48 protein-coding genes and 2 pseudogenes (1 of these 50 running past the window's edge) are annotated in these 57,671 nt (G+C 40.3%); 35 read left to right on the top strand and 15 right to left on the bottom strand.

What is annotated here, in order from left to right:
- Positions 1-3,092, top strand: partial view of a hybrid sensor histidine kinase/response regulator transcription factor gene (locus BUC01_RS09860; RefSeq protein WP_073313567.1) — the 3' portion only. Its footprint begins 925 nt before the window's first position; 3,092 of the gene's 4,017 nt are visible here — the last part of the coding sequence; its start codon lies off the left edge, out of view; its stop codon occupies positions 3,090-3,092.
- A gap of 45 nt (positions 3,093-3,137) precedes the next feature.
- On the opposite strand, the gene BUC01_RS09855 is transcribed toward BUC01_RS09860, so the two are convergent.
- Together BUC01_RS09855 and BUC01_RS09850 are read right to left on the bottom strand one after the other, a co-directional pair.
- On the bottom strand, positions 3,138-4,559 hold the full coding sequence (locus BUC01_RS09855) for an alkaline phosphatase (protein ID WP_025833434.1): 1,422 nt from the start codon (positions 4,557-4,559) through the stop codon (positions 3,138-3,140).
- Positions 4,560-4,593: 34 nt separating this feature from the next.
- Positions 4,594-5,835: pseudogene (locus tag BUC01_RS09850) on the bottom strand (DUF2264 domain-containing protein).
- 302 nt (positions 5,836-6,137) lie between these two features.
- Between BUC01_RS09850 and BUC01_RS09845 the strand changes: the two are divergent.
- From BUC01_RS09845 to BUC01_RS09785, 13 genes and pseudogenes are all read left to right on the top strand, one after another.
- Complete coding sequence (locus tag BUC01_RS09845; protein ID WP_025833436.1) at positions 6,138-9,329, top strand: SusC/RagA family TonB-linked outer membrane protein; 3,192 nt, start codon at positions 6,138-6,140, stop codon at positions 9,327-9,329.
- Between the two features lie 11 nt (positions 9,330-9,340).
- Complete coding sequence (locus BUC01_RS09840) at positions 9,341-11,083, top strand: RagB/SusD family nutrient uptake outer membrane protein (RefSeq protein WP_025833438.1); 1,743 nt, start codon at positions 9,341-9,343, stop codon at positions 11,081-11,083.
- Positions 11,084-11,107: 24 nt separating this feature from the next.
- Complete coding sequence (locus BUC01_RS09835) at positions 11,108-12,565, top strand: LamG-like jellyroll fold domain-containing protein (protein ID WP_175560876.1); 1,458 nt, start codon at positions 11,108-11,110, stop codon at positions 12,563-12,565.
- A gap of 149 nt (positions 12,566-12,714) precedes the next feature.
- Positions 12,715-14,288: pseudogene (locus tag BUC01_RS25850) on the top strand (sugar-binding domain-containing protein); the annotation flags it as partial.
- A gap of 58 nt (positions 14,289-14,346) precedes the next feature.
- Positions 14,347-14,532, top strand: a complete 186-nt coding sequence (locus tag BUC01_RS25845) for a beta-galactosidase small subunit-related protein (protein WP_310592459.1) — start codon at positions 14,347-14,349, stop codon at positions 14,530-14,532.
- Between the two features lie 659 nt (positions 14,533-15,191).
- Positions 15,192-16,466, top strand: a complete 1,275-nt coding sequence (locus tag BUC01_RS09815) for a uracil-DNA glycosylase family protein (protein WP_073313561.1) — start codon at positions 15,192-15,194, stop codon at positions 16,464-16,466.
- 84 nt (positions 16,467-16,550) lie between these two features.
- A complete protein-coding gene (mnmA, locus tag BUC01_RS09810; RefSeq protein ID WP_073313651.1) occupies positions 16,551-17,630 on the top strand; it encodes a tRNA 2-thiouridine(34) synthase MnmA in 1,080 nt (359 codons plus the stop codon).
- Positions 17,631-17,646: 16 nt separating this feature from the next.
- Positions 17,647-19,014 (top strand): S8 family peptidase, encoded by a 1,368-nt coding sequence (locus tag BUC01_RS09805; RefSeq protein WP_073313558.1) that lies wholly within the window; start codon positions 17,647-17,649, stop codon positions 19,012-19,014.
- 297 nt (positions 19,015-19,311) lie between these two features.
- Entirely contained in the window at positions 19,312-20,550 is a 1,239-nt protein-coding gene (gene xseA, locus BUC01_RS09800; RefSeq protein ID WP_073313555.1) for an exodeoxyribonuclease VII large subunit, read from the top strand.
- Positions 20,551-20,565: 15 nt separating this feature from the next.
- The gene (xseB, locus tag BUC01_RS09795; RefSeq protein WP_025835141.1) at positions 20,566-20,781 is read left to right on the top strand and encodes an exodeoxyribonuclease VII small subunit; all 216 of its coding nucleotides are present in this window, start codon (positions 20,566-20,568) and stop codon (positions 20,779-20,781) included.
- A 52-nt stretch (positions 20,782-20,833) separates the two neighbouring features.
- Entirely contained in the window at positions 20,834-21,853 is a 1,020-nt protein-coding gene (locus tag BUC01_RS24915) for a branched-chain amino acid aminotransferase (RefSeq protein WP_025835140.1), read from the top strand.
- A 3-nt stretch (positions 21,854-21,856) separates the two neighbouring features.
- Positions 21,857-22,615 carry a tRNA (guanosine(46)-N7)-methyltransferase TrmB gene (trmB, locus tag BUC01_RS24910; RefSeq protein WP_025835139.1) on the top strand — a complete coding sequence of 253 codons (759 nt, stop codon included), beginning with the start codon at positions 21,857-21,859 and terminating at the stop codon, positions 22,613-22,615.
- Positions 22,616-22,626: 11 nt separating this feature from the next.
- Positions 22,627-23,727 (top strand): Mrp/NBP35 family ATP-binding protein, encoded by a 1,101-nt coding sequence (locus BUC01_RS09785; RefSeq protein ID WP_025835137.1) that lies wholly within the window; start codon positions 22,627-22,629, stop codon positions 23,725-23,727.
- A 105-nt stretch (positions 23,728-23,832) separates the two neighbouring features.
- On the opposite strand, the gene BUC01_RS09780 is transcribed toward BUC01_RS09785, so the two are convergent.
- From BUC01_RS09780 to BUC01_RS09770, 3 genes are all read right to left on the bottom strand, one after another.
- A complete protein-coding gene (locus BUC01_RS09780) occupies positions 23,833-25,863 on the bottom strand; it encodes a M56 family metallopeptidase (RefSeq protein WP_073313553.1) in 2,031 nt (676 codons plus the stop codon).
- Positions 25,864-25,906: 43 nt separating this feature from the next.
- A complete protein-coding gene (locus BUC01_RS09775) occupies positions 25,907-26,269 on the bottom strand; it encodes a BlaI/MecI/CopY family transcriptional regulator (protein WP_025835134.1) in 363 nt (120 codons plus the stop codon).
- A 70-nt stretch (positions 26,270-26,339) separates the two neighbouring features.
- Positions 26,340-28,244 (bottom strand): TlpA family protein disulfide reductase, encoded by a 1,905-nt coding sequence (locus BUC01_RS09770; protein WP_073313646.1) that lies wholly within the window; start codon positions 28,242-28,244, stop codon positions 26,340-26,342.
- Positions 28,245-28,376: 132 nt separating this feature from the next.
- Here BUC01_RS09770 and BUC01_RS09765 point away from each other — a divergent pair, with 132 nt between their 5' ends.
- Positions 28,377-29,444, top strand: coding sequence for an SGNH/GDSL hydrolase family protein (locus tag BUC01_RS09765; RefSeq protein WP_073313648.1), 1,068 nt, complete (start codon positions 28,377-28,379; stop codon positions 29,442-29,444).
- 145 nt (positions 29,445-29,589) lie between these two features.
- Here the strand turns inward: BUC01_RS09765 and BUC01_RS09760 are convergent, their stop codons facing one another.
- From BUC01_RS09760 to BUC01_RS09740, 5 genes are all read right to left on the bottom strand, one after another.
- On the bottom strand, positions 29,590-30,831 hold the full coding sequence (locus tag BUC01_RS09760) for an ABC transporter permease (RefSeq protein ID WP_073313551.1): 1,242 nt from the start codon (positions 30,829-30,831) through the stop codon (positions 29,590-29,592).
- Positions 30,831-32,042, bottom strand: a complete 1,212-nt coding sequence (locus tag BUC01_RS09755; protein ID WP_073313549.1) for an ABC transporter permease — start codon at positions 32,040-32,042, stop codon at positions 30,831-30,833. The genes BUC01_RS09760 and BUC01_RS09755 overlap by 1 nt, the downstream gene beginning before the upstream one ends.
- A 61-nt stretch (positions 32,043-32,103) precedes the next feature.
- Positions 32,104-33,090: an HlyD family secretion protein gene (locus BUC01_RS09750; protein WP_025835132.1), complete on the bottom strand. Its 987-nt coding sequence runs from the start codon at positions 33,088-33,090 to the stop codon at positions 32,104-32,106.
- 67 nt (positions 33,091-33,157) lie between these two features.
- Positions 33,158-34,645: a TolC family protein gene (locus BUC01_RS09745; protein WP_025835130.1), complete on the bottom strand. Its 1,488-nt coding sequence runs from the start codon at positions 34,643-34,645 to the stop codon at positions 33,158-33,160.
- A gap of 117 nt (positions 34,646-34,762) precedes the next feature.
- The gene (locus BUC01_RS09740) at positions 34,763-35,641 is read right to left on the bottom strand and encodes a hypothetical protein (protein WP_025835128.1); all 879 of its coding nucleotides are present in this window, start codon (positions 35,639-35,641) and stop codon (positions 34,763-34,765) included.
- Positions 35,642-35,843: 202 nt separating this feature from the next.
- On the opposite strand from BUC01_RS09740, the gene mdh reads away from it, so the two are divergent.
- A complete protein-coding gene (gene mdh, locus BUC01_RS09735; RefSeq protein ID WP_007210525.1) occupies positions 35,844-36,785 on the top strand; it encodes a malate dehydrogenase in 942 nt (313 codons plus the stop codon).
- A 228-nt stretch (positions 36,786-37,013) separates the two neighbouring features.
- Here mdh and BUC01_RS09730 read toward each other — a convergent pair whose 3' ends face one another.
- Both BUC01_RS09730 and BUC01_RS09725 read right to left on the bottom strand, forming a co-directional pair.
- A complete protein-coding gene (locus BUC01_RS09730) occupies positions 37,014-37,553 on the bottom strand; it encodes a hypothetical protein (protein WP_025835125.1) in 540 nt (179 codons plus the stop codon).
- A gap of 5 nt (positions 37,554-37,558) precedes the next feature.
- On the bottom strand, positions 37,559-38,242 hold the full coding sequence (locus BUC01_RS09725) for a DUF3800 domain-containing protein (RefSeq protein WP_025835123.1): 684 nt from the start codon (positions 38,240-38,242) through the stop codon (positions 37,559-37,561).
- Positions 38,243-38,556: 314 nt separating this feature from the next.
- Between BUC01_RS09725 and BUC01_RS09720 the strand changes: the two genes are divergently transcribed.
- The gene (locus tag BUC01_RS09720; RefSeq protein WP_025835121.1) at positions 38,557-39,693 is read left to right on the top strand and encodes an AAA family ATPase; all 1,137 of its coding nucleotides are present in this window, start codon (positions 38,557-38,559) and stop codon (positions 39,691-39,693) included.
- Positions 39,694-39,807: 114 nt separating this feature from the next.
- Here the strand turns inward: BUC01_RS09720 and BUC01_RS09715 are convergent, their stop codons facing one another.
- From BUC01_RS09715 to BUC01_RS09705, 3 genes are all read right to left on the bottom strand, one after another.
- The gene (locus BUC01_RS09715; RefSeq protein WP_073313548.1) at positions 39,808-40,611 is read right to left on the bottom strand and encodes a DUF4373 domain-containing protein; all 804 of its coding nucleotides are present in this window, start codon (positions 40,609-40,611) and stop codon (positions 39,808-39,810) included.
- A 33-nt stretch (positions 40,612-40,644) separates the two neighbouring features.
- The gene (locus tag BUC01_RS09710; protein WP_025835118.1) at positions 40,645-40,998 is read right to left on the bottom strand and encodes an SH3 beta-barrel fold-containing protein; all 354 of its coding nucleotides are present in this window, start codon (positions 40,996-40,998) and stop codon (positions 40,645-40,647) included.
- A 168-nt stretch (positions 40,999-41,166) separates the two neighbouring features.
- Complete coding sequence (locus tag BUC01_RS09705) at positions 41,167-41,427, bottom strand: hypothetical protein (protein ID WP_025835117.1); 261 nt, start codon at positions 41,425-41,427, stop codon at positions 41,167-41,169.
- A gap of 690 nt (positions 41,428-42,117) precedes the next feature.
- Between BUC01_RS09705 and BUC01_RS09700 the strand changes: the two genes are divergently transcribed.
- From BUC01_RS09700 to BUC01_RS09615, 18 genes are all read left to right on the top strand, one after another.
- Positions 42,118-42,651, top strand: coding sequence for a UpxY family transcription antiterminator (locus tag BUC01_RS09700; RefSeq protein ID WP_025835383.1), 534 nt, complete (start codon positions 42,118-42,120; stop codon positions 42,649-42,651).
- Between the two features lie 18 nt (positions 42,652-42,669).
- Positions 42,670-43,152 carry a UpxZ family transcription anti-terminator antagonist gene (locus BUC01_RS09695; protein WP_025835381.1) on the top strand — a complete coding sequence of 161 codons (483 nt, stop codon included), beginning with the start codon at positions 42,670-42,672 and terminating at the stop codon, positions 43,150-43,152.
- Between the two features lie 264 nt (positions 43,153-43,416).
- Complete coding sequence (locus BUC01_RS09690; protein WP_025835380.1) at positions 43,417-44,865, top strand: lipopolysaccharide biosynthesis protein; 1,449 nt, start codon at positions 43,417-43,419, stop codon at positions 44,863-44,865.
- 10 nt (positions 44,866-44,875) lie between these two features.
- Positions 44,876-45,991 carry a DegT/DnrJ/EryC1/StrS aminotransferase family protein gene (locus tag BUC01_RS09685; RefSeq protein WP_073313546.1) on the top strand — a complete coding sequence of 372 codons (1,116 nt, stop codon included), beginning with the start codon at positions 44,876-44,878 and terminating at the stop codon, positions 45,989-45,991.
- On the top strand, positions 45,988-47,178 hold the full coding sequence (locus tag BUC01_RS09680; RefSeq protein ID WP_025835377.1) for an ATP-grasp domain-containing protein: 1,191 nt from the start codon (positions 45,988-45,990) through the stop codon (positions 47,176-47,178). The genes BUC01_RS09685 and BUC01_RS09680 overlap by 4 nt, the downstream gene beginning before the upstream one ends.
- A gap of 2 nt (positions 47,179-47,180) precedes the next feature.
- Positions 47,181-48,143 (top strand): hypothetical protein, encoded by a 963-nt coding sequence (locus BUC01_RS09675; RefSeq protein WP_034524734.1) that lies wholly within the window; start codon positions 47,181-47,183, stop codon positions 48,141-48,143.
- Positions 48,144-48,146: 3 nt separating this feature from the next.
- Positions 48,147-48,746 (top strand): GNAT family N-acetyltransferase, encoded by a 600-nt coding sequence (locus BUC01_RS09670; protein ID WP_025835374.1) that lies wholly within the window; start codon positions 48,147-48,149, stop codon positions 48,744-48,746.
- Positions 48,746-49,912, top strand: coding sequence for a serine hydrolase domain-containing protein (locus BUC01_RS09665; RefSeq protein ID WP_025835372.1), 1,167 nt, complete (start codon positions 48,746-48,748; stop codon positions 49,910-49,912). The genes BUC01_RS09670 and BUC01_RS09665 overlap by 1 nt, the downstream gene beginning before the upstream one ends.
- 121 nt (positions 49,913-50,033) lie before the next feature.
- On the top strand, positions 50,034-51,146 hold the full coding sequence (locus BUC01_RS09660) for a hypothetical protein (RefSeq protein WP_139261846.1): 1,113 nt from the start codon (positions 50,034-50,036) through the stop codon (positions 51,144-51,146).
- A gap of 7 nt (positions 51,147-51,153) precedes the next feature.
- Positions 51,154-52,296, top strand: a complete 1,143-nt coding sequence (locus BUC01_RS09655) for a TDP-N-acetylfucosamine:lipid II N-acetylfucosaminyltransferase family protein (protein ID WP_073313544.1) — start codon at positions 51,154-51,156, stop codon at positions 52,294-52,296.
- A gap of 15 nt (positions 52,297-52,311) precedes the next feature.
- Positions 52,312-52,950: an acetyltransferase gene (locus BUC01_RS09650; protein WP_025835367.1), complete on the top strand. Its 639-nt coding sequence runs from the start codon at positions 52,312-52,314 to the stop codon at positions 52,948-52,950.
- A 9-nt stretch (positions 52,951-52,959) separates the two neighbouring features.
- Positions 52,960-53,694, top strand: coding sequence for an SDR family NAD(P)-dependent oxidoreductase (locus BUC01_RS09645; protein ID WP_025835366.1), 735 nt, complete (start codon positions 52,960-52,962; stop codon positions 53,692-53,694).
- A gap of 23 nt (positions 53,695-53,717) precedes the next feature.
- Positions 53,718-54,755, top strand: coding sequence for a ketoacyl-ACP synthase III (locus BUC01_RS09640; protein WP_025835365.1), 1,038 nt, complete (start codon positions 53,718-53,720; stop codon positions 54,753-54,755).
- An 8-nt stretch (positions 54,756-54,763) separates the two neighbouring features.
- Positions 54,764-55,693 (top strand): ACP S-malonyltransferase, encoded by a 930-nt coding sequence (fabD, locus tag BUC01_RS09635; RefSeq protein WP_073313542.1) that lies wholly within the window; start codon positions 54,764-54,766, stop codon positions 55,691-55,693.
- A gap of 2 nt (positions 55,694-55,695) precedes the next feature.
- The gene (locus BUC01_RS09630) at positions 55,696-55,926 is read left to right on the top strand and encodes an acyl carrier protein (RefSeq protein ID WP_229104683.1); all 231 of its coding nucleotides are present in this window, start codon (positions 55,696-55,698) and stop codon (positions 55,924-55,926) included.
- 7 nt (positions 55,927-55,933) lie between these two features.
- Positions 55,934-56,167 carry a phosphopantetheine-binding protein gene (locus tag BUC01_RS09625; RefSeq protein ID WP_025835361.1) on the top strand — a complete coding sequence of 78 codons (234 nt, stop codon included), beginning with the start codon at positions 55,934-55,936 and terminating at the stop codon, positions 56,165-56,167.
- Positions 56,168-56,926, top strand: a complete 759-nt coding sequence (locus tag BUC01_RS09620; protein WP_025835360.1) for an SDR family NAD(P)-dependent oxidoreductase — start codon at positions 56,168-56,170, stop codon at positions 56,924-56,926.
- Between the two features lie 8 nt (positions 56,927-56,934).
- A partial coding sequence (locus BUC01_RS09615) for an SDR family NAD(P)-dependent oxidoreductase (protein WP_073313640.1) occupies positions 56,935-57,671 on the top strand: 737 nt, incomplete at its 3' end.

Below are 57,671 nucleotides of genomic sequence, written 5' to 3'. Positions count from 1 at the left end.
ATGGAGGAGTGAACTATTTTACTCCCGACCGCAGTGGATTTGTACACTATGACTACCAGGCCGGAAATCTTTCCAACCTATATTATTCATATATTGGTGAGATGACGGCTGATAAACATGGAAATCTTTGGGTCAGTACTGACGGAGGAGGTTTAGGTTGCATAAATGAAAACTGGGAACTGGTACATCAATTTACGGCGGGGGGGCCGAACTCTATTCCACATAACAATGTAAAGAGCATCTGCTATGACCGGGAGAATGACTACCTGTATATCGGAACCCACCTAGGAGGATTGTCACGTTATGATTTTCAGAAAAAAAGCTTTTATAATTATCTGGAACATCAGTTGGAAAATACTCCGGCTCCGCGCCATTTCATCTATCAGGTCAAGATGTGGAATGGTAAACTTTATCTTTCTTCCCGTGAAGGTGTTTTTCAACTCGATCCGGTGACTAATCACTTTACGTTTCTGTTCAAACCGGAGTCTTACTGTATAAATTTTGATATTGATGCAGAAGGGAACTTCTATGCTAACCAGGCAGACAGAGTTGTGATCGTCCCTCTTTCTGATGTTACTCAAAGAAGTACTCTCAAGCTGCAGGATATGGGCTATAAGGGCAGCATATCGCATGTGCGGGTGACAAAAGACGGTGCATATATCTGTACGTTAGGAAGCGGATTACTGTATTATGATCGGAATACCAGAAAAATGATTGTTTATAATACGGAGAACAGCACATTGCCCAGCAATTATTGCTACAATGTGAAACAGACTGCCAGCAATAAGTTTATCCTTACCGGAGACCGGGGAATCATACTTTTTGATCCGAAAGAGCAGTCATTTACCAGCTTGGGACAGAAAGAAGTCTATCTCAAGGCTCCGATCATCCGGGATTGCGGGATTTATGTCTCTTCGGACAATAAAATCTATATTGGAGACACAAAAGGGGTTACTCTTTTGGCAGAAGAAGAATTTCATACTTCCCAGGTAGAGATAAGTTCTCTTTATTTCTCTACTCTTCATGTTAATAATCGGTTGATAGAAGCGTCGCCTGAAAATAAAATACTCACTGCAGCGCTTCCTTTTACGAAGAAGCTAATGCTGGATACTGAAGAAAATAATCTGCTTATCAAGTTTGCCCATTCTGATTATCAGAACAAATATGCGCAGCAAGGCTTTGAATATAAATTGGAAGGATTGGATAGAGTCTGGACATTTACTCCGACTCCGGAGGCCAGATATACAAACCTCGATCCGGGCGATTATACACTTTATGTACGTATGGCGTATGCTTCCGGTCAGCTTCCTATTCAATTGGCTATTCATATTGCCACTCCTTGGTATGCCACTTGGTGGGCATGGATATTCTATATGATTACAATTGTTTCGGGCATCACTTACTATGCCCGAAACCGATTCGCAAAACAGGCTTTGGCGCAATCGCTGGAAAAAGAGCGTATCGAAAAACAGCATATAGAAGAAATGAATCATGCCAAGCTGGTATTTTTTACTAATGTGAGTCACGAATTCCGTACTCCATTGACACTGATTGTCAGCCATATTGATACTTTGTTGCAAAATCAGCTGCTTCCTCCGCAAGTATACAACAAGATATTGAAAATAAAGCAGAGTGCACAGCAGATGACTAATTTGGTTTCTGAACTTTTGGACTTCAGACGATTTACCCAGAACCGCTTTATATTGCAAATAGAGAAGCGGGATATAGGGAAATTCCTGAAAGAGATATTTCTTTCGTTCAGTGACTTTGCACATCAACGTAACATTTGCTATGATTTTCAGTGCAATCCGGTGGAAATAGTGTGCTGGTTTGATGCTAAACAATTGGAGAAAGTGTTTTTTAATTTGCTTTCAAATGCTTTTAAATATACCCCTGACGGAGGGAAAATAGGTATGATAATTGCCACTGATAACGGTAATGTGAAGATACAGATTTGCGATACCGGTAGTGGCATCTCAGATTTGGATTCCGCCCGTATTTTCGACCGCTTTTATCAGGGCGGGAATCAGAAGGGAAACGAACAATCTCCAGGTACGGGCATCGGTTTGGCTTTGACCAAAAGCATCGTAGAAAAACATCATGGGGCAATTTCTGTAGAAGGTGAGGTAGGGAAGGGCAGCACTTTTACAATTACTTTATCGCTCAACATGAGTATCTATAAGGAAGACGAACATATTCAATTTGTTGATAGTGTATCTGATATGATGACTACTACAGGACCATTGTTAGGCGAGAAAATAGCCTCTTTTTATGAAGTTCCTGTACCGGGAGACTCACTATTGCAGGAAACGGCAAAAGAGAACGACAGGAAACTGTTGTTGGTGGAAGACAATAAAGAACTGCTGCAAATCTTGAAACAGCTTTTTGAACCTTTCTATCAAGTCTACTTGGCGAATAATGGAAAAGAAGGGCTTGCTCAAGCCTACGAGCATAAGCCGAGTCTGATTATATCGGATATTATGATGCCTGAAATGACTGGAATTGAAATGTGCCTGCAAATAAAGAATAATGTTGATTTGTGCCATATTCCTATTATTCTGCTTACTGCGCTCAACAATACGGAGCAGAGTATTGAGGGGTTGAATCGTGGGGCGGATGACTATATAAGCAAACCTTTCAATGCACAGTTGCTTTTGGCAAGAGCTAATAATCTGGTAAGGAACAGATTGCTGATACAACATCAGCTTCGTAAGAAACCTCTGTCGGAAATAGATTTGACCAGCATCAATCCGCTGGATCAGGAGATGTTGCGCAAAACGTCACAAATTATCGAGGAACATATTGACGATCCTGATTTTGATATACCGGAATTATGTAAGGAAGTTGGTATAGGTCGTTCTTTGCTGTATTCCAAATTTAAAGCTTTGACGGGCATGACTCCTAATAACTTTGTACTCAATTACCGCTTGAAACATGCTGCAACTCTTCTTCGTCGATATTCTGATTTGCCGATTGCGGAGGTAAGCGATCGCTGTGGATTCAGTTCGCCAGTGTATTTCAGCCGTTGTTTCAAAAATCAGTACGGGTGTACGCCACAGAGTTATCAGAAAAGAAAAGATTCGGAGGTTTAGGCACGGATTACACGTAATTCGTGCCTAAGATAAATTCATAATCATTTAGAAATCTATAGGGTATCCGGCAGCTTGAGCGATTTTTATAGGTATCTCTGTGTTGTCTATACGCCCTTGAAACAGATCTGCTCCGGCTCCAATGGCAAATACTGGAACATAACCGGCTGAATGTCCTCCGCTGGTCCAGCCTACAAGAGCTATTTCATTGATGATACGTTTAGCTTCCGATGCTATCGGTTCGTCTTGTGCATATTCGCTCTTTTCCAGCTTCATCTCCTGATGCATCAGGCTTTTTTCATGAACCGTTTTCAATCGGGCTTCCTGCTCGGCAGTTAGTTCTATCTTATCCCAGAAACCGAAATTGTCTTTCAAGGCCTGTCGTATGGCTTCCCAGCTCACTTGATTGTTGGTCTTGGCGCGCATTTCGTTGACGATACGGGTGAAGCCGTTTTCGCTGACTTTTTGGTTTTTCAATACTTGTAGATTCAGGTCATAAGTGCCTGTGCCCAGTACAAAGCCTCCGGTTTCGTGATCGGCAGTGACAACTATCAGTGTTTCATCCGGATGTTGCGAATAAAACTCATAAGCTATCTTGATGGTATTATCGAAGTCTATTATTTCATGAAATGTGGTTGCAGCATCATTGCTGTGGCAGGCCCAGTCAATTCTTCCCCCTTCTACCATCAGGAAAAAGCCTTTGGATAAATCTTTTGACAAGAAATTGATGGCGGAACGGGTGATGTCCTGAAGAGTCATATCTCCCTTTTTACGGTCGATTGCATAAGGAATGGCTACAAATTCACTTTTAGAGGCTTCTTCAGTTTGCAGTAGGAGCATCTTATCAGCTTTTTTGCTCTGTTTCAGATAATCTTTATAACCGCGTGCGATGGTATATCCGTTTTTGCCGGCCATCTCATATAAGTTGTCAGTCGTGGGATTGTTCTTGTCTGTTGCATCCCGGAAGTCGGAACCGGCATAGAAATCGAAGCCGGTCTTATATAAGTCTTTTCCGATCTCGTGATAAAGTGTACGCTTAGCGGCATGTGCGTAAAAGGCTCCGGGAGTTGCATGGTTGACGGTGACGCTGGTGGCAATGCCCACCCGGCAGCCTTTATTCTTTGCCCATACAGCTACACTGCTAATTGGGGTTTCCTGATCCTTCAATACGCCAATTGCGCTGTTTTGGGTCTTACGGCCGGTAGCAAGTGCTGTACCTGCGGCAGCCGAGTCTGTAACCCTGTTTGTGGCAGAATTGGTAATTGCGACGGTAGAATAGGGGAACTGAGTAAATAGTAAAGGGGCAATTCCCATTTTCCCTTCCAGTTCTGCCCGATAGATTTCTGTACCTTGCACTTGGTTGACGCCCATTCCGTCGCCAATAAAGTAGAATACATATTTGGCTTGTTGCGCATAGCTCCAGCAGATGGATAAGACTAGCAAAAGTAATAAAGATGAAAGTTTTCTCATAATATTTATTTTTAGTGATTTGTTTGAATTCCTTTTATTTCTCGTTACGTAGTGAGTGATGTCCGTCGATAGGGAATGGTTTACCACTCCATGCTTTCTGGGAAGTCCACTCTGCTGCTTGATCGCTCCAGAAGGGATGGGTAACAGGCAGAGCTAATGGCATAAATACCAATGCAGTCATATAGAGACTACCATTATTGGTGTAGTAGTTAGCCAGTTCTGGCTGGTGTCCGGCAAAACCTAGCCTAAGGAAATTTTTATCATCGAAATTCCCTTCTATACTAAACATATTCCGCATGACTGTACTCAGTGCACTACGCACCTGCCCGTTACTTAGCTCTTCTGGTAATCCATATTTCCAGCTAGCTAATGCCAACGTCTGGAAAGCTCCCATGCGATATATCACTGAACGTCCGAAGGCAGGATAAGTTCCTTCCGGTGAAATCAGGCGTTCGATGAAAACATTGAACCGTTGCATACGGCAAATAGCCAGTACAGTGCTGACGGGAGTCTGAAACTTTTTTGCTTTGCAAACTTCTAATATTTCCACATACATGGGATGAATGACATAAGAATTGTAATAATCTAAAGCAAATTCCGGCCCGTCTGAATACCAACCGTCACTTAAATACCACTCGTTGAGTTTGTTCACTGCCACAGTAAGTGCAAACCGGTCGGCTTCCTCGCCAATCGAGAGTAAAAAAGCTTCGGTCATGGCACGGAACAACAGCCAGTTATTGTAAGCTGGGCGGATGACACGCAATCCTTTGAAACATTGGATGTAACGTTGCCGGGTGGTTTCATTCAACAACTTCCAGGTGGCATCTGGCGCACGAAGAAAACTTTCGGCAATGTAGGCTGCGTCTACCAGAATTTGGGTTGGTCCTTCCCATAACAAGTAATCCGGGCTTTGGGGATCTACAGCATTCTTGTATGCTTGTAGTGTTCACTCCTGCAATTGGCGGCGTTGCTGCCCTTCGGCTGTATTATCTGCAGGTAGTGATAACCAGGGAGAGATGCCTGCCATTAGCCGTCCAAAGGCCTCCATGTAGGCTACGCGTTTATCACGTCCATCCCATGTGGGGCTAAGTTCCAACTGCATATTCTTTTGCAGTTCACCTTTACTCATGTTTTCCAAAATGGGTTGTGCTATCTTATAACAGAGGTCAGCCCATTGTTGTCTGTCACTTGGAGGTTCTTCCACTTTTCTTTTTGCAAATGTGTCTCCCAGAAGGCAGAAAGAAAAGACGGCTAAGAGGATAATTCTTGTTTTCATATATAATAATTGCTTTTAATGGTTTGTTTCTTTTTTGAAATATTATTGGTGCAATATTAGTGCTATTAAATAAAACTGGATTGTAGTTATTGTACGGAATATATATGATTATTGTCGAAGATGATTTTTACAAAGATGTGACATTGAAATAGGAATGACATGTATATCTATGAAAATTTTCCTGAATCCTATTAAAAATGTCCACGGATAATTTTCATTGTATCTTTGGACGATTTGGATAATGCCTATAAGGTGAAAAGGCGTAAACTTGCAGCGTTAATAACAACTAATTTTTAATACTTATGAAAAGAAAACTCAAGCATTGCAGCTCTCTCCCCAAAAGAATGGTATTGGGGGCATCGCTAGCTTTAATTGCTACCGGATCATTATGGGCGACAGGAGTCAGTTCAACGTCACTCCATACTGATATAGTAGAGAGTATCACACAACAAAAAACGATTAAAGGCAAAGTACTGGATGTACAGGGTGAATCGATTATCGGTGCTAATGTAATTATAAAAGGTACGAGCAATGGAGTCATTACAGATATTGATGGAAATTTCACGCTTGACAATGTACAGGTTGGCAGTGTTATTCAGATTTCTTATATTGGATATCTGACTAAAGAAATTAAGATTACCGGCAATATTACGGAACTGAAAATTGCTTTGACGGAAGATGCACAGTCGCTGGATGAAGTCGTAGTTGTAGGATATGGTTCTGAAAAGAAGGTAAATCTGACGGGCTCTGTCGCCAATATCAATATGGCAGAAATGAGCGAAAGTCGTCCGATTACAGATGTATCACAGGGATTGGCGGGTATGGCTGCCGGCGTGCAGGTTACTTCCAGTTCAAACAAACCGGGTGATAACACGGCGTCTATAATGATTCGTGGTCAAGGAACTCTGAATAATTCGGCGCCACTTGTCATTATTGATGGAGTAGAAGGTTCATTAAACAGCGTGCAACCTCAGGATATTGAGAATCTATCGGTTTTGAAAGATGCTGCATCAGCAGCTATTTATGGTTCGAGAGCTGCTAATGGTGTTATTTTGATTACTACACGCAGTGGCAAGCAGGGTAAGACGAAAGTTGATTACAATGGCTATCTCTCTTGGGAATCTGTAGGAAAAACCTTTGATTTAGTGTCTAACTATGCTGATTACATGGAATTGATTAATGAAGGTTTTTCCAATTCAAACTTGCCAACCAAATACTCGGATGATGCCATCAAATTGTGGCGTGCCAATGAAGGAAAAGATGCGTTGAAATATCCAAATACAAGTCTGATGGATGAGTTGTTTAAAACATCTTTGAGTAATAACCATAGTATTTCAATTAGCGGTGGTTCGGATAAAGTTAAGTTTTATACTTCTTTTGGCTTCCTGCACTCACCGGGGGTGATGGATAATTCTGGTTATAAAAAAACGCAAGCACGCGTTAATCTGGACATTGACGTAACTTCCTGGTTGAAGATCGGAACTAATATTAATGGATATGTATCTTTTACGGAGCAGGGTACGAATAAGATGGAAGATGTTTTCACTTACGCTGCCGCTACTTCTCCGGGTATGGTGTTTCGCGCTCCTGATGGTCGGTTGGGTTCTGTGAATAATGACCAGGACGATGCTCAGAATGCAGCCAATAATCCTATTTATCGTTTATATAATACTGCGGGAGATATCCAAGAACGGTATGTGAAAAGCCGTTTTTACGGAACATTGACTCCTTTCAAAGGATTTACGCTGACTGGATCATTCAACTATATGCATCGTAATAAGACGGATGATTCTAAACCGGTATTTCTGGAGCAATGGAATTTCCTGAACGATGTGGTGGCTTCTACAGGCATTGGTAAAACTCACATCATGAACAGTGATTACAAATGGAATGATTATCTGATGGATGTGACTGCTGCTTATCAGAATAAGGTTTCCAAACTGGACTATAGCGTTATGGTGGGAGCCAGTCAGGAACTGTTTCGCTATAAGTGGTTCAAGACAACCAAGCAGGACTTACTGGATCCGGGACTGGGAGTGATTGATGGCGCTACCGGAGCTGCTTCGTCTTCAGGTAATACGGTGGAATGGGTGATGCGTTCTTACTTTAGTCGATTGAAATTGAACTGGGATAACAAGTATCTGTTTGAAGTGAATCTCCGTGCCGATGGTTCTTCCCGTTTTATAGAGGGTAACCGTTGGGGATATTTCCCTTCAGCTTCCGCTGCCTGGAGAATCAGTGAAGAACCTTTTGTGAAAGATTTCTCGGAGAAACTGACATTGAGTAATCTGAAACTACGCGCTTCGTATGGTGTGTTGGGTAACAATGCGTTGAGAAGCAAGAATGCAGATATTGAAGGTAATTATGATGCCCAATCTTTATATTCGGCATCCAACTATATCCTGAATAATAATATAGCTACCGGAGTGGCTATGCAGGCTATTCCCAATGGAAACCTGACTTGGGAAAAGACGAAAATCTTTAATGTAGGGGTGGATTTCGGTTTGGCAAATAACCGTTTTACCGGTACGGTCGAGTATTTTCACAAAAAGACGGAAGATATCTTGATCGACCTTCCGGCTCCGCTTGTGAACGGAAATGCAACTATCCCAAGACAAAATGCAGGTATAGTGGTGAACAAAGGTGTGGAAATTAGTTTGGGCTGGCAAGATAAGATAAAGGATTTCTCTTATTTCGTGAACGGTAATATCACTTTTATAAACAACAAGGTAACCAAGTTCAAGGGCAATGAAAGTGCTATTACTAATGCTGATATGATTAAAGAAGGTTATTCGATAAATGTTCAGTATGGCTATGTTGTTGACCGCATTGTGCAGACACAGCAGGATTTGGACTTTGTGCAGCAGTTAGTGGATAATACTCCGATTGATCCAAGTACAGGCAAGCCTAAAAAAACATTTCCCTCTAATCGTCCGGAACTGGGAGACTTGCTATATAAAGATTTGAATGGTGACGGTGTGATTAATGATGATGACCGCACGATTATCGGTAATGGAGCTACTCCGAAGTGTACTTTTGGTGTGAACCTGGGAGGGGCTTATAAAGGTTTCGATTTCTCTGTTCTCTTACAGGGAGTCACCGGGGTGGAAACTTATTGGCTGGATAATTATTTTCGTCCGGTTGTTCGCCACAGTTATCAGCTCAACAAGAAGATAGCAGATGGCCGTTGGTATGAAGGTATTCAGGGCTCAGCCCGCTATCCCCGCTTACTGGAATTCAGTGATAACAGGAATACATTGATTAGTGACTTCTGGATTCAGAACAGATCATTCCTTAAAATTAAGAATATCCAGTTAGGATACACCTTTACGAAAACGGCGTTCCCATCTCTGCCTATAGAGCGTGTGAGAATCTACGGTAGTTTAGAGAACTTCTTTACGTTTACCAAATATGATGGTCTGGACCCGGAAGTATCTGGCGTCGACTACCCTTCTATGAGACAGGCTGTTATTGGAGTTAATCTTTCATTTTAAATTGATGTTTTATGAAAAAGTATAGAATATTATTAGGTGCATTTGTTGCATCAATGTGCTTGAATAGTTGTTATGAGCTGGATAGGTATCCGGCTGACCAAATAAGCGATGGCATTTTCTGGCAGACGGAAACCCATGCCAAACAAGGAATGATGGGAGTATATGCGGCTCTTAGAGAAGATAATGCTTTTGGGATGAGATTTGCCTATGATTGTATGTCAGATATAGGTGTGGGGTATGATTCTCAGGGCTTTGGCCCGGTTATCTTAGGTACTTATAGTGATCGGCATGCCTTGGTGGAGGATAAATGGAAGTCACTTTATGACGGGGTGATGAGAGCCAATCTGGTGCTACAGAAGGTACCTGGGATAGAAAGTATGAGTGAAGAACTTAAAAGCCAGTATTTGGCAGAAGCCAGATTTTTGCGTGCCTTGTATTATTTCGAACTCTATAATTTCTATGGAGCACTGCCGCTGTATGACGAAAGTGTAAACTTGAGTACAGATTATAATGACTTAAAGAAGCCCAGAAGCTCTGAAGAGCAAGTCGTGCAGTTCATCCTTGCTGACTTGGATGCTGCCGTCAATAGTAATCTTCCTGTAAAGAGGATACAAGATGACTATGGGCGCGTGACATTGGGAGCCGCTTATGCGTTGCGTGGAAAAGTATATCTGTATACGAAAGAGTATGCAAAAGCCGCCAAGGACTTCGAGGAAATTATATTGGATCCGTCGGGCAGAGGATATAATTACTCTTTGTATGCTGATTATGCTAAGTTATTCACTCCGGAAGGCGATCAAAGCGATGAAATGATTTTCGCTATTCAGAACTCAGGAGGTGTAGGCAAGGATTATGGTATGCCAATGACTTTCTATATGGGCAGCCGTGCTACGTATGGCAGTTGCTGGAATGTGGTGCTACCGTCCGCTACGCTGGTGGGCATGTACGAGTATAAGGATGGCAAACCTTTTGATTGGGAAGAAGTTATTCCGGGATTCAGCAGTACGGACGTGAAGGACAAAACCTTTGTATCGGTACTTGCAGAAGGAGGTAAAACGGTTGCATCTTATCCCGAATACAAGGACAAGTTGCTTGAAATGTATCCGAAACGTGACCCGAGAATGAGTGAAACCATCATTATGCCTTATACCACTTATCCGGGATGGGTAAACAATCAGCCTAAGACTTGTGAGTTTATAATTGCCCGGAATATAGCTCCGAATGAAACAAATGGCTTCATTCGGTTGAGCCCTGCCAGAACAGAGTCGTATATTTTCCGGAAATTCGTACCCGAAGGCAATATGAATGGAGCGATAAATAATAGAGAACATACTCCTATTAACTTTCCGATACTCCGTCTGGCAGATGTGTTCCTAATGTATGCAGAGTGCAAGAATGAGTTGAATGACCAAGCTACGGCAGTAGAATATATTAATAAAGTGCGCCAACGCCCTTCTACCAATATGCCTGCTATTAACAGTGGTCCTGCATGGCTGAAAGCTTCTTCTAAAGAAGAGGTGTTGACACGCATCAAACACGAAAGAGCCGTTGAACTTATTGCAGAAGGACATCGTTGGTTCGATCTTCGTCGCTGGGGCATTGCCTTGGAAGTATTGCCGGGAGACGTATACGGAATAACCGGACGAAGACTGGTAACTCGCGTATTCACAGAGAAAGATTTGTTGTGGCCCGTACCGGGAGTGGAAATTGAAAGGAATCCGGATTTGAAACCTAATAATCCGGGATGGAATTAATAATTGAATTAAAAATACATGTTTATGAAAAAGTTAAAGATGTTATTGGGTTTATTACTAGGAACGATGATATTGACATCATGTTCTTCTGATTTATTGAATACTAACGTTGACGGCCCTATGACCAGAAGTATTCTTTCTACTGACGATTTTGGTCAAACAATGATTTTGGGAGCCCATAAGTGCAATGATATTGTTAAGTTACAGGATGCTGTCGATTATGGAATAAGCAATTTTGAAGTGGATATTCATGTTTCCAGAGAGAGTGGTACTCCTGTTTTGATGATTGGGCATGAATTGGAAACTTCAACAGGCCAAACTTTTGAGGAGTATATGGATGATCTTCTTGTAATGAAACCTGATTTTAATTTTTTATGGCTTGATTTTAAGGATTTGAGTACGGATGAGAATGAAGCGATTATTCGTGAAACCTTGTATCGCTTAGACAGCAAATATAATATAAAGCATCGTGTTTTGGTTGAAAGTCGTTATATTACGCATTTGACCTCATTTGCAAATGATGGATGGCATGTAAGTTTTTACTCTACCTGGAGTAGTCTGGTAGGAAAAACCGAACAAGAACAAAAGGAAATTTGTGATGGTTGGCTGAAATCTATGCAGGAAAATAATGTTGACGGAATAAGTTTTGATTCTGACGTCTATCAGGCTATGAAAACGAACTTTGAGAATGCGCAAGTCAATAACAGGCCTGTAAGACAATATTCGTGGAATTATAGAATCTATTATAATGAACCGGACATTTATGAAAAAATAAAGAAATACAGTCATTTGACCGTTCTTATAATAGGTTTTCCTAATGAAGAAATTCCGAAATTAATCATGGATGTACAATTTGCAGATAAGGGGATAGCTACTAATATGAATGAAGAAATTTCTTCTTTGCCCATTGTAGAAGGAACGACGAATGCCATAGAAACACGTTGGAATAGTTCGTATGAAAAATATGAGGCTGTTTTTGATGGAAGTAATTTCTTCTATATTCCTTATAGTAAAGAAGATGCTATTGGTAAGGCTATGAAAGGGATGTTTTCTATGGAAATCCTGTTTTCCCCTGATGGAGGAGTAAATCCATTCTCCTCAATGGAAAGCGGTGGATTGGGGTATGAAATTACCAGCGGTAATCAACTGGCATTTTATTATAGGGCAAATAATAAGTGGGTATTGCCAAATAATAATTTTCAGACTCCCATTCAATTAGGAAAAGATATTTATTACCATGCTGTTGTTACATACGATAAAACAACTTTCAGGATGTATATTAATGGTACTAAAGTGAAAGAAGTCAAGGTATCCGGCACATTTAATTTCCCAAAGAAAGACCAAGCACCTGATTATCTGTTAGGAATTGGTGGCGATTATCGTGATACGGCTACTCCTTCAATACAAAATCCTTTCATTGGAAAGATTGTATATGCTAAATTGTATAAAGGAGTATTGAGTAACTCAGATATAACCAATTGAATCAATAGGTTTTAGATAATGAGATTATAAATGTAGGAATTTCCTGATTGTATTCTCATACTGAACAAGTAGAAGAATCTGTAAGCATTCAAGTTTATGTATACAGATTCTTCGTTTTGTTTATAACTATAAAATAAATTACTATGAAAATGTTTATCAGACTATTTATATGCTTGTTTTTTCTGGGAGGCGGTGCATTAGCGCAGGATATTTCTCCTATCCTTAAATTTGGGCTGTTTGCCGATACACAGTATGCAGACTGCCCATCGGAAAATGCACGATTTTATAGGCAGGCATTGCAGAAACTGGATACTTGCATCAATTATTTCAATCAGCAGAATGTCCAGTTTACTATTAATCTGGGGGATATTATTGACAGGAAGAACAGTGATTTAAAAAAGATAATGTCCTCTCTCACTCATCTTAATAATGAGATTTATCATATTACGGGTAACCATGATTATAAAGAAGTGACAGATAATTCTGTTCTCTACCGACAGTTAAATATGCCTTCTGAATATTATTCGTTCAAGAAGCAAAATTGGGTTTTCATCATGTTGAACACCAATGAAGTGTCAGCTTATGCTAATGTAACGGGAACTGAAAAAGAACAGGAATTGGCTGAGATGCTGGAGCAAATAAAACAAACCGGAGGAAAACAAGCCTACAGATGGAATGGAGGAATCAGCAGAAAGCAGATGAAATGGCTGGATGACTTGTTGGTAAAATGTGAAAGGAATCATAACAATGTGCTGATCTTTACACATCATCCGCTTTATCCGCAGAGTGAATTTACGGCTTTAAACAATATGGAAATTTTGAATACGATTTCGAAATATCCATGTGTAAAAGCTGTATTTTCAGGACATCATCATGCCGGGGCATTTGGATATTACAAAGGAATCCCGATGATTACCCAGGAAGGCATGATAGAGACGGAAACGCAAAATGCATACTCCACAGTAGAGATTACTCAAGATTCTATTCTTGTGAAAGGACGTGGGAGAGTGCCTTCGCGTTCATTCAAGTACTAGCATCTGCCTTATTGGAAAGATATTCAGACGACTTCTGTAAATACGGAAAATCCCCGAACTTCTTTTATGACGTATGCCAATCGTGCGCAGGCTATGACCGGGTGGTATGAAGAAAGCCCGTATTATAAACTTTTGATTGGTATTTGGAAATTCTATTATGTGGATTCCTATAAGGAGCTTCCGGCTGATATCGTGGATACTACGGCTACTGTGGTCGGATGGAAGAGGATCAAAGTCCCAGGGAACTGGGAGTTACAGGGTTATGGAGCTGCCATCTATACTAATCAGTGTTATGAGTTTCGATCAAGTAATCCGCAGCTGCCTCAATTGCCGGAAGAGAATCCGGTGGGTGTTTATCGTAAGGAGTTCACTCTACCAACCGATTGGGAAGGGCGTGATGTTTATTTGTATATTACAGGTGCCAAGTCAGGATGCTATGTGTATATAAACGGGTATGAAGTAGGTTATAACGAGGACTCTAAGAATCCGGTGGAATATCTGATTAATAGATATCTGAAATCAGGCGAAAATACACTTGTACTGAAAATATTTCGTTGGAGCACCGGCTCTTATATGGTGTTTTCCGTTTGGCCCTTGATTTAAAGAATCATAAGGACACTAATGCCAACCTGGCTATTGGGTATGAATTGATTGACCACTTAGGCAGAGTGGTTGTTACCGGAGAAAAAAATGTGTCTATGAAATCGAAAGGTATGGTAAGAGTTGATGCGTAAAGATTTTATGTTTATGACGAAGCCAATATCGAAAGTCACGGCATGCGCTATGATTTACGAAAAGGTGGTACATTGCTGCATTGATATGAAACAAATGGAAGTAGGCGGGTATGACAGTTGGGGAGCTATCCCCGATTCACAATATCTTATTCCTGCTAACCAAGAGTATCGGTGGGGAGTGACGATTGTGCCGATGTAATCTTTAGTTTGCCATAAGTTATTAACGCTTATGGCAAACTCCTTTTGTTTAAAGTAAATTTGTATATCCTATATAATTCCTTCCTCTTTCAATCCTTTTTCTTCTTCCAGAATTTCAGGTGTCAGTAGTTCTATGGGGAGGTAATCCGAGAGTCACTTGGCCCGGATGCTCGAATCCTTTGCTGGTCAAGGCAGTCTGAAAGGTACCGAATCCCCGTATGGTGACCGATTGTCAATTGGAATTTCCTTCCTTTCTGCACCGTTATAATAGACACAGAGACAATACTGTTTCTATACGATCCAATAAAAATGCACGTACATCACTATTACCTTTCCCCCATAAAAAGCTTGCATATCTACTGAAGCGTGACTACCTTTACTGCTCAAGATGCCATCTTGTGTTGTTCAAGATGGTATGTTATGCTGAGCAAGATGCCATCTTGTGCAGCAAAGCAAAGGGGCTTCTGGTTCTCAAGGTAAGAAGTTGCAAGTGTCATGACCCTATGCTACTGACATTGAGAAGCATAGTTTCCTTTCCAAGTGGTATGAATCTTTTCACCACAGAGTACACAGAGTTTTTTAGGCTTCTAATTCATAGTTAATTATAACATCTGTGCTCTCCGTGTCCTCTGTGGTGAAATAATTCTTTTTTCATCAGAAATGGATGAATTTCAACTTCTGATTTGCATTAAATATAAAAAAAGTCTTTGTAACTTTGTTGTTGATGGAAGTATCCATAAATATATTTTTGTAACAGTTATGAGTTTAAAAGATGGTTTGAAAGCTTGGGCAGCTCGTACGGTCGGCCTGTATCACAACTTGGCAATGACGGAAAAAGACTGTAATTTAGCATTTTATACCCAGACGAATCTGACAGAAGTAGAGAAGTATCCTGAATTGCTTGTCTTGGCAATCAATCCGGGATCAGGTGGTCCTTATTTTAGTGAATCTGGTAAAAACAATGGGCAGGTTGATAATAAGATTTGGAAAGAGTGGGGAATTAGGGATGGCCACATGGATGGAGACACTTTACTGAAAGGCAATGCTTTCTGGTGGGAACGGGAGAAATGGCATTTGTGGAAGAGGCTTCGGATCATATTGAGTCATTGGAAAGAACATGTGTCTTTGTTGGATGATGAGCATAGGTTTGTATTTACTAATATGATTCTGTTTAATACAAGTAAAGCAAAGGGACTTCCGAAAGTTGCTTTTGAAAAATGTCCTCAGAGCACCATTGAGCTCATCAAACTTTTACAGCCCCGGAGGATACTTTGTTTGGGGAGAAAAGATTGCTTTCAGCTACTGTGTAAGCATACAGGGGTACTCCCTACAGAACTGATCCCATCGGAACTTTCTTATGGAAGGTGGAATAATATTCCTGTCTATGGTATTCCCCACACCAGCAAACGTTATTCTTATGAGGAAATGAATCTTATCGGGAAATGTCTTGGTTATATGTTCGAACATGAAGGTGAGATGTTTACTTCGGATAATATTCAGAAACGCTTTATTACTGAAATAGAACAATGGAAAGGACGCAAATCAAATTCAAGTCTTTCGGCGAAACTTTCGGTGGAAGTGAGTAAAGGTATAACTTCAAGATTGCTGGAATTGGGCATAGAGAATTATGATACAAAACATCCGGAAAGATTTTTGCTTCCTGGAGATCTCAACTTGTCAGTAGCGAAACAAGGGTATGTTGCTATCCGGCATAAGAGTTATTCCCAACAATATACTAATGAGAGTACATATTACTATCAGCAAGAACTGATAACATTACTTGAAAAATATCAATATGCCCCTTCTCGCGTGTGGTTAGGGCAAAAGTATTTTAAAAAGTATGGATATACCGTTCAAGAGGTGATTGATGGAATTGTGGGAGAGGTAAAGGAATTGTGTATGGAAATAAGTGTATTAGTTCGGCCACTTGTGTGAAGTCATGTGAAAAAGGTATGCCTTTTCTGTTTCTTCTGCCCGAAATCATCTATTTTTGTAAGCTAATTGAATGAACATCCTAAAATGAACAAACCTGAGAAGCGAGTATTGGTGGGTATGAGCGGTGGTATAGACAGTACCGCCACTTGTCTGATGTTGAAAGAGCAGGGTTATGAGATAGTCGGATTAACCATGTGGGTGTGGGGAGATGAACCGGTGGAAGCTCGGCAACTTGCCGATAGCATGGGCATCGAACACCATGTGGCCGATGAACGCGAGGCTTTCCGCAAAGTAATTGTGCAGAACTTTATTGATGAATATTGCCAGGGACGAACCCCCAACCCGTGTGTGATGTGCAATCCTACATTTAAATTCCGCATACTTACAGAGTGGGCGGATAAGCTTGGTTGCGCATTTATCTCTACCGGACATTATACCCGTCTGGAAGAAAAGAACGGGAATATATATATAGTGGCCGGAGATGACGATAAGAAAGACCAGTCCTATTTCCTCTGGCGATTGGGGCAGGATGTGCTGAGACGTTGTCTTTTTCCGCTGGGCACCTATACTAAGTTGCAAGTACGGGAGTATTTGCGCGAGAAAGGCTATCAGTTGAAGGCGGAAGAAGGGGAGAGCATGGAGGTATGTTTCATCAAGGGTGATTACCGGGACTTCCTGCGCGAACATTCTCCTGAAATAGACCGTGAAATCGGTCCCGGATGGTTTGTCAATTCCGAAGGAGTGAAGTTGGGCGAACATAAAGGTTTTCCTTATTATACCATCGGACAGCGGAAAGGTCTGGAAATAGCTTTGGGCAAACCGGTTTATGTGTTGAAGATAAATCCGCAGAAAAATACAGTGATGCTGGGCGATGCCGAACAACTACAGACTGAATATATGCTGGCCGAACAGGATAACATCATCGATGAACAGGAATTCTTCTCGGCTCCTGACTTGGCGGTACGTATCCGTTATCGTAGCAAACCGATTCCCTGTACGGTGAAAAGGCTGGAAGACGGGCGGCTGTTTGTACATTTCTTGTCCGAAGCATCAGCTATTGCGCCCGGGCAGTCTGCCGTGTTTTATATCGGAAGACGGGTAGTGGGCGGTTCTTTTATTGCTTCCCAGCGGGGTATCGGGCTGGTTATTGCAGAAAATAAATAAGTAATTAAATAATAGAATGAGAAAATTGATTTCCCTTTTAGTTATTGTCCTGCTCGCAACAGGAGCATCGGCGCAGCAAGATACATTGAAGTATCGTATCAGTCTGAAAGACAAGGCTGCCACAGAGTATTCGTTGAAGCGGCCGGAAAAATTCTTGTCCGAAAAGGCAATTGAACGCCGTAAGAAACAGAATCTTCCGATTGACTCTACCGATCTTCCGGTTTGTCGTAAATATATAGATGAAATCCGTAAGCAGGGAGTTAATATCGTGGTGACCGGGAAATGGAATAACTTTGTAACGGTGTCCTGCAAGGATACGACTTTGATTGACCGGATAGCAGCGTTGCCTTTCGTTCTTTCCACAGAAAAGGTCTGGATTTCTCCCGGTGCCGACAAGCCAACGATGTCTACCGAACGGGATTCTGTCATTAATCAGCCGACGATACATCCGGATAGCATTTACGGACGTGCCATCACTCAGATTCAACTGAGCAATGGGGATAAGCTTCATGAAGCTGGCTTCAAAGGGCAAGGTATGACGATTGCAGTTATTGATGCGGGCTTCCATAATGTGGATAAGATTACTGCCATGCAGAATATCCGTATTCTTGGTACGAAAGATTTTGTGAATCCTCAGGCGGATATCTTTGCCGAGAGCAGTCACGGTTTGTCTGTACTTTCCTGTATCGGTATGAACCAGCCCGATGTGATGACAGGTACGGCTCCCGGAGCCTCCTTCTGGCTGCTCCGTAGTGAAGATGAATATTCCGAGCATCTGGTAGAGCAGGACTATTGGGCTGCTGCCGTTGAATTTGCCGATAGCGTGGGAGTGGATGTGCTGAATACCTCTTTAGGATACTATGCGTTTGATGATAAATCGAAGAATTACAAATACCGTGATTTGGATGGGCACCATGCGTTGATGTCACGTCAGGCTTCGCTTATTGCAGATAAGGGAATGGTATTGGTGTGCAGTGCCGGAAATTCGGGTATGGGTTCCTGGAAGAAGATAACCCCTCCGGGAGATGCAGACAATGTATTGACGGTGGGTGCTGTTGATAAGAAGGCTGTGCTGGCTCCCTTCTCTTCTATCGGTAACACGGCTGATGGACGTGTGAAACCGGATGTTGTGGCTGTAGGCGCCGGATCTGACGTCATCCGTACGGATGGAAATCAGGGACGGGCAAATGGAACTTCTTTCTCTTCTCCTATCATGTGTGGCATGGTGGCTTGTTTGTGGCAGGCTTGTCCGAAACTGACGGCAAAAGAACTGGTGGAACTTGTGCGCCAAGCTGGTGATCGTGCGGCCTTCCCGGATAATATTTACGGATATGGAGTGCCTGATATGTGGAAAGCATATAATGATTATAAGTCAAAGAATTAAGACGAATCAGTGGTGAATTAGATTCATAACTGATAAAAAAGGAATCAAATGATAATTTAACGCAGCCTAAGCCTGAAAGGCTTTCATCTTACAGCCCAGGGCATCGCCCTGGGAATGAATCGTCCCCCACAATCTTACGCCCTGTAAGGGCAAAAGCTGATGTGTGCTGTTATGCCCTTACAGGGCGCGGGGATAAACATTACTCAATTCCCAGGGCGATGCCCTGGGCTGTAAGATGAAAGGCTTTCAGCCTTGAGCTGCGCAATAATCATCTGTTTCATTCATAACCGTGTAATAATGGAAACTTTATCTCTCTTAGAACTTAACGCCTTAGTGCGCCGTAGCCTGGAACAATGCTTGCCTGACGAATATTGGGTGCAGGCAGAGTTGAGCGATGTGCGCACCAATAGCACCGGACACTGCTATCTGGAATTCATTCAGAAAGATTCTCGCGGCAACGGTCTGGTAGCCAAAGCAAGGGGAACGATTTGGGCGAATGTATATCGCTTGTTGAAGCCTTACTTCGAGGAGGCTACGGGACAGGCTTTCGTTTCCGGCATCAAGGTGCTGGTACAGGTTACTGTCAGTTTCCATGAACTTTACGGCTATAGCCTTACAGTGCAGGATATTGATCCCACCTATACATTAGGGGATATGGCGCGCCGTCGTCGGGAAATTCTGAAACAGTTGGAAGAAGAAGGCGTACTGACTCTGAACAAAGAGTTGGAAATGCCCGACTTGCCGCAGCGTATTGCTGTGATTTCATCCCCCACGGCTGCCGGCTATGGTGACTTCTGCCATCAGTTGCAGAATAATCCCCGTGGTTTCTTCTTTTATACAGAATTGTTTCCTGCATTGATGCAGGGCGACCGTGTAGAGGAGTCCGTATTATCTGCCTTGGATTTGATTCTGAACCGTCAGAAGGAATTTGATGCCGTAGTTATCATCCGTGGCGGAGGGGCCACTTCCGATCTGTCCGGTTTCGATACGTATCTGCTTGCTGCTGCCTGTGCCCAATTCCCACTGCCCATCATTACCGGAATAGGGCACGAGAGAGATGATACGGTGCTTGATTCCGTTGCGCATACCCGTGTGAAAACTCCGACAGCTGCCGCTGAATACCTGATTGACTGCATAGATATTGCCGCCGATAGCTTGGAAACCCTTGCCGGACGCTTGCACGAAAGCGTCCTTTCCCGTCTGGCGGAAGAACATCGTAAACTGAATTTATACAGGAATCGTATTCCCTCTGCCGTTGTTCGCCGTATCTCCGATGCCAAGTTGACTTTGTTGACTGCCCGGAGAGATATCTCCCAGGCTGTTACATCTTCCCTTTCACGCCAGCGTCATCGTCTGGAACTGTTGCAACAACGTCTGGTTGATGCATCACCCGAAAAAATGCTTGCCCGTGGTTATAGCATCACCCTGAAAGATGGAAAAGTCGTGAAAGATGCCGCTTCTCTCAGTGAGAATGATGAAATCCTCACCCGCTTCTACCGGGGCGCAGTAACCTCAACTATAAATCATAAATCATAAATCAAAAATATCCTTATGCCTACTCCAAAGAAAAAAGAAACTTATTCCCAGGCCATGGAGCGCCTGGAGAAGATTGTCCGCCAGATAGACAATAATGAGTTGGAAATTGATGTGCTTGCCGAAAAAATAAAGGAGGCGAATGAGATTATTGCGTTTTGCAGCGATAAATTGACCAAAGCCGATAAGGAAATTGAAAAATTACTGTCGGAGAAGCGAGAATGTGAAGAATAAAGAGTAAATTTGTTGCAGAATGTACGTAATGAGATTACTAATACTTTGAGATATGAAAGAAATAGATTGGTCAAATCTGTCATTCGGATACATGAAGACAGATTACAATGTGAGAATTAATTTCCGCGATGGCGCATGGGGAGAACTCGAAATCAGTAGTAGCGAACTTATCAATATGCACATGGCAGCTACCTGTCTGCATTATGGTCAGGAAGCGTTTGAAGGTCTGAAAGCTTTCCGTGGAAAAGATGGTAAGGTGCGCATCTTCCGTCTGGAAGAGAATGCGGCCCGTTTGCAATCCACTTGCCGTGGCATCATGATGGCGGAACTGCCGACAGAACGTTTCAAGGAAGCCGTGCTGAAAGCAGTGAAAATGAACGAACGTTTCATTCCGCCTTATGAAAGCGGTGCATCCCTTTATATCCGTCCGTTGCTGATTGGAACAGGTGCGCAGGTGGGCGTCCGTCCGTCCAGCGAATATATGTTCCTGATATTTGTAACTCCGGTAGGCCCGTACTTCAAAGGTGGCTTTGCTGCCACTCCTTATGTAATCACACGTAAGTACGACCGTGCAGCTCCACTCGGAACCGGTATCTATAAAGTTGGTGGTAACTATGCTGCCAGTTTGCGTGCCAGCCAGGAAGCTCATGCGGCAGGTTACTCTGCAGAGTTCTATCTGGATGCAAAAGAAAAGAAATACATCGATGAATGTGGTGCTGCCAACTTCTTCGGAATCAAGGATAATACGTATATCACTCCTTTGTCCACTTCCATCCTGCCTTCTATCACGAACAAGAGCTTGATGCAGTTGGCCGAAGATATGGGCATGAAGGTCGAACGTCGTCCGATTGCGGAAGAAGAACTTACCACTTTCGAAGAAGCCGGTGCTTGCGGAACAGCAGCTGTTATCAGTCCGATTGAACGTATTGATGACCCTGAGAATGAACATTCATATGTGATAGCCAAAGACGGCAAACCGGGACCTATCTGCACGAAGTTGTACAACAAGCTGCGTGGCATCCAATATGGTGACGAACCTGACACGCATGGCTGGGTAACCATTGTGGAATAACGCATGAGTAAAGGTAAGTTAGCGAAGTTTGCCGACATGGCAAGTTATCCGCACGTGTTCGAGTATCCCTATTCGGCAGTAGATAACGTGCCCTTTGAGATGAAAGGAAAATGGAACGGGTCATTCTTCGGGAATGACCGTCCCATTGTTTTGGAATTAGGTTGCGGACGTGGTGAGTACACCGTCGGTTTGGGGAAATTATTTCCTGACAAGAATTTTATCGGTGTAGACATCAAGGGTGCCCGTATGTGGTCAGGTGCTACGGAGTCGATGCAGGCCGGCATGAAGAATGTCGCCTTTCTGCGCACGAATATCGAAATCATCGACCGATTTTTTGCAGAGAATGAGGTGAGCGAAATATGGCTGACCTTCTCCGACCCGCAGATGAAGAAAGCAACCAAGCGTCTGACCTCCACTTATTTCATGGAGCGTTATCGCAAATTTCTGAAACCGGATGGCATCATTCATCTCAAGACAGATAGTAATTTCATGTTCACTTATACCCGCTACATGATTGAGGAAAATCACCTTCCGGTAGATGTGATGACAGAAGATCTGTATCACTCCGGTATGGCTGATGAGATTCTCAGTATCAAGACTTATTATGAACAACAGTGGTTGGATCGCGGGCTGAACATCAAGTATATCAAGTTTCATCTGCCGAAGGAAGGCGAACTGCATGAACCCGATGTGGAAATAGAGTTAGATGAATATCGCAGTTATAACCGCAGCAAGCGGAGTGGACTGCAAACTTCAAAATAACAATTTTAATAATGACACTTTATCCTAAACTTATTTTAGATGCACTGGCAACAGTGCGATATCCCGGCACTGGAAAGAACCTCGTGGAGGCAGAGATGGTTGCCGATAATTTGCGTATAGACGGGATGAAAGTCAGTTTCTCGCTGATATTCGAGAAGCCGACCGATCCTTTCATGAAATCTGTAGTAAAGGCAGCGGAAGCGGCTATTCATGCGTATGTATCTAATGAAGTAGAAGTTACTATCGCTACCGAAAGCAAACAGGCTGCACGGCCCGAACCGGGCAAGTTGCTGCCGCAAGTGAAGAATATTATTGGAATTTCTTCCGGTAAAGGAGGTGTGGGTAAATCAACGGTATCTGCTAACCTTGCGGTGTCTTTGGCAAAGTTGGGTTATAAGGTTGGTTTGCTCGATGCCGATATTTTCGGCCCGTCTATGCCGAAGATGTTCCAAGTGGAAGATGCACGCCCCTATGCAGAGAATATAGGTGGGCGTGATTTGATTATACCTGTTGAGAAGTATGGCATCAAACTGCTCTCTATCGGTTTTTTTGTAGATCCTGACCAGGCAACCCTATGGCGTGGCGGCATGGCAAGTAATGCCTTGAAGCAATTGATAGCGGATGCAAATTGGGGTGATCTCGATTATTTCCTTATCGACCTTCCTCCCGGTACAAGCGATATCCATTTGACAGTGGTTCAGACGCTCGCTTTGACGGGAGCTATCGTTGTCAGTACTCCGCAGGCCGTGGCATTGGCTGATGCCCGCAAAGGTATCAATATGTTTGTCAATGAAAAGGTTAATGTTCCTATTCTCGGCTTGGTAGAGAATATGGCTTGGTTTACGCCTGCTGAACTGCCGGAAAATAAATATTATATTTTCGGAAAAGAAGGTGCCAAGAAGCTGGCAGAGGAAATGAATGTGCCTTTATTAGGACAAATACCTATTGTACAAAGCATCTGTGAGAGCGGGGACAAAGGTACACCGGTAGCGCTTGATGAAAATACCGTGACCGGACGTGCATTCTTGCAATTAGCGGCAAGTGTGGTTCGCCAGGTAGACAAACGGAATGTGGAAATGGCACCGACGGAAGTGGTGAAGATGCATAAATAAAAAATTGGATTATCTGCATCCTGCCTCTGATGATAGGAAAACAATCAGGGGCAGGACTTGCAGGTAATCTTTTGTGTAAGAGAGAATTTATCTTGGATTATTGACTTACTGTAGCTTGAACTCGATGGGGAATGTATATTTCACATTGACAGCCTTTCCTCTCTGCATGCCCGGTTGCCATTTAGGCATGTTCGCAGTCACGCGGATTGCTTCTGCATCCAGTGAAGGATCTACACTCTTTGTTATTTTCGGATTTGTAACGTTGCCATTTGAGTCGATGATAATTTGTACAAGTACTCGTCCTTGTATTCTTGCCTTTTGTGCCGTTACAGGATATTTAATATTTCTGGACAGATAGCGCATCAGCCCTTCCATACCACCGGCAAATGAAGGCATTTGTTCTACGATTTCAAAAACCACATCTTCTTCTATTGGTGATTTTTCCTGGCTTGCATAACCTACCACGACAATTGACTCATCAATCTTCGGTACGGGTTTGAATTCTTCCTTCTTTTCATCATTTAAGCGGAACATGACGGGAACCGTATATTTCACCCGTACAGCTTTACCTTTTTGCATACCCGGTTTCCAGTTAGGCATTGTGCTGATAACGCGTACAGCTTCACCGTCCAATTCCGGATCTGCCCCACGAATAATCCCTATATGGGAGATACTTCCGTCTACATTTACAATAAATTGTACAGTAACGCGACCTTGTGTACCATTCTTTTGTGCATTTACCGGATATCTGATGTTTTTCGATAAGAATTGCATCAAGCCAGGCATTCCACCATCCGGAAATTCAGGCATTTGTTCCACTACTTCGAATACGGGATTGTCCGGATCATTGGCGGGCGGATTTTGCCATTCCCTATTCATGACAATCTTCATGTTCGAATTATTCTCTTTGTCGATAGTCACGGTTACTACCATCATTTTTCCATCTTTATTCCAAAGCACCGCCATTTTTGCATTTTCGAATGCTTTGAAAGAAAAACTGCCGTCCTTTCCTGTGACATACGATTGGCCTTTTGGTAGGTCATAGCGGCGATCTACCAAAAACTCAGCACCTTCCACCGCTTTTCCGTCTTTATCCACTACTACTCCTTTGTAGCTTACAAGCTTGTCTTTTTCCTGTTGCGGTGCCGGTGTTTCCAGCGGTGCCGTTTCAGTAGCAACTTCCATATCCGGCGTCGTTGTTTTCGGCGTCAGATTTTCTTCCACAGCCTCTATGACGTCTTTGGCAACTTCTTTCGTGGTGCGTGCCACGGCTTCGATGTTGCTGATAATCATAAGTAAGGCTGCCAAGGGGAGGAACATAAGATACTTAGTTCTCCCTATTTCTCGGGTTCTCTTTTTGTTCATCATTTTGATGCGTTTTTTTAAAGGTAAAACATTGAAACTGTTATAGATAGTTGCTGCAGCCTTATGGTGGGATAATCCTAACAGATGATACTGATAGGCTTTAGAGTCATGCCCGGTTTCCAATACACGGTTGTCCGCCAAATATTCCAGATTGGTACGGATTTCACGTTTCATGAGCCAGGCAAAGGGATTGAACCAACAGAAAACACATATAGTCTCACTGATAAGTACATCCACCGAATGCCATTGGTTGGCGTGGGTTTTTTCATGAGTCAGTATTTCGCTTAGTTCATCTTCAGTGTGTGAGACCGGATAAATGAATATCCAGTGAAAGAAAGAAAAAGGTCCGCCCGCTTGTCTGAGCAGATACACATTGGTGTCACCTATTAGCGTTTTCCGACAGCGGAAAGATAGCCGGATAATGCCAATGAGCTGTATGAGGAGGCGGATTGCTAATAAGCACACTACTCCCCAATAGACGAAACCGGCCGTTTGGAGCAGAAGAGTTTTCCAGTCGGCAGTGGCTTGTTCTGGTGTAAGAGTAATTTCCGGCAAGATAATGTCGGCGTATAAGTCTGCCATTGCTACCATAGGTTCCTGCTCTGTAATCCATGTCTGTATGTTCAACAACGGATAGACGGCAGAAACGGCAAAGAAACAAAGCAATGCCGCCCTGCGCCACGTGAAGAATGTGTCTTTATAGAAGAACAGCCGGTAGAACGCATAAAACAGCGCAATGGCTACATTTATTTTTAGAAAATAGGCCAACATATCAATTTATAATTTATGAATTATGTATTTCTATCATAAATCCTCACTCTTTTCCTTTTTCAATCATATCGATAATATCTTTCAAGTCATTGGTTGAAATCTTTTGTTCTTTGGCAAAGAAAGAAACCATTTCCTTGTAAGAGTTTTCGAAATAGTTACGCACAAATCCACTCATGAAGGTACGTTTATACTCACTTTCGCGAATGGCAGGCGTGTATTGGTACGTATTTCCTACTCGTGCGGCCGTAACATACTGTTTGCGCTCCAAGTTCTTTACAATGGAAGCTACCGTAGTGTAAGGAGGTACCGGATTGGGATATTTGGCAACAATGTCTTTTACGAAGCAACTGCCCAGTTCCCAAATGTAAATCATTGCTTCTTCTTCTTGTATAGTTAACTTTTCCATGGAAATAAAGTATTAAAATGAATTCAATGCAAAGCTACGAAAGTTTCGTAATAAAGCAATGGACAGCAAGTTAATTAGTGTGAATAACCTTTAGGAGCTCCTCTTTCATCGTATTTACTCCGGGGAAACCCACTTGTCTGTATTTGACGTTTCCCTCCCGGTCGATAATTAGATAGGTAGGAACGCCTGAAATATTGAAGCTCTTACCCAGGTAATCCCATTGGGCGGCTGTCACCCGGTAGTGTTCACCGTGGATGTCGGGAATCATGTTTTCCCACGTCTTCAATGGAGAGGTTTCACCGGTGATGTACAAGTATACAATATCTTCGTCTTTCAATTCTTCCTTCATGGGAACCATTGCCTTATTGGCCATGCGGCATGGACCGCACCAGGTAGCCCAGAAGTCAACTAACAGTACTTTACCGCTGAACTTGCTGATGATGGAGGCGAAAAGATCTTCATTACTGACCTCTCCGGTTTCGTTTACCGTGAATCCGGTCTTTTTCTTATTGGCCTCGATTTTCGCTAACAATTGATTGTTGGCGGCAGTCAGCATCTCCTGATAAGCGGTGGGCAGGGTATTTAGTGCTGTCTTCTGTTCTTCCGTCAATGGAGTGAAGTTCTTGATACCTTGATAAAGAGGAATAGCCCGGGCAATATCGAAAAAGATACCGCTGTCCGTTCCCCATGATTTGGCAAATTCATCACTTTGGCGGTAGTAGCCGGTTATGATGTTTACGTATTGGCTGGAGAAAGTTGCCTGCGGGTTATTTAGCAATGCAAAGTCTGCGTTGGGAATATAATCGGCCGGTACTTTCTGTGCAAGTTCCTGATAGTATTTCTGCGCTTCTTCCCGGGTCACCTGATTGGCGCTGATAGCAGCAGATGTCAGTGTGCTTGCTGCGAAGCGCAATAATCCGATTGTGGACAGTTTATTATTGGTGGTGAGCAGTTGGCGTGTTGCCTGACCGCATGGGAGTTTGTCTATTTCTGCTTGCGCTTCTGCAGAAAGTTCAAGTATCCGCTCTTTATACGCATCAATGCCTATTCCGGCGAAATTCTTTGTATTCTTATACACTTTTTCCTGTATGTTCGTATCAGGCATATCCTGATTCAGGTCTTGTACTATGGCAGCCAAGGGACCATTCACATAGATGACTTCTCCATAAGGCTTCTCGTCTTTATGGAACTTGGATTGGCGGCGGGAAATTTCGCGCAAGTTGATGTATACTTCGGTGGTTTGTCCCGGTTCCATAAAAATTTGGAGTGGCTTGCTGCCGGATATGTATATCGAACATGGCGTACTGTTTGTCAACGGCACTTCTTTGCTGAAACTTCCATCCGATTGAATGTCTATCTGATTTTCTGATAAGTCCCCTTTGGCGCTTTCCCATGCCACCAGAGTGATCGGGGTAGGCATACCGGGATAGAAATCCAGTAATTTGCCTTTCAATATGGCTTTGCCGTATCCGATGACCGGTTCCGGCAATTCAGCTTTGGCATCCGCTTTATGTATAATGGCTTCTTTCGGCAACATCAGTTTCGGCAGTTTTTTACCTTTCACCTGTATTCCCCAGATGCTGAATCCATTTTCTATATCAGCCCCCTCTGTGAAGTCAACAGAGGTTACAGAATCGGGGAGAGGAGGAAATACCAGTTGGAACTCAGCCTCGCCTGATTCCGGCATCCAGAATTCTTTGTCCGGTGTGATACCTATGCCTGAACGCAGTTGATAAGTCTCTCCATTATTATCTTTCAGGTAACTTCCCGAAGCGATTTTTATCCAGTTCTTAGGCCGATACTTGGCATAGATGTGTACTACAGTAGCCGTATCACTGATGTCGATCTGACTGACCTCGATAGAAGTGGTGTTACTGACAATGAACGGAGGTTGTTCAATCACTTTGTTTTTGGCTTGGACGGTGCAACAGAGGCACAGTAGCAAACAGCTGAGCAGAGAATAAAGTCGTTTCATAATATTGTAGTTTTCCTCCAAAGTTACGAATGTTTCGTAAATGATAGCTCTCTTGCTTGTTAATTGATGTGAAACTGTTGAGGAATGTTGTTTTTCAACGTACCTTTGAATCATCTTAATATCTATATCATCATGAGAACCAAAGCTTTTATTATGGGATTGTTGCTGGCTGCGTCAAGTCATGCCCAGATTCTTTATCACGATGCTTCCGCTTTTCCTCTTTTGGGTAAAGCGACGGAAGCTACTCTTACTCGTTATGAACGTCTTCCGGATTCTTTGGAGCACATTTCCCGTAAGCCTCTTTGGAATTTGGGACGAAACAGTGCCGGACTTGCTTTACGTTTCCGCTCTAATTCCACTTGCATTGCGGCAAAATGGGAGGTCAGGAACAATATGAGTATGAACCACATGACACCTACGGGTATCAAAGGACTCGACCTTTACTGCCTGCAAGACGGTAAGTGGATATTTGCCGGTAGCGGACGGCCGCAAGGCAAAGTGAATGAGGCAACCATTGTGAAAAACATGGACCCTGAGGAAAGGGAATATCTTCTATACCTTTCTTTATATGACGGTGTCACGTCTTTGGCTATCGGCGTAGATAGTCTTTCGACGCTTGACCGGCCGGCGGTTGATTTGCCGGTACGTAGGAAACCGGTTCTTTTTTATGGAACCAGTATTCTGCAGGGTGGTTGCGCCTCCCGTCCGGGCATGGCTCATACCAATATTCTTGAACGTTGGCTCAATCGTGAATGCATCAATTTGGGTTTTAGTGGCAATGCTTTACTCGATTTGGAGATAGCTGAAGTTGCGGCTTCGGTTGATGCTTCCATGTTTGTTCTTGACTTTTTGCCTAATGCTACGGTAGAGCAGATGAAAGAACGTGCGGAAAAGTTCTACTCAATCATTCGCGCTAAGCATCCCGATACTCCTGTTCTTTTTGTAGAAGATCCTATTTTCCCTCATTCCCGTTTTAATAAAAATATTGCGCGGGAAGTGGAAGCCAAGAATGAAACAATTGCAGCTATTTTCCAGTCGCTAAAGAAAAAAGGTGAAAAGAATATCTATTTTCTGTCTTCTAAAGATATGATCGGACATGATGGCGAAGCGACTGTTGATGGAGTTCATTTCACTGACTTGGGATTTATGCGTTATGCTGAAGTATTATATCCGTTGATTAAGAAACATATTACCCGTTGACGGAATTCATACAGTGACGCAGCCTTGCCATCGAAGTGGCACAGTCTTGCCATCGCTTTGGCACAGTCTTGCCATAGGCGTGGCAATGTTTTGCCATAGGCATGGCAATGTTGTGCCACGCCTATGGCAAAAGCAAGCAGCTTATTTATGACTCTTGCCTATTCTTATATTCCTTATACTTTTCAATCACATGCTTCCGACTTTGGATTATCTGCCAGCGATATACCCAGCAGGTTGTCAGAAAATAGATGCCTGCCTGTATCCATAAAGCGCGGTATTCAAAGGCCACTTCGTTGAGCGTAGCCCCCATGCTATTGATACGTACGTAGCCATTGATGCCGAAAGTAGACGGGAAGATATAAGAAAAATATCTCCAGAAATCCGGCATTGCCGCACCCGGCCAGGAAATACCTGAAAGGAACAACAAAGGCACGGATGTGAAGACGAATATCAACATGCAGGTTTCCCGGTTGCGTATGGCAATCGAAGTTGTCATGGCAAAGAAAATGCAGGCAGCCAGATAGGGTAACAAAAAGAGACTTAGTACACCCGGCTGACCTATCTGAATAAGATTGAACAAGCGAGGTACTACACAAAGTACGTAGACAGATACAAGGGTATACACCATAAAGTAACTCAAACCTTTGCCGAAAACGATACGTAACGTCCCGTTGTAATGACGGTTGATGGGCACCAGATCTTTGAACCGGTTGTGTTCGCGTGCAGTTCCGGCGGAAAGTCCGATACCGAGTAGCAAGGTCTGCTGAATGATCAGTATCAGTACGGCAGGTATCAGAAATGCGGCAAAACCATTCGTCGGGTTGAAAAGAGTGACATCTTCATATCTTATCGGATATGCGGTGATTTCATCCTGACGGTCGGTACTGTTGCCTGCACGCTGTATCTTTATGTCTGCATTCATGTCCAGTGATACACTCGTGTTCGTATTCAGCAGGGATTTATAGTACAGCAATCCGCTCATGTCGCAGAACAGGCTGACCTGAGTCTGTTTTCCCCGCGCAATGTCGTCACTGAATTCGGCAGGTATATAGATGATGCCATAAGCCAGACGGTCTTTCAGCATCAGTTTGGCTTCTTCCATGTCGGCACAATATGCCACAATCTTCACTTCCGGGCTGGCATCCACCTTGCGCAGATATTCGCGGCTTAACGAACTGCGGGAGTTATCTACCACAACGGCAGGCACTTCACGTATCGTTTCATTTGTATAGATGAAAGCATAAATCAGCGGATATACCAACGGGACAAGCACAAAGAAGATGAGCACGCCTTGATCGCGGAAGGTCGTGCGGAATTCCCGTACCCAGATATAGAATAAATCGTGGATACCTTGTACTACTTTCTGTTTGAACGTCAGATGTTTCATTAGGGCACGTATTTATAGTAAACCAACGCTCCCTTAAGCCGATGCACAATGAGGAAAGGAAGCATCATGAAAATGAGCAATGCCACGTAGTTTATCCATGAATAGATCATCGGATAGCCATTCAGCGCCTGATCTACATAAATCAGGAAATAGTGGCGTAACGGGAACAGATTGGCCAACCCTTGCAGTACGGGATGCATGGCCATAGCGGGGAACGAGAGTCCGCACATGGAGAACGAAAGCACTCCCCAGAGTGACGCGAAACTCAATCCCAGGCGTAGGGTGGGCAAAGTTCCTATCATGAGTACGCCCATGCCTTGCGAAGCCAGCACCAAGCAGAGGGTGGCAAGCAGCATTGGGATGATACCGCTATTACAGGGGAAATGAAGAAAACCGTACAGGTACACGTTGTATAATATCCCCATCAGGAAAAAGATAGCTGTGTGTGGCAACAGTTTTCCGGCAAGGGAGATATAAATAGAGTTATTTCCCATGCGTAGCCATTCGCGGGCTGTGCGGTCTTTTATTTCCACTCCGATGGAGTAAACCGTTATCATAAAAATCAGTAACATCAGTACACCCGGTGCAAAAGTATTGCACAAGTATACGGAATAGTTCAGCCACGGGTTGTTCAGTGGATGCGTGTCGATGACGATAGGTTGCAGAAATGCCATGGCTTGGTCTTCGGTAGCGCCTTTTGCGTAAAGAGTGGTGCGTGCAGCGGCTCCCGATGCCAATTCGCTCATCATCTTCATGTCTTTATAGAGCAGCGAACCGGCGATGAGCAGGGTATTGTTGGTATAAAATGAAACGGTTGGCTGCCGTTGGGATTGCGCTTTGGCGGTAGTACCTTGCGGGATATAATAGAAACCATAGATTTCGCCTTTCTGCATGGCGGTGCGGGCCTCGTTCACGGTAGGATAGTGGGCAACAACGGCGGTTTGCTCAAAAGCATCCAGGTTGCGCACCAATTGGCGTGAAGTGGAGGTCATGTCCTGGTCCACTACACCTACGGGCATATTGACGGGAAGTCCCGAGTCCATCAGTGTGGTGAAGAACACGTAGCAAAACAGTGGCGCTATCACCATGCAAAACAGGTATAGCGGACGGGAAACCAACCGTCGGCATTCCCGTTTTATGACGTTCCACAAGGCTATGTATTTCTTATCTCTCACGTTCAAATGATTTATACCACAGATTTTCCGGATCATTACAGACTTACTTATCAATATCGAAATCTGTGCTTATCTGTGTAATCTGTGGTGATTCTCTTTATTTCTTTAATATCACCGACATTCCCGGACGTAGTCCTTCCACCTTTTCCTGTGGCAGCGCTTTCACCTCGAAAGTCTTCAAATCAAACTGTCCGGTTGTTTTCGTAGCTTTCCATGCGGCATACGTGCCGAGATCCTTCATATAATTCACTTTCAACCGGATGTTCTTATCCAGTGCCGGAACGAAAGCCTCAAATTCCGTACCCATGGTCAACCCCTGCAATAAATCCTCGCGGACATTGAAGGTCACCCACATATCATCCAGTATGGCAATATTCATGATCGGTGCGCCGGTTCCTACCAATTCACCCACTTTGGGGAAAATTTCAGAGACTTCCCCTGCGGTTTGTGCTATCAGGTAAGTCTCTTTGATATAAGATTCCACTTCGGCCACAGCCCCTTTTGCACGGTCCACCATGGCGGCGGCGGCAGCTTTGTCTTCGCGCTCAGCACCGTTTTTGGCCATATCATATTGGGCTTTGGCAGCCTTTTCGGTAGCCACGGCAGCATCCCGTTGCGCTGTAACTTCGTCCAGTTTTTGTGCTGTCATTACTCCCTGGTCGGCAAGGTTTTTCACACGTTTGTAAGACTTCTCGGCTATGGCAAGTCCTGCTTTGGCTTTTTGCCACATCTCGAATGCAGCCTGCACCTGTTCGTGGCGGGCACCTTTCAGTGCTTTTTCATTCTGTGCCTGTGCGGCAGCTTCTGCGGCGCGTGCCTGTTCCAGCTTTGCCAATACATCCGGAGCCTCCAGTATGGCAAGCGTATCTCCGGCCTGTACGCTTTGTCCCTCTTTCACCCGGAATTCCAGGATACGTCCCGGCACTTTGCTCGATACACGGTATTCCGTGACCTCAGCCTGCCCTTGTACGATTTCCGGTCCTTTACGCAACATGAAGAAACCGACTACGGCTACGATGGCAATGACGCCTGTCAGCGTTAAGAACGCCAGTAGCATGTTACTGTTTTGTGATTTGGTATCCATCTTATGATTTATGATTTCAGATTTATGATTTATGAACTTAGCTCTATGATTTATGAACTCTCACCTTTTAATTCCTGATTTTTAATTCTCCCACTGCCTTTTTCAGGTAAATATCGGTTAGTTTCACGTCAATCTGTGCATCTATTTTTTCTGATTGGGCGGAAAGCCAGGCTGTATGTGCTTCAAGTACATTGCTGGCGGCTATCACTCCTTCTTCAAATCCGAGGGTGGCATAGCGCAGGTTTTCGTCCGCTTTTTCCAGATTCTTTTCCGCCATTGCCAGCTTCTTGGCAGCTTCGTTCACTTTGAAGACGGACTGATTAACCTGGAGTTCTATCTTTTCTTTGGCGTCGTCCAACTGGTATTGGGCGATGCGGGCTTCCGCTTTGGCAGCTTTCACTTTGTACAGGCCTTCACCCCAATGCCAGATAGGTACTTGCAGCACAACCCCTACATTCCACATTCCTTTGAATTTCTTTTCAAAGCCGTTGAAAACCGAAGGATTCGTCATCATATAACTACCCATCAAGGCCAACGAAGGCATATATTCGGAGCGGGTAACATTTATCTTTTGCTTGTAAATTTCCGTGGCGAGTTCCAAGCTACGTACTTCCGGGCGTGTGGCATACACAGTATTCAAATCTATTCCATTGGCAGCTACCGGGCTGGGACCGAGATCATCTTCGCGTTCATCCGTCAGGGTGATAGGGGAGGAAAGATCCAGGCCACATAGTTGGCATAGTAACATTCTGGATAGACTCAGTCCGTCTTCCACTTTGGTCAGCGTCATTTCCGCTTCGTTCACTTTCACTTTTACCGACAGACCGTCCGCTTTGGTGGCTACACCTTCGGTAATCATCTTGTCTACATCACTTTCCAGTTTCTGCAATAATTTCAGGTATCCTTCTGCTAACTTCTTTTTACTGGCGAGCGATACCACCTGCCAGTAAGCCTGGTCGGTACTGAGGATTACGTCTTGCAGACCGCTGTCATGTTGCTGGCGTGCCAGTTCTTCGGCATATTTGGTGATTTTATTGTAAGCGCGTATTTTGCCACCCATATACAGCGGTTGCGTCAGCGTGAGCGCACCTGCATACATATTACGGGTATCTGTGCGGAATGCATCGACGAGAGAGTTTCCGAGTCCGTTCAGCGGAGTGGCCACATCTACGTTGCCCAATGCCTGAATCAACGCCATGAATTGAGGATTCTGCGTCAATTCGGGATGCTGCGTCAGTATGCCTTGTATGCCGCTTTGCATAGCACCGCTCACTTGGGTTCCCATAGAACCTAAAGCACCCTTTTGGGCATTGCTCAACAGTGAAATTTCTTTTTGAGTGCGCATATATCCACCGGTGGCGGAAATGTCGGGGAGGTAGTTGGTAAACGCTGCTTTTCTCTGATAATGCGCGGAGTTTATTTTCTCCTGGCTTATCAGCAGTTCTTTGTTATTGGCAATTGCCAATGCACGGCAACTATCGAGACTCAAAATCTCTTGTGCACCGACTGAGAAGGTCAGACATACCAACCAAATGAAACAGAAGAACTTTCTCATCGTATCTATACATTAATTAAGGTGATTAAAACACTGCTTATGATGCAACAACAATTGCATAAACAACGATGCAAATGTATAGGCTTTCAGTGAAACCTCAAAATTATTTAAACTTTTTTAGTCCAATGTGAATGACTGCGAGCCAATGAGCATTCCGTCCGCGAAGATATCCACCCGATAAGTACCCGCATACAGAAACTCTTCTACGTTCCAGTACACGGTTATATTTTGCTCCTCACCGTTGTATTCAATGTACTTTTTAATGGAATATCCCAGCTCACGATTCTCATAGGGGAATGTATTGGCGGGATTTTTAGTCAGTACGTCATTGTCCGGTTTAGTGATGCGGACATAGAGGGTACGCTCGCCTGTTTCGGCAGTGATATTCTTGACGATGGTGAATCCTATTTTGAACTTCACTACGTCTTTCACCTTCTTTGCCGTTTTGTCCCGTTTGTTCACAGCCTGTATGTGGATGTTCGTGGCGTCCAGCTGAGCGGCAAGGGTGACTTTTTTGTTCAGATTCTTTTTTTCTTCCGACAGGTTGCTGATTTGGCGGGAAGCATCGTTGTACTTCTGCGTTACTTGGGCAATCACTTCTTTTTGGTGGGCGGTAAGCCGGTTTAATGAATCTATCTGGTTGATATACCCTATCATTACTTTACGTAGTGTGGCAAGTTCATTTTTCAGACGTCGTATTTCGCTGGCATTGCTGCTTTTTACGGTACGCAACTCTTCGAGCAAGCGTTGGGTCTTTGTTTGCTCTTGTTCCAGCAATATGGATAGGGAGTCGTTGGAGACGGTCAGTTTCAGCTCATCATATTGTTGCGCAAAGGTAGTGTACTCATTTTCCAAGTCCTCTTTTTCCAATTGGAATTCCTGTACCAGCTCTTTATTGGTTTGTTTCTCGGACAGTAATAATACGGTAACGCCAATTAGCGCTAATACTAATGCGGTACCTGCAATAATCAACAGCTTATTTTTATTATTTGCCATATTCTCTACTAATAATAGGTGTGTAAAATAGGGTTAGGTCTATTCCGCCGCAAAAATAAGCATTAATCGTCAATCGTTAATCACCAATCCTTAACTAAATAATCATTTAACTAAAATTATTACGGAAAAATTTCTTTAATTACGAATGTCGTTGTACTTTTGTCGCAACTTTATTACACGTATAAACAAAAAAAAGAAGATTATGTCAAAAGTAACCGTAGTAGGTGCAGGTAACGTAGGTGCTACATGCGCTAATGTGTTGGCCTTTAATGAAGTGGCTGACGAAGTGGTAATGCTGGATGTGAAAGAAGGCGTTTCTGAAGGTAAAGCAATGGATATGATGCAGACAGCTCAATTGTTGGGTTTTGATACCACTATTGTAGGTTGCACCAACGATTATGAGAAGACTGCAAATTCTGACGTTATCGTTATCACATCAGGTATTCCCCGTAAGCCGGGCATGACTCGTGAAGAGTTGATCGGTGTGAATGCCGGTATCGTGAAGACAGTTGCTGAAAATGCATTGAAATATTCTCCCAACGCTATCCTTGTAGTTATTTCTAATCCGATGGATACAATGACTTATCTGGCATTGAAATCTTTGGGCTTGCCTAAGAACCGTGTTATCGGTATGGGTGGTGCTTTGGACAGCTCTCGTTTCAAATATTTCCTGTCTCAGGCTTTGGGTTGCAATGCAAACGAAGTGGAAGGTATGGTTATCGGTGGCCATGGTGATACTACTATGATTCCGTTGGCTCGCCTGGCTACATACAAAGGACAACCGGTCAGCACACTGTTGAGCGAAGAAAAACTGAACGAAGTGGTAGCTTCTACTATGGTAGGTGGTGCTACTCTGACTAAGTTACTGGGTACTTCTGCATGGTATGCACCGGGTGCGGCAGGAGCTTATGTTGTTGAGTCTATCATCCACAATCAGAAGAAGATGATTCCTTGCTCTGTATTGCTGGAAGGCGAATATGGTGAATCTGATCTTTGTATCGGTGTTCCCGTTATCCTGGGCAAGAATGGTATCGAAAAGATCGTAGAACTGGAACTGACTGCTGACGAAAAAGAAAAATTCGCTGCCAGCGCTAAGGCTGTTCACGGAACAAACGCTGCATTGAAAGAAGTAGGTGCTCTCTAATCGAGAAAGCGTTTTATATTAATATTTAGTAGCGGTTGACTCCCTTTGTGAGTCAGCCGCTATTTTTTTCATTCTTAATATGATTATTTCAAGGTGTTAAATAAACAATCATGGTGCAAAAAATGTTGTATATTTAAATATATCAGCGTATATTTGCAACGCTCATCTATAAATAGAAGGAGTTTCGGGGCTCGGTTTATCTTGATATAAATCTGAGCCCTGCGTTTTTTATTCAATATTCGGTAAACGCTTCTTCATCTTTTTCTTTATGCCTTTTTCTGCATACTCTTTATTCAGGTAATAGGCTGTTAATAAGTAATAAGAGCTTTTTCTTTGGCATTCGAGAACTATCACATATTTCTCTTTCTTATCGTAAACATATGTTTTGGTAATATCGCAACGTTTTTTCTGATCACGTTCTGTCACGCTGAAGACTTCTATATTTTCAGAAGACAATTCTTGAATGTGATGATTGATCCAATGCAATCGTTGAGAACGGTCTTTTTCAAAAACTCGCTTAGCTGGAAGCAAATTACCATTCTCATCTGTTTCTTGTGCCTCTTCGCAAGTCAGGTGCGTAAATTGTCGCCCCATATCAGCTGCTCCGTCTGATTTGATCGGATAGATTTGCTTCTCTCTGAACTTGAAATTTGGATTATCTTCTATATCTCTTTTGTAGATTCTCATAAGAGATTCTTTACGTTGATGCTCATTCATGTGTAGAATTTCAAGTAATTCCGGATATTTTTTCAGTAGATTAAAAGGCATAACTATTATTTTAGTGAGATAAAGAATAGATTAAATTTTTTCTTTGATAGTGGCGTTGTTCTGTTTAAAGAGATATCTGCGTGCTCTTGAATTTTATCAACAAGTTTTCTTTTTGCCATAACTTTACCTTCCACATCACCTTTTTCAATTCGGAGATTATAGTTAATGGCTCCCATTAATATATCTGCCAACTGCACAAAATAGCTTTCATGAGAACGGATAAACTGAAAGTGTCTGATAGAAGAGTTCCATTTTAAAATATCTTGTAATGTATGGAGCTTCTTATGACTACATGTATCTTTGATATCAAAAAAGACATTATATTCATTCTCCATGTTAGATAAATGATGCAAGAGTTGATAGTACATTCTAAAATAGAAATCATTGAAAGTATATTCAGGGCGAGTCTCATCTATTTGAGATTTGTCTACGACTACAGCTCTGAATTTCATATCTGTTGTAAAGAAATATTTGATGAACTCATTATACATCGGAAATGTAGCGTCATGAACGTTAGTCCATTTTAATTCACCTTCGTAGTTATACTTTACCTTAATAGCTTTGATTTGCTCTTTAGCCATCTTTATCTGGGGATATGCGATACTAACATAGCCTAAAAGCATATATGGATGTCCGTCGTTTTTCAAATGTGTACTTTCATCGCAATAGATATTGAATGTTTTACTCATAGATTTTCATCTTTTATTTTGATTATTTGTTACAAATTTAGCTTCATTATTGAAAGGTATACCATTTACTGTTTTAATTAATCTTAATAAGAACGCTTTTCTATCAGACAAGAGCAAATGAGGCTTCTTTACAAAATACTCATATAGCCGTTTGGAGTCATCTTACACTTATTCTTGAATGCTTCAATAAGCTCCATCGAACCTCATGGATTTCTATAAATATAAATAAAAAAGATACAATGTTATACATTTAGGTATAATACGTTGATGTATATTTTGTATATTTGCCTATTGAATAATTGGAGGATATAAAAATGAAATCACCTTTTCAGTATGGAACATTGGTTGATAAAGATAGTTTTGTCAATCGGGTGGAAGACAGGCAACGTTTAAAAGAGTTTCTCTCTGCCGGTATTAATGTGATGTTGATATCTCCCCGGCGTTGGGGAAAATCTTCACTGGTGAAGGTGGCGATGGATGAATTGAAAGAAGAAAATAAGCAAGTGCGCATTTGTTTCATCGATGCTTTCAGTGTGAAAACGGAAGCTGAATTTCTTCAGACCTTTGCCCGTGAAGTTATTTCATGCGCTTCTTCTACATGGGAAAAACGGTTGGAAGACGTGAAACATTTTCTTACCGGTGTAACTCCCAGCATAACTTTGAAGGACAATATGAGCGAGACGTTATCTCTTGATTTGAAATTGGGCTTTGAAGATAAGCGGGTGATGGAAATACTGGCATTGCCGGAAAAATTGGCTGAAGCAAAGAAAATACATATCATTGTCTGTATTGATGAATTTCAGCAATTGGCCCTGTTTCCTTCTTATCAGTCGTTAGAAGGGAAGATGCGCTCAGTATGGCAGACTCAGCATCACGTTTCGTATTGTTTTTACGGTAGCAAACGCCACATGATGCTGGATATCTTCAATAATTCCTCCAATCCGTTTTATCGTTTCGGTCAGGTGCTTTTCCTCCAGAAAATAGCCGAAGAAGAATGGATACCGTTTATCATCCATTCTTTCCGGAAAACAGGAAAGGAGATTACGGAGAAACAGGCTGCATATATTTGCGAAACGGTGAAATGTCATTCATGGTATGTTCAGCAATATTCATTTTTTGTATGGACGGCTACGCCTGTGAGCGTTTCAGATGAAATTCTGAAGTGTCAACTCCGGATGTTGATAGATACCAATATGCCTATGTTTATCTCGGACACGGAGAATCTGACTGCTTCACAGGTTGCCATGTTGCGTGCGGTGGCTGACGGAGAATCTCAACTCAATGCAGCAGCTGTGGTTAGTAAATATGGGCTGGGGAATCCTCAGACTATCACCCGTAATAAACGAATTCTTGTAGAACGTGATTTTATAGAGAAAAAATCTGATATTTTTACCTTTGCAGACCCTGTTTTTGAACTGTGGTTCCGGCAGCAATATATGTCGCTTATTTAAGTTTTCAGGATGGCTACACCCTTTTCCCCTTATGGCTACACCCTTTATGGCAAAGGGCTACACCATCCGGACGAAAGGGTGTAGCCTGGCAATTGCAGTTGTTTGGGTTGATTATCAGCCGTTTCCGGTGCGCTCTTTTCTCAGTGCGGCGATGATGTATTTTCCTTTTGCCATCACAGTGCTCCACCGGGTGCTCCCAATAACTTTAAACACATAGCCTCCCAACCGTCCGTAATCGGAAAGTTTTAGAATCGCTTTCAACTCATCTCGGTCAACAATATGCAGCTGCTTCAGTTCCAGTATTAATCCTTCCAGATTATGCGTTTTTTTGTTGTAGGCATAACCCGGAATTTCAAAAGAAGACCCCTCCGTTCTCTCTCCTCCATTCTCCCCTTGGGGAGTTAGAGGGGGAGTGTTTTTCTTTTCTTTACTTTCCTTTTCTTTACTTTGTCCGGAATTGCATGCATTTTCGGATGGAAACAATACATCCTGTACCTCATTTTCTTCTTTCCCGTTTTTAGAAACTTTGGTTTCTACGAGGAAATAAGGGAAGGGATTCAAGTCTCGTTTTCTGCGTTTGGTAGCTTCCAGCCATACCTTTTGGATATGTACGGATGTCAATACATGATGTTCCTCATACGTTTTCCGATCGAATATGTCTTTCGCTATCAGAAGTTCTACGATTTCCTGCATTTCTTCGTCCGATAGCTCGTTCCCTAATTTGTGGGCAAAGAGCATACACTGCTCTTTGTTCCACACCAGGTAATACCCTTCTTCTTTATAAATTTTGCCAAGCAGCTTTATGAATGCCGCTACTCCTTTCAGTCCGAAGCGGGCTTCTATCAATTCTGTTGCTACTCCTTCGAGCATACTTATAGTTATGGGGAAATATAGTACCCCTGTACAATTCATTGCCATTTCTTTAGTGATTAAACGATTAGTAATTAATGATTAGCAGACGGGGCTCCAGTCCAATAAATTCTCCAACTGGAAACTTCTCCAACCCTGTGATTCTACATCCCAGTAAATTACAGTACTTTCTATGCGTTCCATTTCATAGAATCGGTGAAAGAAACTTTCATAAGGTATGAGGGTTGCTTTTACCATTTTAAAGGTTATGCCTTGTTTGTAAAAGGCAATAAGGGCGTAGCCGTACTGCATGTGGTCAATGAGGTCGATCAATCTTTGTGCTGACCATTCTGCGCATTCTTCGGAATACCCCTTTTCGAACATGAACCGTTTTTTCCATTTTTCTGTCATTCTTTCACGGACTGGAACCGGATTTTTGAACTCGTGTCTTTTCATCTTACGATATATTTAATTAATAATAATGTTGGTTACGTTTTCAAGCCCATGCCATAGCATAAAAAAAGATGTCGCTTCGCATAAGAGGAAGCGGCATCTCATTGAAGTCTGACTTGGTCTTGTTAACGTGGGGGCAAAGGTAGGTCTTGCTGTTTTGACAGTATCTTTTTAATTCCTGCCTCTTCTGGAGGGTGATTTCTCCTTATGTTTTTCGTTGTGTCTGACTCTTTTATCCTTTTGCCACATTTTTTCTGCCATTTTGGTTAAAGTGCTCTTTGACATAGGGGTTCCGTCATCATTTAGGAAGAGTTTGGTTTCCGCTATGCGTTCTATGAACGGGGCTAATTCGAGTTTTTCGGGTGGAATCTTTTCATTGTTTCCAACGTAGAAATTACCCTCGATGTATCCATCCAAAAGATTTCCCAGCATACTTTCTTGGTTATTGTTAATTCCTTTAACCTTTTTACCCTTAGGACGGCCTCTGTGTGGTTTATTTTCCGCTTGTTCAGAGGATTGCCTGTTCTGTTCACTTGGTTTTACTAACCCTGTTTCTTCGCTTTTAACAGCGTTTTTTTTGATTTACTCATTTTGAAAAATTATTTAATTAAAAACAGTTAATTTGTAAATAAGGGCGCAAAGATACTATGATTGTTAATATGTAGGATAGGGGATGATGAATAAAATGAAATAAAAACTTTTTTGGTAGATGTAATATGCAGTAAATTAGAATGGTATAGTAAAAAATAGGGGGTGTTTAAAAAACGTTCGTTTAATGGGCGCAAAGATAAGGGGTATTTTTCGAACGTGCAAGATGTTTAATAAAAATATTTCTATTATTTCATTTTTTGTCAGTTATATTATTAGTAATCAATGTGATAATATTAATAATATATATATTTAATATCCTCTCATTTTTATGATTTCAAATTTCATGTTGAAGGCATGATCGTGTTGTCTATTAAACGAACGATTAAAAAACGATTTTTTGAATTTAATATCTTCGTTTATAACGTATTAAGTCGAAATATCTATTTGCTACGGTTTGAAAGAGAATATGTCTCGTTCAAACCGCGAAGCGCACCCGGAACTATAGTAAAATCCTCGATTCTCTTTTTGCAAGTGATTGAAAATCAAAAATATTGGTTTGCTGCCCGTACTCGTGACAAACAAGAGTTTGCTGTCCGAAAATCCTTAGATAAGCTTAAGTCCGAAGAGAAGCTGGATCTTGACTGTTATCTTCCCACGCGAATTGTGATATCACAACTGAAGTATCGCCGTAAACGTAGTGAGGTTCCTGTTATCCGAAATTTAATCTTCATCCGTGCTACTAAACAAACCGCTTGCGACATATCCAATGTTTATAATGTCCAGCTTTTCTACATGAAGGATCTATTTACTCATTCCATGCTGGTTGTTCCTGATAAGCAGATGGAAGACTTCATGTTTGTGATGGATTTGAATCCTGATGGGGTTAATTTTGATAACGAACCTTTTGCTATTGGAGATAAAGTGAAAGTTGTCAAGGGGGATTTTAGTGGCATTGAAGGTGAGGTTGCTACAGAAGCTAACAAAACTTATGTGGTTATCCGTATCAAGGGAGTTTTGATTGCAAGCGTCAAAGTACCCAAATCCTATCTAAAGTTTATAAAATAATATCATCTCAATTATAAAATGAATTCTTTACTTTCTCGTGCTGTTGAGCTTCAGCATGCCGCCCATACTTTAATGTATCTCGGCATGGATGGTGAGCCTCTTTATTCTGATGACTTTTGTCGTCAGAATAAGGATGTTCTCTTAAAATCCGATTCTCTTTTTGCTGTAAAAAGTTCCGATATCGAAGAAGAGGCCAATTTGTGTCTGGCTCTTCTGATGGGCTACAATGCCACTATATACAATTATGGTGATAAGGAGCAGAAGAAGCAAGAGATTCTTGTACGTGCTTGTGACGTTTTGGAAGGGCTTCCGGACTCCTTGCTTAAAGTCAGACTGTTGACCTATTGTTATGGTGAGACTTATGAAGAAGCTTTGTTGCAGACTGCCCGTAAGATTGTGGATGGGTGGGGACAGACTTCTCTTACATCCGAACAGGTTGAGGCTGCTGAAGAACTTCGTAATATGGAAGAGAATCCCTATCCATGGGAATATGTCGATTAGTAAAAAATAACCGGGGATTTTGTTTGGAGCGTCTGTATTCTACGCATAATAAATATAAATCAATAAATCACCCTCAGGCGTTCCTATCCCCGGTTTCTATTGTTTATTGAGAACTGTGAATGAATTTCTATAATATATTCAGTAAAGTATTGTGTGTGGTTATGATGACTTGTAAACGTCTTTTGGTTGCAAGATGTCAAGTGTTTATATCAGTTAATAATTTAACTACATTCGTGTAAAGGTTAGACTTAAAATTAACTTTTCGTGTCTAGTTCTCTTAAAAATAAAGCCGTCAAGGGAGTTGCTTGGAGTTTTGTTGATAATATAGCAAATTCAGGAATTACTTTTCTGGTAGGATTGGTTTTAGCTCGGTTGTTATCTCCTGCAGAGTATGGAATAATGGCTATGATTGCCATATTTATAGCAGTCTCAAATTCTATTATTGATAGTGGCTTTTCTAATGCATTGATTCGTAAGATAGAGATCAAACAGATTGATTATAATACTGTGTTTTATTTTAATTTGTTTGTAAGTATTATTTTATATATTTTGCTTTATGCAATTTCTCCGGCTATTAGTGATTTTTTCAAAGAACCCGTTTTGGTAGAAGTAACTCGGGTTATTGGATGGGTGCTTATAATTAATGCTCTAGCAATTATTCCACGGACTATTTTCATTAGGAATGTAGAATTTAAGGTTCAGACTAAGGTTTCTTTAATATCCTCTATATTCAGCGGTATTGTTGGTATTGGTATGGCTTTCTATGGAATGGGAGTTTGGAGTTTAGTAGGACAGCAATTATCCAGGCAACTTCTGAATACTTTATTTCTTTGGACATTTTGCCATTGGCGTCCGGTTTGGGAATTTTCAATGAGGAGTTTTAAAGAAATGTTTGGTTTTGGATCTAAACTTCTTTTGTCAGGGCTGTTAAATACAATTTATAAGGATATTTATTATATCATTATTGGTCGTTTTTATAGCTCCGCTCAGCTAGGACAATATACTCGTGCTCAACAATTTAATATCATATTTTCTAGTAATTTGACATCTGTTGTTCAGCGTGTGAGCTATCCTGTTTTAAGCTCTATGCAAGATGAGTCTGAACGATTGAAGCAAGCCTATCGTAAAGTGATAAAAGTAACGATGTTAGTAACATTTGCCTGTATGTTAGGATTGGCAGCGGTTGCTAAGCCACTAATTGTAATTTTAATTGGTGAAAAGTGGTTGATGGCAGTTTCTTTTCTTCAAATTATTTGCTTTGCTGGTATGCTTTATCCACTCCATGCTATTAATTTGAATATACTTCAAGTCAAAGGGCGTTCTGATTTATTTCTTAAACTAGAAATTTTAAAGAAAATAATAGCTGTTGGTCCCATAATTATTGGAATATTTTATGGAATTGAATATATGCTTTGGGGGAGTGTTTTTACTTCATTTATTGCATATTTTTTGAATAGTTTTTATTCGGCAGATTTGATAAACTATCCTACAAAAGATCAAATAGAAGATATACTTCCCACTTTTGGAGTTTCTTTTGTTACAGCTGCAGTTATGTGGTGTCTTTCTCTATTAGATATTTCTATGTATATTCTTCTTCCGATGCAATGTCTGCTTGGGTTTGTATTATCTGTTGCAATTTATGAGAAACTGAAATTAGAAGAATATATTGAAGTCCGACAAATGGTAATTTCTTTGTTAAAACGAGTAAAATAAATATATTAGAATGGAAAATAAAGTTATTACAGTAACTGCTCCTTTATTACCCTCTTTAGATGATTTTTTACCTTATTTGCAGGATATATGGCAGCGTAAGTGGTTGACAAATAATGGTTATTATCATCAAAAATTAGAGAAGGCTTTATGTGAATATCTGAAAGTGCCATATATAAGCTTATTTACTAATGGAACTTTACCTTTGATTTGTGCTTTACAAGCTTTACGTATAACAGGTGAGGTGATTACTACCCCATATAGTTTTGTGGCTACTACTCATGCCTTGTGGTGGAATGGTATAAAACCTGTTTTTGTAGATATTGATCCGATAACATGTAATATTGATCCTGATAAAATTGAAGCGGCAATTACTCCTAAAACTACTGCTATTATGCCTGTACATGTCTATGGTAGACCTTGTGAAACAGAACGTATTCAAGCAATAGCTGATAAGTATGGTTTGAAGGTGATTTATGATGCTGCTCATGCTTTTGGCGTAGAGGTAAATGGAAATTCTATTTTGAGTGCAGGCGATATGTCTACTTTGAGTTTCCATGCTACGAAGGTTTATAATACAGTTGAAGGCGGTGCCTTAGTCTGTCATGATGAAAATACAAAGAAGCGTATTGACTATTTGAAAAACTTTGGCTTTGCGGGTGAAACAACCATTGTTGCTCCTGGTATTAATGGTAAGATGGACGAGATACGTTCTGCATATGGATTGTTGAATTTGCAGCAGGTTGATGCGGCAATTGCAGCTCGTCGTGAAATTGCTTTGAAATATCGTGAAGGGCTAAAAGAAATCGGAGGCATTCGTTTTATGGATGATATGTCAGGGGTTCGTCATAACTACTCTTATTTTCCAGTATTTGTCGATGCGGAAGATTATGGTATGACCCGTGATGAACTTTATTTTAAGATGAAAGAACAGAATATTTTAGGAAGGAGATATTTTTATCCTTTGATAAGTGAATTTTCCACTTATCGAGGATTAGAGTCTGCTAGTCCTTATAATCTCCCTATTGCAACTCAAATGGCAGATAGTGTGATATGTCTGCCAATGTATTGTGGATTGACACCCCAAGACACTGATAAAATTTTAAATTGTATTTTTCAACAGGGATGAAAAAAATATTAATTTTAGGTGGTACCTATTTTCAAATTCCCGCAATAAGATATGCAAAATCAAAGGGGTACTATGTTGTGACTTGTGATTATTTGCCTAGTAATCCAGGGCATAAATTGGCTGATGAATACTATAACATTAGTACTACTGACAAAGAAAAAGTCTTAGATTTAGCCTCCTCTCTTCATGTAGATGGCATTCTTTGTTTTGCATCTGATCCGGCAGCTCCGACATCTGCTTATGTTTCAGAAAAATTGGGCTTACCTGGAAATTCTTTTGATAAGATTTGCCTCTTGGGAGAGAAGCACTTGTGGCGTCAATTTTTGAGAGAGAATGGTTTTAATGTTCCGAAAGCTAAATCTTATTTTGATATTCAAGAGGTAGATGTTGATGACTGGGAATATCCTGTGATGGTAAAGCCCGTTGATTCTTCAGGTAGTAAGGGAATTACTAAGGTATTTGATAAGGATGGACTTACTGATGCTTTTCATTTTGCATTATCTTATTCAAGGCTAAAAATTGTTTTAATTGAAGAATTTATAGAGAAGGTCGGGCCTCAGATAGGAGGAGACGGCTTTTTTGGTATATCACGTTTAGAATTTGTTTGTTATGGGGATCAAGTAGTGGATAATAGTATTAATGGCTATGTACCTTGTGGTATGAAGTTTCCCTCTTTGTTATCTGCATCTTTAAAGGAAAGGATTACTAATGAAATTGAGCGTGCGATTAGCCTTTCCGGTTTAAAAAATCTATCCTTTAATCTTGAGGTGATGGTAGATAAAAATGATAAGATCTATTTAATGGAATTGGGGCCTCGTAATGGTGGTAATTGTATACCTGAAGTAATTTATAATTATACAGATGTTAATATGGTTGCATTGGCCGTTGAAGCCTCTTTGGGAAATACTTTTCCTATATGTTGCCATATCAATAAGCATGTTTTTGCGTATTATGCCTTGCATAGTCGTATTTCTGGTATTTATAAAGGATACAGGTTGCTAGGCAGTTTTCAAGGAAAAATTAATGGTAGTTATATTTTTTTGGAAGAGGGTGATATAATAAATGCTTTTCTTGGTTCAAATGAAACAATTGGAATTTTGTTATTAGAGTTTAATAAATATAGTGATATGGATGATTTTTTTAACTCTCCGTCATCTTATGTAGAGGTTCTTGTAGAGGAGTTATGATAATGAATAAGATAGAAATCGGAGGCTATTTCCATTTAGAATTATCACGTAAAAGAAAAAAATTCATTCATGATGATGGGGTTTTACTGAATTCTGGGAGGAATGCTTTAGAATATGTTTTGTCCTCAAAAAAAATAGAGAGGTTATGGATTCCATATTATACATGTGACACTATATTAGAACCTCTCATAAAATTGAATATTGATTATTCATTCTATTCAATTAATCAACAATTGGAACTTTATGACTTAAAAAGATTGTCCTCTGGAGAGTTTATTCTCTACACTAATTACTTTGGAGTGAAAGATGAATATGTTAAGTCTCTTTCGGAAGTGTACGGTGATAGGCTCATCGTTGATAATGCTCAATCTTTTTATTCTGATGTTACTGCTGGCCCCTCTTACATTTATAGTCCTCGGAAGTTTGTAGGGGTACCAGATGGTGGAATTGCTTATTCGGGTTTAACTTATTTGGATTCTCAGCTTGAAATGGATATATCTTTTTCTCGTTGCAGTCATTTATTGAGGCGTTATGATGAGAAGGCTTCGAATGGATATAATGACTTTAGAGAAAATAGCAAGTTACTTTCTATGCAGCCTATGAAAACTATGTCACAGTTAACGCGAGCATTGCTTTTTAGTATTGACTTTGAGCAGATCAAAGAGATTAGATTACGTAATTTTTCTTATTTGCATGATAATTTGTATTTAACGAATCTGTTGGACTTAAATATGGCTTTTTCATGCCCTATGGTATATCCTTATTATACGGAAAATGCTCTTGAAATAAGAAACCGATTGCTTGCTAATAAGATATATGTTGCAACTTATTGGCCTAATATATTTCAATGGTGTACAACTTGTGACTTGGAATATCAATTGGCGAATAAGATTCTTCCTTTGCCAATAGATCAACGTTATGGGTTTCGTGAAATGGATATTATTTTGAGTGTTATAGCTGGATAGAATATGGATAATAATAAGATATTTCTAAGAGGATTTGAGCTTGAAGATTATATTTTAATAAATAAATGGAGGAATGATCCTGAGATTCAGAACCTTCTTTCAGGTAATTTCAGATATGTTTCTTCGGAAATAGAGAAAGAGTGGGTTAAACAAAAAATGATGAATAACACTAAGGAACTTTATTTAGCCATTTGTTTAGCTGAAGGTGAGCGTGAGATGATTGGGTATACTTCTATTAATAATATTGATTATATTAATCGTTGTGCTCATGGAGGGGGAATTATTATTGGAAATAGACAATATAGAGATGGTGAGATTAGATATGAAGTTGGAAAAATGATTAGAGAGTTAGTTTTTGATCATATGAATTTAAATCGTTTTACGGGTGCTTGTTTGGCTGAACATAAAACTTCGAAAATAATGATGGAAGCTTGTGGATTTCAATTAGAGGGAGTAAAGCGACAAGCTGTTTATAAAAATGGGATTTATCATGATCAGCTCTTTTTTTCTTTGTTACGGGAGGATTATTATAAATTGATGCAAGAGGGAGAATATACTTTGAAAGCTTATGCCAAACGAATAAAAAGTATAAGAAAACATTGATGATACGCTTTTTTGTGCTGTGTTTATTGTTTCTCTTTAGCATCCAAATGTATTCACAATATTCAATAGGAAAGCTGAGAAAAGTAGAAGCAGAAGTTAAAGAAATAATGGATGAACTTCACGTGATAGGTTTATCTGTTGCAGTAGTCAATAAGGGAGAAATAGTATATAAAAGATCATTTGGTAATAAATCTATTGATTCATCTAATAGTGCTAAGAAAGAGATGTTGTGCGATGAATATATTTTTAGGATTGCTTCTATTTCTAAGACTTTTGTTGCTACGGCAATATTACAGTTGGCGGAAAATGGAAAATTGAAACTGAATGATGATGTAAATAAAATTTTGGATTTTAAAATATCTAATCCCAATTATCCATATATTCCAATAACAATAAAAATGTTATTATCTCATCGTTCTAGCATAAATGATAAGCTGGGATATAATTCTTTTAATCATATAAACCCGGAAAAAGGAAATAAATATAAGTTATGTTATAATGATTATGCACCGGGTGAAGGTTATCAATATTGCAATTATAATTATACTCTGTTAGGGGCTATTATAGAAAAAGTTTCCGGGGAAAGATTTGATAACTATATAGAGAATCATATAACGGCACCATTAGGTTTGAAATGTAGTTTCAATGTCGATAAGTTGGATTCTTCTTTATTTGTTCCTCTTTATAAATATGATGAAAAAGCAAGGAAATTTAAATTAATGTCAGATGTATATAAATCTTATGCAAAGCAATTAAAAGGCTATAAGATGGGAATATCTACTCCTTGTTTTGTACCAGCAGGAGGAATGAAGATTGCAACAGGAGATTTAGCTAAGTATATGATTATGCATATGCAAGATGGGATATACAATCATAAGAGGATTATAACAAGAAAGAGTGAGAAGCAAATGAGAAATGTATTAACTCCAGAATCTTCGTATGCTCTTTCTTTTAGAGAATATAAAAATCTTATACCACATGAAACATTATATGGTCAAACTGGTGGAGCTTATGGATTATATAGTGCAATGATTTTTCATTCTTATAAAAAGTATGGCTTTATCATAATTACTAATGGATGTTTGTCGAAATTTGTTGATGGGTATAATGACCTTCATAAAAGTCTTATCAAATGCTTGTATAACAATTTGATAGTGCAAAAGTGAAATGCGAAACTTTTTTTCTTTAAGAATAACCACAAATTCAGTTTTAAACTTCTTTCTAGGAGTGAGTTTTTTGCTTATGATGTTTAAATCATTTAGGCTGTATTTCACTTGGGATATCTCTATGGTATTAATTGCAATTTTAGGTGGAGGCTCTAGTTTACTATACTATATACATTACTATAAAAGGATATATGATAAAACGACTTTGTATCAAGTCTTTTTGTGTTTTTCTATAACTCTTGTTTTTCTATATGAAATATTAACTATATCAGAATTTAACATATTGTCTTTATTTACAGTATTTACATCTTTATGGTGCTCTGTATTTCTTATATTATCAGATTATTCGACCCAAGTAAGATTGTTGCGTTATGTGGTTAAAGCAACTCAAATAATAGTTGCTATATCATTAGTAGGTTGGTTATTATATCTTTCAAATGTACCATTACCACATTATTATTCGGAGACGGATGCTTTCTATACACATACAGTCTATTATTTATTTATCTTAAATGGTATTCCAGAGTTACAAATAATGCCTCGTTTTGCTGGAATGTTTTTGGAACCTGGGCATCTTGGTACTATTTGCTGTCTTTTACTATACGTAGAAGGGTTTAATCTGAAAAAAAAAGGAAATATTATTTTGTTATTAGGAGTGCTCTTTTCTTTATCCCTGGCTGCTTATGGCTTATTAATCGGTGGAGTGGCTCTTTATATTTTTTATAATACAAAAAGGGGAATGATATACGTGACAGTTTTCTCTTTGTTTATTGCTGTTATATGGATAATGTCTATAAATTATAATTCAGGTGAAAACTATTTGAACAAGCGTATTTTTGAGCGTTTAATCTTTGAAGATGGTGAGATGATGGGGGCTAATCGTACTACTGATTTTTTTCAAACTCGATTTGATCGTTATGTTATTAGTTCAGATATATGGTTTGGAGTGGGGCGGGATGCTTTTGATGCAAAAGGGACTTCTACGACTAATATATTGAATGGCTGTGCGGGATGGAAACGTTTTTATTTTTTGCGTGGTGTAGTTGGCTGTTTTCTATTATTGTTATTCTTGTTTTCTTATTGGAGAAAATATCCGTCTTCAAAAGCAGGGGCATTTTTAATACTTTTTTTTGTAGCAAATATGATACGAGATTACCCTTTACGAGAATATTTTTTATTTATCTATTTATTATCTATTCCTGTGTTATACCAAGGAAAGGTTGAATTTAAATGATGATAATATGAGTGCTTTGCATCTATGTTTTGATGGGAATTTTATAAATAAATGCTTGGAAGTTTTTGAAAAATATTATCCAGGCCAAAATTTGTTTCTTGTTAATAAAGAAAAGGATCAGTTTAAAATACTTCAATCAGACAGGCGTTTGTTGAGAGTCCCATTTGTAAAGGAAAATTTTCCGTTGATTTTACAATTGTGTTTAGAGAATAATGTTGATAAAATAATATTGCATGGTTTGAAATCTGATTTAGTTGATTGCCTAAGATTTTTAAAACAGAATATTGATTGTAGGGTTTATTGGATCTTTTGGGGATATGAACTTTATTTTACTTTAGGTAATTTAGGTAAATATAAATTATTTGATGGTTTCTTGAATCCTTTTCTTAGAGATACTTATTATTCTCCCAATAGACTAAGTTTCATTGTTAAACGGTTTTTTTATGGAAAGCGGTTATTGTCTGACGTTTTTAAGGAAGCCTTAACTATGATCGATTATTTTTGTTTTTGGAATTACAAAGATTATGAATTGTTACAAGCTCATTTTCATACAAATATAAAGTATAAATACTTTGCGTATATGGCTTCGGAGGAAACTGCGATAAAAGTAAATATAGAAGATGTTGTTTGTAAGAAAAGTAAAACACTTATGATTAATCATCAGGCTTCTAATACCGGAAATCATAACACGGTGATGAAGAAAATAGCTTGGTTAGATGCTAAAAATGATTATAAGAAGATCGTTCCTCTTTCTTATGGTAGTTCCCGCATAAGAAAGCTTGTTTTACGACAAGGTCGGCACTTGTTTAAAGAACAATTTAATCCTATATTAGAATATATGCCTCGTGATAAATACTTTGAACTAATGTCTTCGGTTGAAGTTGCTGTTTTTGGCCAGAAACGGCAAGAAGCTTCAGGTAATATATCCACTTTGTTAAGGAATGGAGTGAAAGTCTTTTTGCGTGAAAAAAATAATCTTCTACAATATTATCGAGAAAAGGGATATATTATTTTTTCGTTTGAAAAAGATTTGAATTCAATAGATGATTTAAAACCTTTGTCTTTAGAGGAGCAAGCATATAATAGGGATTGTAGTGTTAGAAATCGCATTTATTATGATCGATTTATGCCATCTTTTTTTGATGAATAAGTAAAATTAGAATTTATGAATGATTTGATAATATTAGGAGCAGGAGGTATGGGGCGTCAATTATATTTTTTGGCTTCCTGTTGTGAAGGGTATGGTCGTGAATTTATCATTAAGGGCTTTTTGGATGATAATCCAAGCGCCTTGGATGATTTTGAAGGTTATCCTCCAATAATAGGTTCTATAGAGTCTTATGAAATACAACCTCAAGATGTTTTTGCAATCTCAATTGGTGATGTACAAATAAAGAGGAAATGTATCAAGACTATTCAAGATAAGGGAGGGGAATTTTTGACATTGGTGCATCCATGTGCAGGCATTTCTCAGAATGTAAGAATTGGAACGGGATGTATTATTGCTGCTAATGCGTACATTGGAGTTGATTCTACTATCGGTGATTTTTCTTTTATTCAAAATGGGGCTATTATTGGTCATGATGTAAAAATTGGAAATTGGTGTAGGATTGATTGCCATGCAGTTTGTATTGCAGGAGTAGAATTGGGAGATGCTGTTTGTATTCATACTGCTGCCGTGATTAACCATAATATAAAGGTAGCTAGTGGGGCATGTGTAGGAGCAGGTAGCTTTGTTATACGTAATATAAAGAATGCAATAACGGTATATGGAAATCCTGCGCGAAAAATTGATATTAAATAATAAAAGTATATGAGTCTTGTTTATTCATTAGAAGAGAAAATTGTATTAGTTACCGGTTCTTCTTCCGGTATAGGGAAACAGATTGCATTGCGTTGCTCGGAAGCTGGTAGCTTCACAATAATTACTGGCCGAAATGAAGAAAGATTAAATGCAGTGTATCAAAATCTAAACCAAGAAAAAAGGCAGAAATATATTTCTGATTTATCTGATGAAGTAGGGATATCTGATCTTGTTTCTTCTCTTCCACAACTTGATGGAATTGTTTTGTGTGCAGGTATGGTAAAAACTGCTCCAATTAAATTTAATTCACGCAATAGTGTTGAGGAGGTTTTTAAAACAAATACTTTTTCTAATATTACATTACTTCAATATTTATTTCGACATAATAAAATAAAGAAAGGGGCTTCGGTTATTTTTATTTCTTCTGTGGCTTCAATAAAGCCTTATAAAGGTAATTCTTTGTATTCAGCTTCTAAAGGAGCATTAAATTCATTTGCGAAAGTGATGGCTTTGGAATGTGGCGTTAAAAGAATACGAGTGAATTGTATTCATCCGGGAATCATCCGTACCAAACCGGTAAGTAACTTTTCTGAGGAGGAAATGGCCAAACAGGCCGCTTCTATACCATTGGGTTTTGGAGTACCAGATGATATAGCCTATGGATGTATATATTTGTTGTCAGATGCTGCGAAATGGATAACAGGAACTGAATTAATTATAGATGGTGGTCAGTCTATTAGCTAATTATTAATAATATAATTAAAATAATGAAGTGTTTAATAAAGAATGTAGAAATTAAGGCTATTGCAACATGTCTTCCTCAAAATACTTTTGAGATGAATAGTTTAAAAGGGAAATATGAGGATAAAGAAATAGATAACATGATGAAGACAACAGGAGTTGTCAGGGTTCATGTAGCAGAACAACGTCAGACAACTTCTGATTTATGTTTTGAAGCAGCAGAACTTTTACTGAAAAGTGAAGACATTAATAAGGATGAAATAGATGGCGTTGTGTTTGTTTCTCAAACATTTGATTATTTATATCCAGCTACTTCTGTAGTCTTGCAACAGCGCTTGGGATTATCTAAGGAAACTATTTGCTTTGATATTTCTTATGGATGTTCCGGCTATATGTATGGACTTTTTCAAGCTGCTTCTATGATTCATATCGGCGCATGTAAAAATGTATTATTGATGGCTGGAGATACAAATACGAAGATATTGAATCCCGATAACCTTGGGGCCAGAATGGTTTTTGGTGATTGCGGATCTGCAACTTTGGTTTCTGTAGGTACTTCTTCTATTGGATTTCATTTGTGCTCGGATGGTTCAGGAGCAAATACAGTTATTAATGTGAATGGAGGGTTTCGCCATTGGCCTGATAATGCTCAGAAATTGGATTTTAGTAAAAATGCAAATAAGGGCGATGACGTTTTTGCTTTTATTGTATCATGTGGTACGAAGAGTATTAAAACTATTTTAGATTTTATGGAATGGGACAAAGATGAAGTTGATCTTTATGCTTTGCATCAAGCCACAAAGTTTACTTTAGATTTTATGAAAAAGAAGCTTAAACTCAATGAAGATAAAGCTCCTTTCGATATTAAAAATTATGGAAATACAGGACCTACGACTGTACCTTTGGTTATAACGGATTATGCACATAAAGGTCTAGAGGTCGATACTACAAAATGGAAAAAAGTAGTGTTGGCAGCTTACGGTGTTGGCTTATCGTGGGGGAGTATTGCATGCGATTTATCAAAAACCAACATTTATAGACCCATTAATCAAGACTTAAGATAAATATAATTATGAATGCTTTTATATTTCCCGGACAAGGTTGCCAAAAAGAAGGAATGGGAAAAGAATTATATGATAATTTTCCTAAGGCAAAAGAAATTTTTGAGTTAGCTAATGAATTTTTGGGGAGAAGAATTACTGATGTTATGTTTTATGGAACAGAGCAACAGTTAATGGAAACTCAAAATACGCAGCCTGCAGTTTTTTTGTATGAAGTTGCTTTGGCTTTATCTCAAGATCATATATTCCCAGATGTTGTAGCAGGGCATTCTTTGGGTGAATTTGCTGCTTTAGTAGTGAACGGTACTATTAGTTTTGAGGATGGATTGAGTTTGGTGTTACATAGAGCATTAATAGCTCAGAAAACATGTGAGAATACTAATACTGCTATGGGGGCGGTAATAGGACTTTCTGATGAATACGTAGCGAGAAGAATAAAAGAAATTTGGGATGAGACGGGGGAACCTATTTATTTTGCAAATTACAATGGACCCGGTCAGGTCGTTATTTCAGGCTCTAAAAAAGGAATAAGACAAGCCTGTAAAGCATTCATGAAAGAAGGGGCGAAAAAAGCTGTACCATTAATGATTGGTGGCAGTTTTCATACGCCCTATATGGAAGAAGCTCGTTTAGAACTAAAAAAGCATATTGATGAGACTATTTTCAATTCGCCAGTAATTCCTGTTTGTCAATGTGTTGATGGAAAATTAAATTTAGATCCGGAAAAAATTAAAAATAATCTTATTGAGCATATAACTCATCCAGTCTTATGGACTCACATGGTTCACAATATGGTGAGTAGTGGAGTGGATAAGTTTTATGAAGTTGGTCCAGATGATACTTTGCAAAAAATAGTAACTCGCATGTATCCTGAAAAAAAGATAACTACAATTTGGTCAATACCTATATATAAACAATATAACCCATTAAATAATATTTGAATATGATTACTTTAAATGAATTTGTAGCAAAATTTGCTTCTGAGTTTGATGAAACTCCCGTAGAGAAATTTACTCCTAGTACAGTTTATAAAGAATTGGATGAGTGGGGGTCATTGACTGCTCTTTCTATTATTTCAATGATTGATGAAGAGTTTGATAAGTTTTTGACTGGAGCTGATTTGCGCTCTGTATCTACGATAGAAGAATTGTATGGTTTAATACAAACTAAATAATATGATAATGGATATACAATATTTTGTTGAAAAGTTTGCTGAACAATTTGACGAGACGGATATTGACTGTTTTAGTCCAAAAACAGTTTTTAAAGAACTTGATGAATGGTCTTCTCTAATAGCATTGACTCTTATTGCCATGATTGACGAAGAGTATGATGTTACTCTGAAAGGAGAGGATATCCGTGACGCTACTACAATCGAAGACTTGTTTACTATAATTGGGAAAATTAAAAATTGAATGTGCTATAATCCATATACGCTTGATAATAAAGTGGTTCTTGTCACGGGAGCTGCTGGTGGCATTGGACGACAAACAGCCATTGATTGTTCTAAAATGGGAGCAAGTCTTGTTTTGACTGATATAAATGAGAGTGGGCTGCAAGAGACGCATAATCTTTTGGATTATTCTCAGGGACAGTCACATGCATACTATAAAGCAGATCTTACAAATGAAACTGAAATTATACAATTAGTTGATATTCTCCCTGTCTTGGACGGATTAGTTTGTAACGCAGGGGTGATGAAATTAACGCTAACACAGTTTCTAACTTTAGAAGAGATAGAGCGTGTGCATAAGATAAACTTAATTGCTCCGATGTTATTGACGAAATATTTGATTAAAAAGAAAAAAGTAAAAAAAGGGACTTCACTTGTTTTTTTAGCTTCTGCTGCTGGAGTATTTCGTGTGTCTATTGCAAATGGAATATATGCAACGACCAAATGCGGTATTGATGCTTTTATGAGAACAGTTGCTTTGGAATTAGGTCCGAAAGGAATTAGGGCTAATAGTGTTAATCCTGGTGTAGTTGAAACGAAACTTATTAATAATGGACAGTTTACAGAGGAGCAGCGTCAAGCGGAATTGAAAAACTATCCATTGAGGAGGTATGGTACTCCATTGGATATTGCTTATGCTGTTGTCTATTTGTTGTCGGATGCTTCTTCTTGGGTGACTGGTACTGCGTTGAAAATAGACGGTGGAATGACACTTAGTTAATTATGTATATGCAAAACTCATTATTGAAACAAAAAGTTTGTATTATTACCGGTGCCGCGCAAGGTATCGGTAAATCTATAGCTGAACGTTTTGCTTCCGATGGTGCAATAGTTTATGCTTGTGACCGTGCTGAAAGAGTTATGGATGAATGGGCGAAGGCTTGCTCAGAAGATAATAATACCCGTGTGCTTCCTTTATATTTTGATGTGACGGATGCTACAGCTGTAAAATCAGCCTTTATGTCCGTATTCAAACAAGAAGGTCGTATTGATGCACTGATTAACAATGCGGGTGTGGTATTTAATAAGAAAATCGGTATGATATTGCGTCCGGAAACAGAACTGATGTTCCGTGTGAATGTAATAGCTGTAATTGAAATGATTCAGCTGGTTTCTCGTTTGATGGCTCGCAATCACAGCGGCTCTATTGTAAATATTGCATCGGTAACGGCAGTACTAGGCTCACCGGGGCAATCTGCTTACTCTGCAACCAAAGGAGCAATCATGGCTTTTACTAAATCTGCAGCTAAAGAATTGGCTCCTCTGGGTATTCGTGTGAATGCTGTTGCACCGGGTATTGTCAAAACGGAACGCTTTTCAGAGCTTTATGAAGAAAGTGGTGAAAAAATCGATACTCGTATTCAAAAGATCGCTTTAGGACGCTTGGGAACTCCTGAAGATGTTGCTAATGCTTGTGCTTTTCTTGCTTCAGACCGTTCTTCTTATATTTCAGGTCAGATATTGGG

This window comes from Bacteroides stercorirosoris (assembly GCF_900142015.1).
GTDB classification, from domain to species: Bacteria; Bacteroidota; Bacteroidia; order Bacteroidales; family Bacteroidaceae; genus Bacteroides; species Bacteroides stercorirosoris.
This window is presented reverse-complemented; position numbering and strand designations above follow the sequence as displayed.

What these genes read in the sequence shown, in the direction of transcription:
- BUC01_RS09835 (WP_175560876.1), top strand. Translation starts at nt 11,108, where the DNA reads ATGAAAAAGTTAAAGATGTTATTGGGTTTATTACTAGGAACGATGATA.
- BUC01_RS09660 (WP_139261846.1), top strand. Translation starts at nt 50,034, where the DNA reads ATGGTATTAATTGCAATTTTAGGTGGAGGCTCTAGTTTACTATACTAT.
- mdh (WP_007210525.1), top strand. Translation starts at nt 35,844, where the DNA reads ATGTCAAAAGTAACCGTAGTAGGTGCAGGTAACGTAGGTGCTACATGC.
- mnmA (WP_073313651.1), top strand. Translation starts at nt 16,551, where the DNA reads ATGAACAAACCTGAGAAGCGAGTATTGGTGGGTATGAGCGGTGGTATA.
- BUC01_RS09765 (WP_073313648.1), top strand. Translation starts at nt 28,377, where the DNA reads ATGAGAACCAAAGCTTTTATTATGGGATTGTTGCTGGCTGCGTCAAGT.
- BUC01_RS09705 (WP_025835117.1), bottom strand. Translation starts at nt 41,427, where the DNA reads ATGCTGGGAAATCTTTTGGATGGATACATCGAGGGTAATTTCTACGTT.
- BUC01_RS09815 (WP_073313561.1), top strand. Translation starts at nt 15,192, where the DNA reads ATGGATGAATTTCAACTTCTGATTTGCATTAAATATAAAAAAAGTCTT.
- BUC01_RS09715 (WP_073313548.1), bottom strand. Translation starts at nt 40,611, where the DNA reads ATGGCAATGAATTGTACAGGGGTACTATATTTCCCCATAACTATAAGT.
- BUC01_RS09710 (WP_025835118.1), bottom strand. Translation starts at nt 40,998, where the DNA reads ATGAAAAGACACGAGTTCAAAAATCCGGTTCCAGTCCGTGAAAGAATG.
- BUC01_RS09760 (WP_073313551.1), bottom strand. Translation starts at nt 30,831, where the DNA reads ATGAAACATCTGACGTTCAAACAGAAAGTAGTACAAGGTATCCACGAT.
- BUC01_RS09620 (WP_025835360.1), top strand. Translation starts at nt 56,168, where the DNA reads ATGTGCTATAATCCATATACGCTTGATAATAAAGTGGTTCTTGTCACG.
- BUC01_RS09625 (WP_025835361.1), top strand. Translation starts at nt 55,934, where the DNA reads ATGGATATACAATATTTTGTTGAAAAGTTTGCTGAACAATTTGACGAG.
- BUC01_RS09640 (WP_025835365.1), top strand. Translation starts at nt 53,718, where the DNA reads ATGAAGTGTTTAATAAAGAATGTAGAAATTAAGGCTATTGCAACATGT.
- BUC01_RS09805 (WP_073313558.1), top strand. Translation starts at nt 17,647, where the DNA reads ATGAGAAAATTGATTTCCCTTTTAGTTATTGTCCTGCTCGCAACAGGA.
- BUC01_RS09680 (WP_025835377.1), top strand. Translation starts at nt 45,988, where the DNA reads ATGAAAAAAATATTAATTTTAGGTGGTACCTATTTTCAAATTCCCGCA.
- BUC01_RS09780 (WP_073313553.1), bottom strand. Translation starts at nt 25,863, where the DNA reads ATGTTGGCCTATTTTCTAAAAATAAATGTAGCCATTGCGCTGTTTTAT.
- BUC01_RS09770 (WP_073313646.1), bottom strand. Translation starts at nt 28,244, where the DNA reads ATGAAACGACTTTATTCTCTGCTCAGCTGTTTGCTACTGTGCCTCTGT.
- BUC01_RS09655 (WP_073313544.1), top strand. Translation starts at nt 51,154, where the DNA reads ATGAGTGCTTTGCATCTATGTTTTGATGGGAATTTTATAAATAAATGC.
- BUC01_RS09645 (WP_025835366.1), top strand. Translation starts at nt 52,960, where the DNA reads ATGAGTCTTGTTTATTCATTAGAAGAGAAAATTGTATTAGTTACCGGT.
- BUC01_RS09730 (WP_025835125.1), bottom strand. Translation starts at nt 37,553, where the DNA reads ATGCCTTTTAATCTACTGAAAAAATATCCGGAATTACTTGAAATTCTA.
- BUC01_RS09785 (WP_025835137.1), top strand. Translation starts at nt 22,627, where the DNA reads ATGACACTTTATCCTAAACTTATTTTAGATGCACTGGCAACAGTGCGA.
- BUC01_RS09720 (WP_025835121.1), top strand. Translation starts at nt 38,557, where the DNA reads ATGAAATCACCTTTTCAGTATGGAACATTGGTTGATAAAGATAGTTTT.
- BUC01_RS09685 (WP_073313546.1), top strand. Translation starts at nt 44,876, where the DNA reads ATGGAAAATAAAGTTATTACAGTAACTGCTCCTTTATTACCCTCTTTA.
- BUC01_RS25845 (WP_310592459.1), top strand. Translation starts at nt 14,347, where the DNA reads ATGACGAAGCCAATATCGAAAGTCACGGCATGCGCTATGATTTACGAA.
- BUC01_RS09695 (WP_025835381.1), top strand. Translation starts at nt 42,670, where the DNA reads ATGAATTCTTTACTTTCTCGTGCTGTTGAGCTTCAGCATGCCGCCCAT.
- BUC01_RS09650 (WP_025835367.1), top strand. Translation starts at nt 52,312, where the DNA reads ATGAATGATTTGATAATATTAGGAGCAGGAGGTATGGGGCGTCAATTA.
- BUC01_RS09740 (WP_025835128.1), bottom strand. Translation starts at nt 35,641, where the DNA reads ATGGCAAATAATAAAAATAAGCTGTTGATTATTGCAGGTACCGCATTA.
- BUC01_RS09675 (WP_034524734.1), top strand. Translation starts at nt 47,181, where the DNA reads ATGAATAAGATAGAAATCGGAGGCTATTTCCATTTAGAATTATCACGT.
- BUC01_RS09755 (WP_073313549.1), bottom strand. Translation starts at nt 32,042, where the DNA reads ATGATCCGGAAAATCTGTGGTATAAATCATTTGAACGTGAGAGATAAG.
- BUC01_RS09665 (WP_025835372.1), top strand. Translation starts at nt 48,746, where the DNA reads ATGATACGCTTTTTTGTGCTGTGTTTATTGTTTCTCTTTAGCATCCAA.
- BUC01_RS09745 (WP_025835130.1), bottom strand. Translation starts at nt 34,645, where the DNA reads ATGAGAAAGTTCTTCTGTTTCATTTGGTTGGTATGTCTGACCTTCTCA.
- fabD (WP_073313542.1), top strand. Translation starts at nt 54,764, where the DNA reads ATGAATGCTTTTATATTTCCCGGACAAGGTTGCCAAAAAGAAGGAATG.
- BUC01_RS24915 (WP_025835140.1), top strand. Translation starts at nt 20,834, where the DNA reads ATGAAAGAAATAGATTGGTCAAATCTGTCATTCGGATACATGAAGACA.
- xseB (WP_025835141.1), top strand. Translation starts at nt 20,566, where the DNA reads ATGCCTACTCCAAAGAAAAAAGAAACTTATTCCCAGGCCATGGAGCGC.
- BUC01_RS09840 (WP_025833438.1), top strand. Translation starts at nt 9,341, where the DNA reads ATGAAAAAGTATAGAATATTATTAGGTGCATTTGTTGCATCAATGTGC.
- BUC01_RS09630 (WP_229104683.1), top strand. Translation starts at nt 55,696, where the DNA reads ATGATTACTTTAAATGAATTTGTAGCAAAATTTGCTTCTGAGTTTGAT.
- BUC01_RS09845 (WP_025833436.1), top strand. Translation starts at nt 6,138, where the DNA reads ATGAAAAGAAAACTCAAGCATTGCAGCTCTCTCCCCAAAAGAATGGTA.
- BUC01_RS09750 (WP_025835132.1), bottom strand. Translation starts at nt 33,090, where the DNA reads ATGGATACCAAATCACAAAACAGTAACATGCTACTGGCGTTCTTAACG.
- BUC01_RS09855 (WP_025833434.1), bottom strand. Translation starts at nt 4,559, where the DNA reads ATGAGAAAACTTTCATCTTTATTACTTTTGCTAGTCTTATCCATCTGC.
- xseA (WP_073313555.1), top strand. Translation starts at nt 19,312, where the DNA reads ATGGAAACTTTATCTCTCTTAGAACTTAACGCCTTAGTGCGCCGTAGC.
- trmB (WP_025835139.1), top strand. Translation starts at nt 21,857, where the DNA reads ATGAGTAAAGGTAAGTTAGCGAAGTTTGCCGACATGGCAAGTTATCCG.
- BUC01_RS09725 (WP_025835123.1), bottom strand. Translation starts at nt 38,242, where the DNA reads ATGAGTAAAACATTCAATATCTATTGCGATGAAAGTACACATTTGAAA.
- BUC01_RS09775 (WP_025835134.1), bottom strand. Translation starts at nt 26,269, where the DNA reads ATGGAAAAGTTAACTATACAAGAAGAAGAAGCAATGATTTACATTTGG.
- BUC01_RS09670 (WP_025835374.1), top strand. Translation starts at nt 48,147, where the DNA reads ATGGATAATAATAAGATATTTCTAAGAGGATTTGAGCTTGAAGATTAT.